Source organism: Streptomyces sp. NPDC058375, from assembly GCF_042723425.1.
Classification (GTDB): domain Bacteria; phylum Actinomycetota; class Actinomycetes; order Streptomycetales; family Streptomycetaceae; genus Streptomyces; species Streptomyces durocortorensis.
On sequence record NZ_JBHXJG010000012.1, the window covers coordinates 1 to 54,497 of the forward strand.

Sequence of the window (54,497 nt, forward strand, 5' to 3'; positions counted from 1 at the left end):
GGGACGTGGACCGGGGGGCGCTGTCGCGTCTGCCGGGGCGCTACGCGGTAGCGGGCACCGCGGTCTTCGGCTCCGCGTCGCGGACCTCGTCCCGGTCGGCGTCGTCGCCGAAGGAGTCGATCGGGGAGGCCGAGGCCGAGTTGTACGCGTCGTGGTCGAGGATCTTCTCGCGGGCCGAGACGATCACCGGGACCAGCGCCTGGCCGGCCACGTTGGTGGCGGTGCGCATCATGTCCAGGATCGGGTCGATCGCCATCAGCAGCCCGACGCCCTCCAGCGGGAGGCCCAGCGTGGACAGGGTGAGGGTCAGCATGACCGTCGCGCCGGTGAGACCGGCGGTGGCCGCCGAGCCGATCACCGAGACGAAGGCGATCAGGAGGTAGTCGCCGATGCCCAGCTGCACGTCGAAGATCTGCGCGATGAAGATCGCCGCCAGCGCCGGGTAGATCGCGGCGCAGCCGTCCATCTTGGTGGTCGCGCCGAACGGGACCGCGAAGGAGGCGTACTCCTTCGGAACGCCGAGGCGCTCGGTGACCCGCTGGGTGACCGGCATGGTGCCGACCGAGGAGCGGGAGACGAAGGCGAGCTGGATCGCGGGCCAGGCGCCCTTGAAGAACTGGAGCGGGCTGACCTTGGCGACGGTGGCCAGGAGCAGCGGGTAGACGCCGAACATCACCAGGGCGCAGCCGATGTAGACGTCGGCGGTGAACGTCGCGTACTTGCCGATGAGGTCCCAGCCGTAGTCGGCGATGGCGTAGCCGATGAGGCCGACGGTGCCGATCGGGGCGAGGCGGATGACCCACCACAGGGCCTTCTGGAGCAGTTCCAGGATCGACTGGCTGAGGGTGAGGATCGGCTTGGCCTTTTCGCCGAGCTTGAGGGCGGCGATACCGGCGACGGCGGCCATGAACACGATCTGGAGCACGTTCAGCTCGGTGAACGGCGTGATCACGTTGTCCGGGACGATGCCGGTCAGGAAGTCGATCCAGCTGCCCTTGGTGTCGGAGAGCTCGCCGTCCTTCGGCGTGAGGCCGGTGCCGGAGCCGGGGTTGGTGATCAGGCCGATCGCGAGGCCGATCGCGACCGCGATCAGCGAGGTGATCATGAACCAGAGCAGGGTGCGGGTCGCCAGCCGGGCGGCGTTGTTGACCTGGCGCAGGTTGGTGATCGACACGAGGATCGCGAAGAAGACCAGCGGGGCGACGGCCAGCTTCAGCAGCTGGACGAAGAGCGAGCCGATCTCGTCGAGGGTGGTGACGAGCCAGCCGAGCTCCTGGCTGCGGGCCAGCCAGCCGAGCAGCACACCGAGGACGAGACCGACGACGATCTGGGCCCAGAAGGGGAACCTGGGTATACGGGAACGGGAACCGGAGCCGGAGCCTGTGGGCTGCTCGGCCTCGGGGGTGGCGGGCGCGGAGTTCGCGGACACGGACACACTCCATGGAGGACGCATCGGGACGCACGGAGGCATCCGTACGATCGCGCGGTGGAACGGGGACGGGGTCGCGGCGCCCGCGTCAGGGGCGGCGCCGCTGCATGATGCCGTATCAGACCTCGCGGCAACAGACCGCGGACATACAGCGGCAGAGATCGACATGCAGGCGCGCCACGAGCGGGATGCTCGCGGCATGACGGGGGCGCACAGCTGTCTTCATACCGAACACGTTAACACTTGAACTTTGAGAAGCTCAAAGTCTTTCTTTGGCTCGGAGGCGGCGCACCCCGGCTCAGGGCGGCGCGCCCCGCCGCGCACGTGTCCGGAGAACGCCGAAGACCCCGTACCGGAGCGGCTTGCTCCGGTACGGGGTCCGGCGGAAGGAGGGGTCGCGCGGCGCGCGCGTGTGAGGAACCTTACTGAACCGCGTCCTCGCGGGTGCGGTTGGCGTCCAGGCGGGCCTTGGTGCGGTCGACGCCGGCGACGATCTGCTCGGACATCTCGTCACGCTGCTTGCGCAGCAGCACATAGCTGAGCGGGGCGGAGAGCAAGAGGCCGAGGAGGATCACCCAGATCGCGTTGGAGCCGCCGAGGCCCGAGGGGATCAGCCCGAAGTGGACGGCGACACCGGCGACGAAGAAACAGCCGACGAAGATCAGCAGGCGCAACGCCGTGTAACGGATCATCGCGCTCGGCTTGGCAGCGGACACGGCTGGCCCTCTCTCTTCCCATGGACGGTCGACATGCTTCTGCCCGTCCAGTGAAGCATGGCCCGAATTCTCTCGGTTCAGGGGGTTGCCGGGCCCGGGGCACTCCCCAGCGGGAGCAGCATGATGATGTCGTCACGGTCGTCGCCCGGCGCGACCCGGATGGCGTCCGGCACGCGGCCCACCTCCTTGTAGCCGCAGGCTGCGTAGAAGCGGTCGTTGCCGGTACCGCCCCGGCAGGTGAGCCGGATCGCCTCGATGCCCTCGATGGAGCGCGCGGCGTCGGCGGCGGCCGCCATGAGGTCGCGGCCGCGCCCCTGGCCCTGGAGGCGGGGGTGGACCATCACGGTGTAGAGCATGAGCCAGTGCTGGAGCAGCCGGTGGTCGTTGAGGGAGAGGAAGGCGGTGGCGACGACGGCACCGTCCTCGTCCCGGCCGACCAGCAGCCTGACCTTCCCCTTCTCGATGGCGGCGAGGTGCTTGAGCAGATCGGGCCGGATCTCCTCGGGGGTGACGGGCGCGACGAAGCCGACGGCTCCGCCCGCGTTGGTGACATCGGCCCACAGGGCGGTGATGCCGTCGCGGAGGGCAGGGGTGAACGAGGGATCCAGCTCAAAGGTAAGGGCCATAGGGAGACAGTAACCATTACAGACGGGGAGGCTCAACCCGGTCCGGAACATGAGAAAGCCCCGGCCGGGAACGGCGGCCGGGGCTCTCGCACATCAGGGGTACGTCAGACCCGCATCGGCTGCGGCGACTCGCGCCGGTCCGCCTCCGGGCCCGGGTACTCGCGCAGGATCTCGTACCGGGTGTTCCGCTCGACCGGCCGGAAACCGGCGTCGCGGATCAGGTCGAGCAGGTCCTCACGGCCGAGCTTGTTCGGCGTGCCGAAGTCGTCCGCGTCGTGCGTGATCTTGTACTCGACGACCGAGCCGTCCATGTCGTCCGCACCGTGCTGCAGCGCGAGCTGGGCGGTCTGCACGCCGTGCATCACCCAGAACACCTTGACGTGCGGCACGTTGTCGAAGAGCAGCCGGGAGACCGCGAAGGTCTTCAGCGCCTCCGCGCCGGTCGCCATCGTCGTGCGCGCCTGGAGCTTGTTGCGGACCTTGCCGTCCTTCATGTCCACGAAGTCGTGCTGGTAGCGCAGCGGGATGAAGACCTGGAAGCCGCCGGTCTCGTCCTGCATCTCCCGCAGCCGCAGCACGTGGTCGACGCGGTGGCGGTGCTCCTCGATGTGCCCGTACAGCATCGTCGCAGGGGTCTTGAGCCCCTTCTCGTGCGCGAGACGGTGGATGCGCGACCAGTCCTCCCAGTGGGTGCGGTGGTCGACGATGTGCTGGCGGACCTCCCAGTCGAAGATCTCCGCGCCGCCGCCGGTCAGGGATTCGAGACCGGCCTCGATCAGCTCGTCGAGGATCTCGGAGGCCGAGAGGCCGGAGATCGTCTCGAAGTGGTGGATCTCCGTCGCCGTGAACGCCTTCAGCGCCACGTCCGGCAGGGCTTCCTTCAGCGCGCTGAGCGAGCGCGGGTAGTAGCGCCACGGGAGCGTCGGGTGGAGGCCGTTGACGATGTGCAGCTCGGTGAGGTTCTCGCCCTCCATCGCCTTGGCGAGGCGGACGGCCTCCTCGATGCGCATCGTGTACGCGTCCTTCTCGCCCGGCTTCCGCTGGAACGAGCAGTACGCGCACGAGGCGGTGCACACGTTGGTCATGTTGAGGTGCCGGTTGACGTTGAAGTGCACCACGTCGCCGTTCTTGCGCGTGCGCACCTCGTGCGCGAGCCCGCCCAGCCACGCCAGGTCGTCGGACGCGTAGAGCGCGATCCCGTCCTCGCGGGTCAGCCGCTCGCCGGCCCGGACCTTCTCCTCCAGCTCGCGCTTGAGTCCCGCGTCCACCAGTCCGCCTCCCATATCTCCGTGTATCAGACTCCGACCAACCGTACTCCCCCACCCTTCGGCCGGGAGGTGCCCCCTCTACGGCGCTCCGCGCCTATGACTCCTCGGGAAGCTCCCCGACCCGGTTCTCCCACTTGGTGGAGAGCACGATCGTCGTACGCGTGCGGGAGACGCCCTTCGTACCGCTGAGGCGGCGGATCGTCTTCTCCAGGCCGTCCACGTCGCCGACGCGCACCTTGAGCATGTACGAGTCGTCGCCCGCGATGAACCAGCAGTCCTCGATCTCCGCGAGGTCCTTCAGCCGGCGCGCCACGTCCTCGTGGTCGGCCGCGTCCGAGAGCGAGATCCCGATCAGCGCGGTCACGCCGAGGCCCAGCGACGCGGAGTCGACGGTGGCGCGGTAACCGGTGATGACACCGGCGGTTTCCAGCCGGTTGATGCGGTCGGTGACGCTGGGCCCGGAGAGCCCCACGAGCCGCCCCAGCTCGGCGTACGAGGCCCTGCCGTTCTCCCTGAGGGCCTGGATGAGCTGCCTGTCCACCGCGTCCATATGACTGAAACCTTCCATTGTTCAGCAGTACCGCGAGTCTACGTGTAGAATCTAAGGCATGCAGGGTCGACGCCCTGCAAATCTTCTAGAACATCCAAGAAATGCTTTCGAATCTTCAGGAGTGAACTTCACCGTGTACACGATCGAGATGGCCTACGCCCGGATGCGCGAGCTGCAGGACCTGGCCAACCGCTCGCGTGCCCACCAGCCCGCCGCCGCGCACCGCGTCGACAAGACCCGCACCCCCCGCGCGCACAAGAAGCGCTGACCAGGACCTATCGGTCCTGAGGGGGCCGGGAGCCACCGAGCTCTCCTTCCCAGCGGCGGTACAAGCGGTGCGGCACGTCCGCCGCGTCCAGCACCCGCCCCGCGACGAAATCCACCAGGTCCTGGATGTGCGTCGCGCCCGCGTAGAACGCCGGAGAGGCGGGCAGCACGACCGCGCCCGCCTCGTCCAGGGCCACCATCTGCTTCAGCGTCTGGCCGCTCAGCGGGGTCTCGCGCACCGCGACGACGAGCGGGCGGCGCTCCTTGAGCGTCACGCTCGCGGCCCGCTGGAGCAGATCCTTCGACAGACCGAGCGCCACTCCGGCCACACAGGCCGTCGAGGCCGGCACGATGAGCATCCCCTTCGCCGGGTACGACCCGGAGGACGGCCCGGCGGCCAGATCACCGGCCGGCCAGTGGCGTACGCGCTCCAGCTCCGCGTCCCCCACCGCGAAGGCGTCCGGCTTCCCGTCGGCGCCGCGATCCAGCCAACAGCGCAGGTCCTCGCGCCAGTGCCCGTCCCGGAACGCGATGCCGGTCTCGTCCAGCAGCGTGAGGCGCGAGGCCCGGCTCACCACCAGGTCCACGCTCTCGCCGGCCGCCAGGAGCCCGCGCAGAACGGCGGCCGCGAACGGGGTACCCGAAGCGCCCGACACCCCGACAATCCAAGGCCGCCGCTGCTGCTGAGTCACTGAAGTCCTGGATTCCACACCTGCGAGCCTATCCGGCACGCCTTCGCGCCCGGCACCCGGAACCGGGCGGGCGCCACAGACGTTCTCCGGGTGACGGGCAACCCGGGGGCAGGGGCACACCATGGGCGACTACTGGACCACCGACCGCACCGCGAACAACGGCGCCACCGGCAGCGCGCGGGCCCTGACCGCCGGGATCCTGATGGCGGGCTGGGTGGCCTTGCTGTGGGTCCTCGAAGGGATCGACGTGGCCACGGGCCATGCCCTCGACACGTACGGCATCAGCCCCCGCGAGATGGCGGAGCTGCGGGACGTGGTGCCCGCCGCCTTCCTGCACAGCGGCTGGGAGCACGTGGCCTCCAACAGCGTCCCGCTGCTGGTCCTCGGCTTCATAGCCGCCCTCGCCGGGCTGCGCCGGTTCGCCGCCGTCGTCCTGACGATCATCCTGGCCAGCGGGATCGGCGTCTGGCTGACCGCCCCGGAGAACACGATCACGCTCGGCGCGTCCGGCGTGGTCTTCGGGCTGCTGGGCTATCTGCTGGTCCGCGGCTTCGTGGACCGCCGCCCCTGGGACGTCCTCATAGGCATCGGTGTCGCCGTGGTCTACGGCTCGCTGCTGTGGGGCGTCCTGCCGACCAACACGGGCGTCAGCTGGCAGGGGCATCTGTTCGGGCTGATCGGCGGGGTGGCGGCGGCGTTCCTCTTCCGTCGGCCGTCCGCGCGTCGAGGGCCGGACAACCTGGTCACGGTCTGAGGCGCCCTCGACGTCCCAGGAGCGTTACGGGGTCAGGCCCCGCACCAGCAGGTCCAGCAGGGCGCAGGCGAACAGCGCGATGCCGATGAAGCCGTTCACCGAGAAGAACGCCCGGTTCAGCCGCGACAGATCGTGCGGCCGCACCACGCGGTGCTCGTAGACGAACGCCACCGCGACGATCGCCATCCCGATCCAGTAGAAGACCTCGGCGTCCGTCGCCAGGCCGAACCACACCAGCAGCCCGGTCGTGATCGCGTGGCACACCCGCGCGCCCCACAGCGAGGCCGGGATCCCGAAGCGCGCCGGGAAGGAGAGCACCCCGTGCGCCCGGTCCGCAACCACGTCCTGGCAGGCGAAGATCAGGTCGAAGCCGCCGATCCAGATGCCCACCGCGAGCCCGAGGATCACCGCGTCCCACGACCAGCTGCCCGTCACCGCGAGCCAGGCGCCGACCGGCCCGATGGCCTGCGCGAGCCCCAGGATGGCGTGCGGGAAGTTCGTGAACCGCTTGCCGTACGGGTAGACCACCATCGGCACGACGGCCAGCGGCGCGAGCACCAGGCAGAGCGGGTTGAGCAGGGCCGCCGCGCCGAGGAAGACCGCGAGCGCCACGATCGCGCCGGTCCACGCCGACTTCACCGACACCGCGCCGGTCACCAGCTCCCGGCCGGCGGTGCGCGGGTTCCGGGCGTCGATCTCCCGGTCGATGATCCGGTTGGCGGCCATCGCGAACGTCCGCAGCCCCACCATCGCCAGCGTGACCAGCAGCAGGACACCCCATTGGATGGTGCCGTCCAGCTGGAACATCGCGGTCAGCGCGGCGATGTAGGCGAAGGGCAGCGCGAAGACCGAGTGCTCGATCATCACGAGCCGGAGGAAGGCCTTCACCTTGCTGGTGGAGGGTGCGGGGCCCTGGACGGACGCCGCTTCTGCCGCACTGCTCACAGCCCGTATTCCTTCCAGCGGCGGTCGACCTTCGCCGCCGTGTCCGGGTCGGAGACGACCATCTCCGGCCAGCCGCCGTCCCGGGTGTAGCCCTCGGTGGGCAGCTTCTTCGTGGCGTCGATGCCCGCCTTGCCGCCCCAGAACTGCTGGTACGAGGCGTGGTCCAGGTGGTCGACCGGACCCTCGGCGACCGTGAGGTCCCGGGCGTAGTCGGTGTTGCCGAGCGCCCGCCAGGCGACCTCGTGCAGATCGTGGACGTCGCAGTCGGAGTCGACGACCACGATCAGCTTGGTCAGCGACATCATGTGCGCGCCCCAGATCGCGCTCATCACCTTCTGGGCGTGCTTCGGGTACTTCTTGTCGATCGAGACGATCGCGCAGTTGTGGAAGCCGCCCGCCTCGGGGAGGTGGTAGTCCACGATGTCCGGCACGATGATCTTCAGCAGCGGCAGGAAGAACCGCTCCGTGGCCCGGCCCAGCGGCCCGTCCTCGGTCGGCGGCCGGCCCACCACGATGGACTGGAGCAGGGGCCGCCTGCGCATGGTGACGCAGTCGATGGTCAGTGCGGGGAACGGTTCCTGCGGGGTGTAGAAGCCGGTGTGGTCCCCGAACGGGCCCTCGGGCAGCATCTCCCCCGGCTCCAGCCACCCCTCGATGACGACCTCCGCCTGCGCGGGGACCTGGAGCGGGACGGTCTTGCAGTCGACCATCTCGATCCGCTTGCCCTGGACGAACCCGGCGAACAGATACTCGTCGATGTCCCCGGGCAGCGGCGCGGTGGAGGCGTACGTCACGGCGGGCGGGCAGCCGAAGGCGATGGCGACGGGCAGCCGCTCACCGCGCCTCGCCGCCACCTGGTAGTGGTTGGCGCTGTCCTTGTGGATCTGCCAGTGCATCCCGATGGTGCGCTTGTCGTGGCGCTGGAGCCGGTAGAGGCCCAGGTTGCGAACGCCGTTCTCGGGGTGCTTGGTGTGGGTGAGGCCGAGGTTGAAGAACGAGCCGCCGTCCTCGGGCCAGGTGAACAGCGCGGGCAGCTTGTCCAGGTCGACGTCGTCGCCGGTCAGGACCACTTCCTGGACGGGCGCGTCGCTCGACTTCACCTTCTTCGGCGGTACGTGCACCATCGAGCCGAGCTTCCCGAAGGCTTCCCGTACGCCGACGAAGCCCTGCGGCAGCTCCGGCTTGAGGAGTCCGCCGATCTTGTCGCTGATGTCGCTGTAGGACTTCAGGCCCAGGGCCTTGAGCAGCCGCCGGTCGGTGCCGAAGACGTTCATGGCCAGGGGCATCGAGGACCCCTTGACGTTCTCGAACAGCAGGGCGGGACCGCCCGCCTTGTTGACCCGGTCGACGATCTCACCGACCTCCAGGTGGGGGTCGACCTCGACCTTGACGCGCTTGAGATCACCATCGCGCTCAAGAGCCCGGAGCAGGGAGCGAAGATCGTCGTAAGCCATGCGGTCCAGTTTGTCATCCCCGGTCCCGCGGCCCCGCCGGGGCTCCCCCGTCCAGCGCCCCGGATCCTTCATGACGAGCCGGTACCCTGGCCGCGATACGGGGCAATCATCCCGCCCGCCGCCACTTCCTGGGGGACGCACCATGAGAGCCCTGATGTTCATCGTGCCGCTGGCTCTGACGATCTACGCGTTCATCGACTGCCTGAACACCTCCGAAGAGGACACCAAGCACCTGCCGAAGATCGCCTGGGTCTTCATCATCCTGCTGTTCTGGATCGTCGGCCCGGTCGTCTGGCTCGTCGCCGGCAAGAACCGCCGCACCACGGCCGGGGCCGCCGGGCCCTCCTCGTGGCAGCGGGGCAGGCGGCAGCAGTGGGTGGCCCCGGACGACAACCTCGACTTCCTCAAGTCGCTCAAGAAGGACGACGAGAACGCCGAGGCCGAGGAGGAGCCGGGCCGCCACGACGGCGGGAAGAACCCCGACGACAAGACCCCGCCCGCTTCCTGACCGGATATTCCGCCCGGACGGGGTGATCTTTCCGACCGGCGCGGTGGGCACGTGACGGGGGCGGCGTCGGCCATCCTCGAAGAGGCAGCGCGGACACAGGCACCGCACGCGTGACCCTTCCGAGGAGCCCCCACATGCCCGAAACCCCCGCCGACGTCGTCGCCCGCCTCCGGGCCGCCTTCCGTACCGGCCGCACCAAGGACCTCGCCTGGCGCACCGGCCAATTGGAGCGGCTGCGCGCCCTCCTCACCGAGCACGGTGACGACCTCGCGGACGCGCTCCGCGCCGACCTCGGCAAGGGCCGCAAGGAGGCGTACCGCACCGAGATCGACTTCACGGTGCGGGAGATCGACCACACGCTGGAGCACCTGGCCGACTGGCTGCGCCCCGAGCCCGCTCCCGTACCGCCGCACCTCGCCCCCACGGGCGCCCAGGCCCGTACGGTGCTGGATCCGCTCGGCGTCGTCCTGGTCATCGCGCCCTGGAACTACCCGGTGCAGCTGCTGCTCGCCCCGGTCGTCGGCGCGCTCGCGGCCGGGAACTGCGTGGTGGCCAAGCCCAGCGAGCTGGCGCCCGCGACCTCCGCCGCCGTGGCCCGGCTGCTGCCCCGGTATCTGGACCCGGAGGCGGTCGCGGTCGTGGAGGGGGCGGTCGAGGAGACGACGGCCCTGCTGGAGCAGCGCTTCGACCACATCTTCTACACCGGCAACGGCACGGTCGGCCGGATCGTGATGGCCGCCGCCGCGAAGCATCTGACGCCCGTCACCCTGGAGCTGGGCGGCAAGTCCCCGGCCTTCGTCGACCGGGGCACGGACCTGGACGCGGTGGCCGCCCGGCTGGTCGCGGGGAAGTTCCTCAACGCCGGGCAGACCTGTGTGGCCCCCGACTACGTGCTGACCGACCCGGAGACCGCGCCGGCCCTCGCAAAGGCGCTGACGGGCGCGGTGGAGAAGCAGTTCGGCGCGGACCCGGCGGACCACCCGGAGTACGGGCGGATCGTGAACGAGCGTCACTTCGACCGGCTGACCGGGCTGCTGGACTCCGGCCGTACGGTGGTCGGCGGGGCCCACGACCGGGCGACGAAGTACATCGCGCCGACCGTGCTGGCCGACGTGGCCCCCGACGCGCCGGTGATGGGCGAGGAGATCTTCGGGCCGATCCTGCCGCTGGTCACGGTGGACGGGCTGGACGAGGCGATCGGCTTCGTCAACGACCGGGACAAGCCGCTGGCGCTGTACGCGTTCACCGACTCCGACGCCGTACGGGAGAGGCTGCTGGCCGAGACGTCGTCGGGGGCGGTCGGCATCGGCCTGCCGCTGGCCCATCTCACCGTCTCGGACCTGCCGTTCGGCGGGGTCGGCGAGAGCGGCATGGGCAGCTACCACGGCCCGTACTCCGTGGAGACGTTCAGCCACCGCAAGGCGGTCCTGGACACCCCGCTGGGCTGACCCACGCGAAGGCGCCCCGGACAAAGATCCGTCCGGGGCGCCTTCGTGTTCGTGCGTACGCGGTCTCGGACCCCGGCGTCCTCAGACCCCGGCGTAGGAGTGCAGGCCGGAGACGAAGATGTTCACGCCGTAGTAGTTGAACAGCCAGCAGGCGAAGGCGACGAGCGCCAGGTAGGCGGCCTTGCGGCCCTTCCAGCCTGCGGTGGCGCGGGCGTGCAGGTAGGCGGCGTAGGCGACCCAGGTGATGAAGGACCAGACCTCCTTGGGATCCCAGCCCCAGTACCGGCCCCAGGCGTCGCCCGCCCAGATCGCGCCCGCGATGATCGTGAACGTCCACAGCGGGAAGACGGCCGCGTTGATCCGGTACGAGAACTTGTCCAGCGAGGCGGCCGCGGGCAGCCGCTCCATGACCGAGGCGGCGAACTTGCCCGGGGTGCCGCCGGAGGCGAGCTTGTTCTCGTAGCTGTCGCGGAAGAGGTAGAGGACCGTGCCGACCGCGCCGAGGTAGAAGACCGCGCCGCAGAGGATCGCCGTCGAGACGTGGATCCACAGCCAGTACGAGTGCAGCGCGGGCACCAGCTGGTCGCTGTCGGTGTAGAGCGTGGTGACCGCGATGCCGAGGTCCAGCAGGACGGTGGTGACCAGCGGGAGGCCGATCCAGCGGACGTTCTTCTTCAGTGCGAGCAGCACCAGGTAGGAGCCGACCACCACGGTGGAGAAGGTGATGGAGAACTCGTACATGTTGGCCCAGGGGGCCCGCTGCACGGACAGGGCGCGGGTGACGACCCCGCCCGCCTGGACGAAGAAGGCCACCACGGTCAGCGAGACCGCGATCCGGCCCCACAGGTCGCCCTTGAACGTGCCGCCCGCCGCACCCGGGCCGTCGGGCACGTCCCGCGTGCCGGCGGCGTTGCGGGTGATGACCTCGGGCCGCTCCAGCACGGCCGTGCCGCCGGTCTGCGCCTTCACCGCGGGGGCGGCGGCGGAGGCTCCGGCCGCGGTGCCGGACAGCGCGGCGGCCGTGCGGCCGACCTTGCTGCGGCTGCCGAGGACCCACTCCGCGATGTGCGCGAAGAAGGCCAGGGTGTAGACGGCCATCGACGAATAGATCAGCACATTGCTGGTGTGCGCCAGGCTCTCGTTGGTTGCGGCGGCGAGATTCACTTCTCAGCCCCTTCGGCAGGTGCTTCGGCAGGATGTACGGGCCGGCTCCCGGCCTCGTTCGTGGCATCGGGTGCGTCCCCGTCCGTGGACGTGGCCGTGGACACCGCAGGTTTCTCCGGCGCGACCGGCGCCGTGGTGACGAGAGCGGCCGAGAGGTCGCCCAGTTCCTCGGGGAGCTTCGCGGACTCGCTGCGGCCCAGGCCCGCCATCTCCACGACCGTGACGCCGTCGGCGCCCCGGACCGCCCGCACCCACACCCGGCGGCGCTGGATGAACAGCGATCCGGCGAGTCCGGCGATGGCGGCGACGGCTCCGCCGAGCGCCCAGCCGTTGCCCGGCTGCTGGGAGATCTGGAAGCTGGCCCACTCCTCGGTGCCCTCGAAGGTGATGGAACCGGCGCCGTCGGGCAGGTCAAGCTTCTCGCCGGGCATCAGCATCTTCTTGAGCAGCTCGCCGTCCTCGTCCTTGAACTCCTTCATCTTGGACGTGTCGAGCTGGTAGACGTTCTGCGCGAGCCCGGAGTCGACGCCGAGCGAGCCCTGGTAGGCGCTGAGCGCCAGCACGGGGAAGTCCAGCGCCGGGAACTGCGAGAACATCTGGCCCTTGCCGTGACCGGCGAAGGTCGGCACGAAGAACGCCTTGAAGCCCAGCTGGGTCTTGACGCCGTTCTTGTCCTTGTAGCCGTCCATCACCTTGATCGCGCCGGACGAGGTGATGTTGTTGTCGATCGGCAGGAGCGGCACGGCGGACTTCGAGACGACCTTGCCCTTGCCGTCCCGGACGGTGACGACGGGGGCGTAGCCGTGGGCGATCAGATAGACCTTGGTGCCGTCGACGACGAGCGGTTCGTTGACCTTGATGACGCCCTTGCGCTCCGCTCCGTCGGCGCCCTCGGTGTAGTTCACCCGGGCCTCGAAGGTGCGCGGGGTGCCGCGCTGCGGGCCGCTCTTCTCGTACGTACCGACGAAGTCGTCGAGCACGAAGCTGAACGGGGCCAGCGAGTCGGAGTCGTAGAGCGAGCCCGACTTGAAGTCGTCGTACTGGGTGAGCGTGTTGGAGAAACCGTCGCCCTCGACGACCAGCTTGCCGCCCTCGGACTTGAAGAGCTGCCCGGCGGCGAAGGCCACCAGCATCACGATCAGGGCGATGTGGAAGACCAGGTTCCCGGCCTCGCGGAGGTAGCCCTTCTCGGCGGCGACCGCGTCCCCGACCTCGTGCGTACGGAAGCGCCGCTTGCGCAGGATCGCGAGGGCCGCCTCGCGGACCTCCTCGGGCTCGGCCTCCGTGCGCCAGGTGGTGTACGCGGGCAGCCGGGTCAGCCGCTTCGGCGCGCCCGGCGGGCGGCTGCGGAGCTGGCCTACGAACTGGCCGGTGCGCGGCACGATGCAGCCGATGAGCGAGACGAACAGCAGGATGTAGATCGCGGAGAACCACACCGAGCTGTAGACGTCGAAGAGCTGGAGCGCCTCGTAGATCGGCGTGAGGGTGGTGTGCCGGTCCTTGAAGGCCTGCACCTTCATGTCGTCGACGCTGGTCTGCGGGATCAGCGACCCCGGGATCGCCCCGAGGGAGAGCAGGAAGAGCAGGATCAGCGCCACCCGCATCGAGGTCAGCTGACGCCAGAACCAGCGCACCCAGCCGATCACGCTCATCGCGGGCACGCCGGCCCCGGTGTCGGGGCGCTCCTCGCGGGGCGCGGTGGAGAGCTGTTCGCCGGCCGCGCCGTGGGCGGAGCCCTGCTCGTGCTCGTCCGCGCGCTCGCGCCTCCACGTGCTGTTCGCCTTGCTCATTGGACTCAGATCCCTACAACGAAGCCGCTGGACCAGCTCTGCATGTGCTGCATGAGCGTGGCCCACGCACCGGTCAGCAGCAGGATTCCGGTCACGATCATCATGCCGCCGCCGATCCGCATCACCCATGCGTAGTGGCGCTTGACCCAGCCGAACGCGCCGAGCGCCTTGCGGAAGGCGACCGCGGCGAGGACGAACGGGACACCGAGACCGAGACAGTACGCGATGGTCAGTATCGCGCCGCGTCCGGCGGTGGCGCTCTGGGTCGAGAGCGCCAGTACGGAGGAGAGCGTCGGGCCGATGCACGGGGTCCAGCCGATCCCGAACAGGGCGCCGAGCAGCGGTGCTCCGGCCAGACCGGTCACCGGCCGCTTGTGGAAGCGGAACTCGCGCTGCGTCACGCCCGGCAGGAGCCCCATGAAGAAGACGCCCATCAGGATCATCAGCACGCCGAGGACCTTGTTGAGCACCTCGGCGTGCATCTGGAGCTCTTGGCCGAAGTAGCCGAAGAGCGCGCCGGTGGAGGCGAACACGACAGTGAAGCCGAGGACGAACAGCGAGGCGCCGGCCACCACCCTGCCCCGGCGGGCGTCGGCCAGGTCGGTGCCGCTGACTCCGGTGACGTAACTCAGATAGCCGGGGACCAGCGGCAGGACGCAGGGCGAGAAGAAGGAGATGAGACCGGCCAGCAGGGCGAGCGGCAGAGCGGCCAGCAGCGCCCCGGACAGCACGGTGTCGTTGTACGCGGCCAGCGTGACGGTCTCGTGGTGGGCGGCGAGCGGGATCACCGGATCACTTCTCCGCGATGATCGGGTCGATCATCTCGCGCAGCTCGTCCCCGTTCAGCGCCTGGAGCGTGCGGGCCGCGATCTTCCCGTCCCGGTCGATGACCACGGTGGACGGGATGGCCTGCGGGTTCAGGGTGCCCTTGGGGAAACGGAGGATGAGCTTGCCGATCGGGTCGTAGAAGCTGGGGTACTCGACCCCGTAGTCCTTCTCGAAGTTGATCGCCTTGTCCCGCTCGGGGTCGCGGGTGTTTATCCCGACGAACTGGACGCCCTGGTCCTTCGTCTCCTCGGAGACCTTCGCGAAGTACTTCGCCTCCAGCCGGCAGGGGCCGCACCAGGAGCCCCAGACGTTCAGCACGACGACCTTGCCCTTGTAGTCGGCGAGGTCGAGCGGCTTGCCCTCCAGGCTGTTGCCGTCGAGCTTGGGCGCGGCCACCCGGTCCGCCTTCGCGACGGTGGAGACGCCCCCGCTGCCGGTGACGAAGTTGGTGTTGCCGCCGCCCCCGGCCTTGTTGCCGTCGCCGCACGCGGTCAGCGTCAGGGCACCGGCCACGGCGGTGGCGGCGAGCAGGGTGAAGCGGCGTCGGGACGCGCGGCCAAAGCTCATGTGAAAAGTTTCGCATGGCAGTTTCCGGCGATCTGCGCGCCCCCCTCGGTGCCCGTAAAGCCCCTTGTCAAGCCTGTTTAAAGAAGGAGTTCCAGCCGCCGGCGGGCGCCTGCCCGACGTCCAGCGTCCGGAGCTTGGCGAGGACGGCGGGATCCTGGGCGTCGAGCCAGTCGACGTACTGCCGGAACGAGACGAGACGGACGTCGTCCTTGTCCGCGACCTTCTTGATCACTTCTTCGACGGCGTCCATATAGATGCCGCCGTTCCACTCCTCGAAGTGGTTGCCGATGTAGAAGGGCGCGCGATTCGACTCGTAGGCGCGCTGGAATCCGGCGAGATAGGCGTCGGTCGCCTGCTGCCGCCAGGCGGGATAACGCGCGGGCATGCCCTTGGTCGAATTCTGCGACTGGTTGGCGAGGATGTTGTAGTCCATCGAGAGCACCTCGAAGGAGTGCCCGGGGAACGGCATCGCCTGCAGCGGCAGGTCCCAGACGCCGCCGCGCTTGACGGGCCAGGTCTGGCGGCCGCCGGGCGAGCTGGCGTCGTAGCGCCAGCCCAGCTTGCTCGCGGTCGGCAGGAGATTGTCCTGGCCGAGCAGGCAGGGGGTGCGGCCGCCGACGAGTTCCTTGCGATAGTCGAACGGAAGCGGGTCCTCGTTCTCCCAGCCGGTGTTCGTCCGCCATTCCGTGACGAACGACACAGCCTGATTGATCTCGCTGTGCCATTGGGCCGGCGTCCAGCGCTCCACGGATCCGGAACCGCCGCAGAAATGCCCGTTGAAGTGGGTGCCGATCTCATGGCCGTCCAGCCACGCCTGACGCACGTACTTCAGCGTGTCCTTGACGTGATCGTCGGTGAGATAGCCGATGTCGGAGGCGCCGCGGGGGTTGTTCGGCGGACGGTAGAGGGATTTCTTCGACTCGGGCAGCAGATAGATCCCGGAGAGGAAGAACGTCATCGCCGCGTCGTGTTCCTTGGCGAGTTCGAGAAAGCGCGGGAAGAGCCCGTTGCCGACCTCGCCCGCGCCGTCCCAGGAAAAGATCACGAACTGCGGGGGCTTCTGGCCGGGTTCGAGCGGGACGGGCGCGTCCGGCTGGTGGGGCTGCTTGCCGGTGTCGGCGGTCGAGCCGTCGCCGATCAGCCGGACCTTGTTCTTCGGCGAACCGTTTCCGCTGCCGTTGCCGCCGGTACCGGAGTCACCCTCGCCGCCCTGGCCGGACCCTCCGTCACCGGAGGAGCCCGAGGTGCCACAGCCGGCGAGTCCGATCGCGGCTGCGGCCCCGAGTCCCGCGCCGAGCAGGCCCCTTCGATTGATGTCGCGCATACCGTCCCCATCTGCGGTCGTTTTATCTCAAGCCCATACAAACTGCTGAAGGGTTAGATGAGGCGCGTAACACGACGGTTCCGTGCATTTGGGGACTTTCTTTACGCTTTACCTTGCGGCCGCCCGGCCGATCTTGGTGCGACGTCCGTACGGCGCCCGCACGTATCTACGAGCAGCTCCGATGTGGGGGACGCGGGAGAAGCCCTCCGCAGTTCTGCTGTGGGCCGACGGGTCGCCGATCGACGAGTCACCGATCGGCGAGGCGGCGGCCGAGAGGTCGGCTTCCCTGGATCGTCGAACTCATGCGCGGGCGGGGGCCCCGCCCCCGGCCGCCCCTCCCGGAAGGCCTCCACCAGGGCGTCGATTGGGAGCCCCTGCCTGCTTGGAAAACAGGGACGGGACCGCCCGCCGCGATGCGCGGCAGCCGGTCCCGTAACGTTCCGTCGTTCCGTACGTCCCGTACATCCCGTCCCGTGGCGTCGGACTACGCGCCGAACGCCTTGGACTGGCCCTTCGCGGCCTTCCCCTTCGCCGGCTTGGCCCCGGCCAGCAGGTGCACAGGCACCAGGTCCCGGGCCGGCTCCGAGTAGCCGACCGAGACGATCTTGTCGCCCCGGTAGGTGAAGCTGGTCAGCGAGGCCAGGGTGCACTGCCGCTTGCGCGGGTCGTGCCACAGCCGGCGGCGCTCCACGAACGAACGCAGGATCCAGATCGGCAGCTGGTGGCTGACGCAGACCGCCTCGTGCCCGCGCGCCGCGTCCCGGGCGGTGTCGATCGCGCCCATCATCCGGACGACCTGCTCGATGTACGGCTCACCCCAGGACGGCTTGAACGGGTTGGTGAGGTGCTTCCAGTTGTCCGGCTTGCGCAGCGCGCCGTCGCCGACGCCGAAGGTCTTGCCCTCGAAGACGTTGGCGGCCTCGATCAGCCGGGCGTCGGTGGCCAGGTCCAGGCCGTGCACCTGGGCGATGGGGTCGGCGGTCTCCTGGGCGCGCTCCAGCGGGGAGGCGACGACATGGGTGATGTCGCGCTTCTCCAGGTGCTCGGCGACCCGGTCGGCCATCTTCCGGCCCAGGTCGGAGAGGTGGTAGCCGGACCGGCGGCCGTAGAGCACACCGTCCGGGTTGTGCACCTCGCCGTGCCGGACCACATGCACCACGGTCACCTGCTCGTCGCGGTTCACGCCTTCGGGGCCGGTGTTCTTCTCGCTCATGCGGTGGCCTCCGATGCGGCACGGGCGGCCGCGGGCAGGGCGGCGGCGATGCGCTCGACCGCCCGCTCGTCGTGGGCCGTGGAGACGAACCAGGACTCGAACGCCGAGGGCGGCAGGTAGACGCCCTGCTCCAGCATGGAGTGGAAGAACGCGGTGAAGCGGAAGACGTCCTGCTGCTTGGCGTCGTCGTAGTTGCGCACCGGCTGGTCCGTGAAGAAGACGGAGAACATGTTGCTCGCGGCGGACACCGTGTGCGCGACGCCCTCCTTGGTGAGCGCGTCGCCCACCAGGGAGCGCAGCTCGGCGGAGACCGCGTCGATCGTCGCGTACGCCGCGTCGTCCAGCAGCCGCAGCTGGGCGAGGCCGGCGGCGGTGGCGACCGGGTTCCCGGAGAGGGTGCCCGCCTGGTAGACCGGGCCGGCCGGGGCCAGGTGCGCCATCACGTCGCCGCGGCCGCCGAAGGCCGCGGCGGGGAAGCCGCCGCCCATGACCTTGCCGAAGGTCATCAGGTCGGGGCGGACGCCGTCGACGCCGTACCAGCCGGCCTTCGACGTGCGGAAGCCCGTCATGACCTCGTCGGAGATGTACAGCGCGCCGTTGGCCGCGCACAGCTCCTTGAGCCCGGCGTTGAAGCCGTCCGCCGGCGGGACGACGCCCATGTTGCCGGGCGAGGCCTCGGTGATCACGCAGGCGATCTCGCCCGGGTGCGCGGCGAAGGCGGCGCGGACCGCGTCCAGGTCGTTGTACGGCAGCACGACGGTGTCCCCGGCCGTGGCGCCGGTGACCCCGGGGGTGTCGGGCAGCCCGAAGGTGGCCACGCCCGACCCGGCGGCGGCGAGCAACGCGTCCACGTGGCCGTGGTAGCAGCCGGCGAACTTCACGACCTTGGCCCGGCCCGTGAAGCCGCGGGCCAGCCGGATCGCCGACATGGTCGCCTCGGTGCCGGAGGAGACCAGACGCACCTGCTCGACGGGCTCGATCCGCGCCACGATCTCCTCGGCGAGCGCGACCTCGCCCTCACCCGGCGTACCGAAGGAGGTACCCCGGGAGACCGCTTCCTGGACTGCGGCGATGACCTCTGGGTGAGAGTGGCCGAGAATCATCGGCCCCCACGAGCAGACGAGGTCGACGTACTCACGGCCGTCGGCGTCGGTGAGGTACGGACCGGTGCCGGACACCATGAACCGGGGCGTACCGCCCACGGCCCGGAAGGCACGCACGGGAGAGTTCACGCCGCCAGGCGTCACGACGGACGCCCGGTCGAACAGCGACTGCGAAACTGGGGCTTCGTATGAATACGCCACTTTGGTCCTGATCTGCGATTCGGGTGTCGGGAGGCCGGGCCGGGAAATCCCTATGAATCTCGGCCACCGGTGAGCAGGGAGCGCGTTCCCCTCGTATCACGAAAGAGCGTCAGCGCTCTCGCGTCTGCGAAACTGGGGCGTCATAGGGAAAGCTCACCCATGCCATGGTGTCAGAGGCACGGACGGTCTTTGCGGACAGGTGTTTCACCGCACGCCCGCGGGGGAGGTCACTGACACGATGATCGGGTTGCGCGGCGGGGGCTGTGTCTCCTAAGAAGTAGTCGGGTGGATGAGATATGCATCGCGGTGGCGGAGTGGGCGAAGGGACCGACGACCTGGGGCCCGAGCCTGCCCGGCGAGGGCGGCACCGGCGCAGGGCCGAGCGCGCCCAGAGCAGGGGCGCGGAGAGCACACCGCCCCCCGGGACCAGGAGCGGGGGCGGGATGGGGGTGACGTACAAGTATTTCGGCGCGCCGGACGGGGCCACTGCCGCCCGGGTGCCCATTTCGATGCGCCCGGAGGAGCTCGGCGGTGACGAGCTGGGCATGGGCGGCATGTTCACCAAGATCAAGCCGGAGACCGTGGCCGCCATGGTCCTGACCGGAATCCAGGGGATACCCCTGCACAAGGTCCCCCCGCTGGAACTGGTCGTCCTCCACCCCGACTACGCGGTGGTCAAACTCCCGATGACCGTCGTCGACCCGCTGCGCGGCGTCGGCGAGGAGTCGGTCGGCGCGGCGGCCTTCATCTGGTCCACGGTCCCCGACCGCGGCGGCCCGCGCGACGCGTTCAACGTCTACCAGCTGCTCCACGAGTGGCAGGACTTCTCCCACCGGCTGCACGACGCGGGGCACCAGGCGTACTGCCTGGTGTGGCCCTGACCTGGGGTTTCGGTGGGTTCGGGCGGGGCTTCCGGGTTCCGCTCTCGTAGTGCCGGAGAGGGGCCGTCAGGCAGCCAGGGCACATGGGTTTCGCTTGGGGCGCTGGCGTGCCCTGGGCGGCAGCGGGATCGCCGTCGTCCTCGATCTCATCTTCCGTGAAGACGTCGTCGATCGCCTTGCGGGGACGAAGGCGTAAGCGTGCATGCCGTCTTCCCGCGCCGCCTGAAGGTAGCGCGCGCCGCGCTGGAGCGGAGGGATCACGCCGCCGGCGGCCAGGGTGCGCTGTAGTCGCCCATGTTGAAGACGCTGCGGTTGTAGGCCCGCTTCCAGGCTTCGCGCTCACTGCGGGAACAGAGGCGTTGATGGCACGAGACTCTTCCGGATGACGCTGTCGGCGGCACGCAGAGCTGCTGACAGCGCTCCTTGCATCTGGTCTGGGAGGGTCTCTGCCCCGAGGGCGCACGCCCGCACCAAAGCGCGGCAGTCCTGCTCTTGCCTGTTCGTAGCAAGCTCGATGAACAGAGAGTTCGCCAAGTTCTCACGTGCCGCGTGGCCGTCCTCGGCCTCCGTCGCCCTCCGGTGCAACTCCTCGGCGATGCGGTGCGCAGCCGGAAGATCGGCGGACCCGATCACGTCGAGGACGGTCAGTCCCAGCCGGCTATCGAAGACGGTCGTCCCCGGCTCGGGCTTCCGCTCAAGGTAGGCGTCTGCCAAGTCCGCCGGGTGACCGCCGACTGGTTGTCCCGCGTCGCGGCGCCACAGGGCAGTCAGGCATGCCGTGACAGTCTGCTCCCACGGCTCGCCGGGCACCGTACCGGCGAGGAGCGTCGCGGCGTGTGCCGTATCTCCCGCAGCGAGCGAGGCGAGTACCGCCACTTGGCGTCCATCGAGCATTCGCCTGCCCACGCCTCGATGGGTCTCCAGGTGCGCCAGGGCCTCGGACCAGCGTCCCTCGGCAGTAAGAGCGCGCGTCCCGTCGGCGAGCAGCACACGCCACAGCCACGCGACGACCTCATGGCGGTCCTTGTCTGTGGCGGTGAGGTCCGCCGGAATCGCCACTCCTTCAAACCTGGCTGGTGTGCTCGCCTCGACAGCTGCGTACAGGTCGAGTAGCCGCTGGCGACCCGCATCGGCATGGCCGCCGCGGATCTGGAGGCGGGCGAGATTGACGACGGGCTCCAAGCCGCGGATCGCGCTGACTGCGGGGAGGGGGCAAGCATGAAGATAGGCGGCGGCGTGCTCGTGGCACATCGCGCGCGCCAGGTCGGGAAGGCTGAGATCTGAGGCAAGCAGGGCGGACTGGTTGTAGACGGAGGACGCCACCCCCTGATCGGCCTCCGCCATCGCGGAGTCGGCCAAGTCGACGAGCGCGCGCACGCGCTTCGGCAGGGGAAGGCAGGCGGGCCGGAATCGGGCGACGAGCGGAAAGCGCTGAGCTGTGGATCCGTGCGGGTCCATGGACTCCCCCAGGTGTGTGTGAAGACGGGTAAAGCCACGGTGGCCGCCAGTTGCGCGCCGGCGGCCACCGCCCACTACGCGTGGGGTGTCAACTCCAGTCGACGACGATGCGGTTCAGCGGGGTGTCAAGCGCGAAGAGGCCGGCTCGCTGCTCGATCGCGGGGGCGTCGAGAGGCTGGATCTCGAACGTGGCTTCACGGCCCCGGTACTCCAGGTCCCACACGCGGATGGCCGCAGCGACCCTTGCGGCCAGTTCATCGCTGCCGGGACCGTGGCCGATGACCCCGAACTCCCACAGCTTGCCGCCTTCGGAGGTCTTCTTCTCAGACAGACGCCGTGCGAGGTAGGTGACGGCGCCTTTGTCGACGGCTGCGGTCGAGGAGGGGTAGGGGTCCTCGGTGAGCAAAGTGCCCTTGGCGGCTTGCGGGAAGAGCATCCGGATCAGGCCGGAGGGAAGGGAGCAGGTGAGGAACAGTTCCATCCACTCCGGCGACTCCATGGCGCGGACCGTCATGCCCGTCCACTCCTCGGTGCGCGGCTCGTGCAGGACGCCGTCGAGGGCCTCGGTGTCGATTGCCTGCCCGGCGGGGGCCTGGAGCCGTACGGTTCCGTCCGTGCTCAGCGGGATGACCCGGCGGTCGTCGTCGGCGATGCCCCGCCTGAGCGGCATGAAGGTGTTCATCTCGCTACCGAGGGACATCCACCGGTCATCGCGCTGCTCATAGGCGATGGAGCGGGACACCGTGCCCTTGAGCCGCTGCGGGACGAGAAGCCGGCCCCCGGGAGCAAGCTGCTGCAACCAGGCGTGCGGCACGCCGTGCGCGCCTACGGTGGCGATGATTCGGTCGTACGGCGCACCTTCCGCGTAGCCGAGGGCCCCGTCTCGGGTGACCGCCTCAACGTTGGTGATTCCGGCAGCGGAGAGATGCGCGCGGGCGCCCTCTACGAGGTCGTCGTCGACATCGAGCGTGGTGACGTGCCCGCTCTCACCGACCAGATGGGCGAGCAGACCGGCGTTGTAACCGGTGCCTGCGCCAAGTTCGAGGACGCGCTCGCCTTGCTGGGCGTCGAGCTGGTCCAGCATGAGGGCGACCACGCCCGGCTGGGAGGCACAGGAGATCGAGCTGCCGTCGGTGTCGTACTTGATGTGCACCGGCGCGTTGGCGTATGCGTCTTCGAGCGGCACATCGGGCACGAACACGTGACGGGGCACGGTCCGCAACGCGGTCTCCACGCCGGAAGTTCGGGCGCTTCCGTCAGCGCGGAGCTTGTCCACCAGGGCGTCACGGAGGCGCGCGGCATCGGACGTCGGAGTAACGATCGTGTCGGTGTTCACCCCTTTCACGCTATCGGCGTCGGTCGTCGACTCGGTCGGCGACGCGGTGTGGTCACTCGTTCCCATGACTGCCTCTCGTGCAATGTTGGACAGAGCGCTCTGGTCGTCCCTGATGAGACCGGCGCGGTTGGCGTGGAAGATGATGTGGTGGGCTATGACGGCTCGCAGGCCGCGTGTGAGGGCGCCGCGGCAGGCCAGCGCGGTGAGCACGGCACCGGCCCGTTCGAAGGCGGTCACCCACTCCTCGTGCGCGTGGAGTGGACCACCCTGGTTGCAGAGGTTGTAGGCGTCAGCGGTCATGAGCTTCCGCATCGCCGGAACCAACTCAGCGGCTCTCTCGGAGCGCGCTGGGTCGGTGGGCGGCCGAAGAGCCGAGACCTTCGCCCATACGTCACCCTGCTCGAACCAGTCGAGTCCGGCGCCGCGCATCATGGCGCTCGCCAGCAGGACCGCAGTCTCCTTGCGCCCCAGGTGGTCCGGGCTCGGCTGGTAGGTGAGCAGGTGGCGGGAGTCGCTGTGGAACAGTCCGTGGGCCGTGTCCATAGCGCCCGGACCGCCAAATGCCTCGGACTCGGGCTCGTAGACAGAGGGCAGCCATGACACGACCGCCCCGTCACCCACGAGATCGCTCAGCAGCGACTCAATGATCGGGGAGGGCTCGTCGGCGAGGTACCGCAGCGGCCAAGGCTGCTTGTTCATGAACCACCAGCCGGTGAGCTGCCCCTCGGTCTCGGCTGTGATCAGAGCGGGCCCGAGGCGTTCGTCGATGGCGTGCCGGGCGCTCTCGCGGTCGATGAAGGTGATGTTGTGCTGCTGCCAGTCAGGGGGCATCGAAGTCCTTCGGTCGGTGAATCAGGCAATGAGCAGGCAGGAATCCCAGGCGGACTGGGGTGGTGCGGCGGTATCGGCAGCGAGAAGAGCCAGGGCTGTTCCGGCGGCTCCATCGAGCAGGCCGGGCCCCGCTCCTGTGCCGCTCACAAGTGCCGTGGCCGCGCGTTCGAGGTCGTTGTCCACCGGGCAGATCGCGGCCAAAAGTTCCGGGATCGCGGCTCGGAGTCGACCGACGGTTGAGGGATGGGCGTCTGCGGCCGTGCGGACGGCGATGTGGGTGAGGCCGGCAAAGCCGTGGCACAGGCCGTGGTCCGTCGTGGCGCCGAGCTGGTCCGGGTCGGTGAGGGCGGCGGCGAGCGCGTTCTCCGCCGTGATCTGGCGTTCGGTGTCACCGGTAGCGAGCGCGGCAAGTTGCTGAGCGCGGGCGAGGCCGGCGGTGCCGTAACACCATGACGAACGCCGGAGTTTGGACGCGGCGCAGCGACCGGTACGTAGCTCGCTCCGGGTGATCCAGTACGGCCAGGTTGCTCCTCGGCCTGTCTCCTCCTGCCAGCGGTCGAGCCACGTCAGGATGGTGTGCAGCGCTCTGAGGTGCCCGTTCGTAATGGTGCTCTTCCGGGCGGCGAGGGCCAGAAGCACGAGCACTCCGGCGATGCCGTGGGCCACGCCCGTGTTGGCATGGCCACCGGGGAATTGTTCGTCCGGTCTGCCCGAGGGCCCCGTCGCAGTCCACCACCCCGGAAGGTCCTCGCCGAATTCCCTGATCGGTTCGGTGAGGCGCACGCAGTAGTCGAGGACAGCGCGCACCGTAGGACTGTCTGGGTTCCGGCGTAGAAGGTAAGCCCCGTATCCGGTCAGGCCCCGGATGGCGTCGAACTCGGCCAGTCGCGGAAGGCATCCGGCATCGATGCGGCGATGCGCTGCGTCGAGACGGCGTCTGACGTCGATCCCGATCTGTCGGTCCATCGAGTCCAAGGCGCGCTGGTAGGAGCCAGGAAGATGGTCGGCGGCGCAGGCAAGGGCGTGGGCGAAGGCGGGCACGCCGTAGAAGGGGTGGCTGTCGGGTCCGCTCGTGAGGGATCCGTGGGACGCAGCAGCGAGCCAGTTGTGCGCATGCTGCCACGGTCCGAGGCCGTTCGCGGCCCGCTCGATGTGGAGAAGCGCGATCCCTGGTGGGCCGTAGGCGAGATGTTGCCGATGTGTCTGGAGGACGGAGGGCACCGTGCCGGGGTCGGCGAGCCTCGCAGCAACGGCATCGACCAGGCCGAGCGTCGGGAGCACGGTCACGCCGGCCTCCTGGTGGTGCGGGCAGTCCACGCCAGAGCAGCAGCGCGAGCCAGGTAGAGGCACACCTCTTCCTCGGGGAAGTTCACCGCGACGTGCCGCACGAAGTGGACGTGCAGAAGGGAGGTCAGGACGTCATCGACGGCGATGCCCTGGGTGTCCGGGCCGGGAAGGTGCAACCGGTACGCGGCGAGTGCCGCATCGCGCTCTGCCCAACCCGACACGATGGCGTCTCCGCCCTGGACCTCGCGCAGGGCGGCCCAGTCGTCGGCTGGGTTCGCGAGCCGTACGGCCTCGCTGAACTGCGGGCGGGGAACGGACGCAGGCGCCGTCGGCGAGACGTGGTCGGCCAGCCAGCGCATCGCGGCCTCGGTGCTGCCGAGGAACGCGGAGACGATGGCGACGGTGTGGGCCGCCACCAGCGTGCGTTGCGCCGGCCTCTGCGGCTCTGTGAGCTGGGCCAGAACGGCGTGCGAGTCTGCCCGAAACACATCCTCGGCCGCCTCCCAGGCGGCACCGGAGCCCCAACGACCCATTTCTCGATAAGAGGTGGGATAGCGCAGGTCTGCCAGCAGGCCGCCGTTGCGCAGGTCGTCGGCCCACGCGCTCACGGTCCGCGCCGTCTGAGCGAAAGTTCTGCGGTCAGGGAGAGCGATGCGGACGCGGAGGTGCTGGTCCGGGTCACGGAAGCGGATGAACCACCACCGCGGGTTGCCCAGTCGTTCGATGAGTCCGGGGAGGTGTTGGGAAAGCAGGAGGTCCTGGCGGCGGGGATCTCCGTACAAGGCGGCGAGCAACACCGATGAAGCAGCGGGAGTCTGCAGCTGGGCCGACGAGAGGGCGCGAGCCTCAGTGGGAGCAGGCAGGGGCGGCCAGGACGGCGGCCGGGTCGCTTTGAGCGGCACCACGATCTCGTGGGCTCGCCCGCCGCACCAGCCGTTCGCTTCTGGTTCCGGGGCCTCGGTGAGTACGGCCTGGTGAGCGCGGTCGAGGTGTCGGAGCAGGAGCGTCCGATGGCCGCCTTCGTCGAGGTCGAGGAAGAGACGCCGGTCGTCTTCCACAAGGAGCACGCGGCGAGGCAATCCCCGCTGTGCCCGCCATTCGGAGAGCGCGGTGTCCCACTCAGCGCGAGGACGAGCACGGCCGGGTAATTCGGACGCCTCCAGACGCCAGCGCGCCGGGGTCAGCACCGTACGCCCGTACCGCAGGCGCGGCAGGAACGGCATCGCTGCTGCGACGCCCCAGTCAAAGGTGGTGACCTGCGCGCACTGGGCACGGGACAGTTCAGTGAGGAAGCGTGCCAACGGCGGAGTGTGCGTGTGCAGGTTCAGCGCGTTCATGCCGGCGGCCTCGACGCGATGCCCCCGTTCCGGAGCGGCCAGGTACATGCGGCGGCCATCGCACCCCACGGCCAGGTCCTCCGGGGTGAGAACGGTGTCTTTCGGTGCGCAGTGCTCTTGGAGGCTGATCAGGGTAGGCAGGACCTGCGGGGCGCGGGTGACATGAGCGCTCTCCGGGAGCAGCGGCGGGAAGGAGAGCTGGGCGGGCACGGTGTCGCTGTCCGCAGCCGGAAGATCGGCCAGCTCCGTGGCCAGGGCCTGACGCTCGTAGGGTGCCAGTACGTCGAGGAACCGGCCTGTCGAGACGCCGGCCCCGCGCGACACGCTCACGACCTCCAGCTGGAATCGTCCGCGCTGCAAGTCCTTCAGACTGGCGGCGTGCACTCTCACCCCTACCTCCAGATGCGGCGGCAGTCGTGGCTCGTCGGGCCCCACGTCCAGGACGTCGATCTGTTCGTCAGTGAGTACGACCTCGTCGCGTCGGTCGAGCGCAGCACCCTGCGCCAGGCGTACGAGGGCGTCATCCCGAGCGGAGACGCGGGGCCGACGCGAACCGTCAGGACTGCCTGGGTAGCCGTCGAGGTAGCCAGTCCCGCTGTCCGCGACGACCTCCGCGAGCGGGACCATCGTGCCGATGCCGTACCGCTCGTAGAAGCGCTGGTGGTAGGCGTTCCACGCGGCTGTCCCGTACGGGCGGTTGCTCACCCGGGTCAGGATGAAGGCGGCGCGCTCGATCTCCCGAGCTACTTCCTCCGGTAGGACGAGACGCGCATCCAACCGCAGGTCAACCGCAACAGGGTGTCGACGCAGGCCGGGCACGAGGGCCCGCATCCGCGCTGCGGTGCTGTCCCGGCCGCCGCGCGTGGCGCACTCCTTCAAGCCCATGCGGACCGCGTGCAGCTCTCGTGCCGTCTCCGCTACCGACGCAAGGTTGTCGACGCCGATCGTGTCGAGTTGGTCGAGCAGATACCCGAGGGCGTCGGTCTCGGTACTTGGAGCGTGCAGGCTCGTGATGAGCGCTCGTCTCCGGACCAGCTCCGCAAGCAGGCGGTGCACCTTCTCCGTATCAGCCTCGGGGAACTCCGCCCGGAGCCTTTCCGCGAGAGCTCCGCAGCGAATCGGGGTCCGGGCCGCGGCGAGGACCGCACGCACCGGCTCTGTCAGAGCCAGGGATGCCTCGACCACGCGCATCCGGGCGTCATTCGGATCGAGTTGGAACGGCACGATGAGCCGGTCCCCCCGGCTCATCACGGTGTTGTTGACAACGACGGGCAGCTGGTCGAGGAGTTCCGGGCAGGACTCGAGCCGTTCGACCACAGCGGCGAGCCACTCCGCACCCGCGCGGCCCACGGCCACGTGAGCCTTGCCCCACTCCGCACGTGCCTGCGAGCCGAACGCCACAGCAGTCACTCCGGCGAACAAGCCGAAGGGCGTGGCCCGGTGCTGGGCCCGCAGGAGGTATCGGGACACCGACAGCGCCACGCGCCGTATGTCTCGAAGGGGAGGATTCTCGGTGGTACACACGGCCCGCACCTGCATGGCTAAGGCTGGGCTGGAGTGCGCCACGGCGTCGGCGATGTGCTGGTCCGCCCAGACCGCGCGAAGCCACGTCACGCAGGAAGAGGAGCCGTCGGAAGAGTGGTCATCCGGGTCAGGGCACGGAGGAACCGGCAGAAACGGTCGGGCCACGGCGCGCACGAGAGCGGTGGAACCGGCCCGGAACACTGTGGGTTGAGCAACCACCGATGACCTCCATGGGCGAAGGGATGGGCGGCGGGTGCCGCCGCGCGGGAGCGCGACGGCACCAGACCGAAGGTGACCTGGGGATTCAATTCAGGCGTCAGGCGACGTTGGTGGTGCAGGCGCCGCAGGTGGAACCGCAGTTGTCGTCGGTCAGGTTGACCAGACCTGCCGGGTCGGCGATCTCCACGAGCGAGACATCCAGGTCGAAGCCGTCTGATGCACCCGGAATCTGCGGTCGTACTTCGGTACGGCTGGGCACCACGGTGCTGCGCGTCATGCTGCACTCCTCTTCATCGTTGGTTGTTGCTGAGCTGGGCTGGAATGCCACCAGGAGCCGCCAGAAGAGCGATACCGGACGGCTGGCCCTCGGACCAGCTCCTGGCCGCCCGGCACGAGGGGGCGCGGCCCGCACAGAAAGCGCTGGCCGGACCGCCCGCTCCCGCCGGGAAGTCGTGTACGAGGGGCTGATCGAGCGGAGGCCGATCAATGCCCCATGAGGTAGGTGAGGGCCTGTGCCTTGAGACGATCAAGGCACAGCTCACATGCGTAGAAGGGGGCGTGCTGCCCGTCCCACTGAACCGGGCCGAGCCAGATCACCCGCACTCCGGTCCGTTCGCAGCCGAGCCAGCAGTCACCGGTGATCCATGATGAATTCATCGAGGAACGGCCCTTCCCCCAGCTGGCCGAGACGGCCGATCCGGCAGCCTGGTATCTGGCGGTGCCGGCCCAGAGCTGAAACGGCGGGCGGGCAGGGCCCAGAAGAAGCGAGGGCATCGCATCCGGGCTCTCACTCGTCGCCCTCGGCATGGAGTTCGGCCCAGACCTCTTTGCCCCGCAGACGTCCGCCTGCACTCTGAAGGTCACAGCCCCAGCGGTCGGCCACAGCCTCGACGAGGAACAGCCCGTGGCCCGACTCGTCCTCCTCGCCCGCGTGGCTCAGCTCCGGCAGACGCGACGGTTCCTCGTCCACGATCCCGACGCGTACCCGTGTCGCAGTTGGCCGCCCGACAACGAGACGGACCTCGGGACAAGGGGTATGCCTGGCGGCATTCGCGATCAACTCAGTGACGATCAGCTCGGCGCGGTCAGCGAGGACATCAAGGTGCCACATCCCGAGAACTCCCCGGACGAGCCTGCGTCCGGTCTCGGCCGTGGACGGCACGCACGGGAAGACCTCGCTGTACGTGGGGTGGCTGGCGAGGGCCGTCTCAACTGCTTTCTTCGGAATCGGCATGGGATGGAGCCTTCGTGTCGTCTCGGCGCTCGCTTCACCCCTTGTGGCTTTTCAGGGGCGGACCGAGCCGTCAACAGCCGCTCGCGGGGAGTGGCCGACACCCAGATAACTCCGTTGCCTGAAGGGCTGGTTAGGGTTTTCCAGTGCTCGCCTGCCGGGCTTACCTAGGACGTTTTGACCTGCTCTTTACCTGGTGGGTAGGGAGCGCGCGGGCTACCGTGCCCGCATGGACGCGATCCGCAACACCGTCCTTGAGGCGTGGATGACCGAGCACGGATACAGCTCAAACAGCCTGGCCGACGCCGTGAACAGGGCTGTTGAACAGCTGACGGGACACGTAGGCGGGCTCGACGGGTCATCGGTCCGGGCGTGGAAAGCGGGCCGAGTCACCTGGCCAAAGTCAGCAACACGTACCGCACTTGAGGTCGTCACCGGATTACCCGCCGTCGCCTTAGGGTTCGTGCCACGGGGCCGGCCTTCGCCCACCCCAGCGCCATCGCAGCAGGAGGAGCCCGACATGAAGCGCCGTACCCTCGTCGGCGGCATCGCTGCTGCGGCTGCCGCAGCAGCAACCCCAGGGACCGCGACACCGCGCCGAATCGGCATGAGCGACGTCAACCGGCTGAACAAGCGCTTCGCCGAGATCATCGCCAGCGACCACCGCCACGGCGGGCAACCTGGCATCGAGGAGCGGGCCACGGCGCTCGCCGACGAGGCGCTCAACCTCCAGAACGCAGGCAGTGCCACGCAGCGGGTTCGCAGCAGTCTCTACGCCTCCGGAGCCGCATTCCGCTCGTCTGCGATGTGGGCCGCCATCGACGGCCGGCGCTACGACGTCGCGAAGGCGCACATGCGCGAAGCCCAGGCCCTCGCCGAGATGTCGGGGGACCAAGCAATCAAGTTCCGTATCTGGAGTCACGCGGGCACCATGTACCGCCACATGGGCCGCCCCGCCGACGCATGCGCCGCCAACGATGTCGCCCGCAACCTGCACCTCACCCGTCGCGACCCGCTGTTCGCGTCCCTCGGTCTGGCCCGCCAAGGCGCCATCCACGGTACGGCCCAGAACCGGACCGATACACGTCGCGCGTTCGAGCAGGCGCAGGACGCCATGCTGCGCGCCGATCCAGCCGACCACCGGCCGGTCTGGTTGCTCGCCTTCTACGACCAGGCCGAACTGGACTCCTTGGCCCTCTCCGCGTACCTGGCGCTCGGCGACTACCCAACGGCCGAGTACCACGCTCACCGCTGCCTGTCCTCGCTCCGCCCCCACATGCTGAGGTCCCGGGCCATCACCACGACCCGTCTCGCACACGCCCTGCTCGCCCAGGGCGCCGCCGAGGCCGCAACAGCCACCGCGATGAAAGTCCCCATCGACGCCGCCACCCGCCACGCCCGCGTGTCGCGGATGCTTCAGGAGTTCGGGGCAGCCCTCCGCGCCACTGCCCCGCGCAGCACCACCGTCCAGGTTTGGACCGAGCACACCACCACATGGAGGACGGCCGCATGACCATGGCACCCGCCACCGAGCTGCGCACTTTCACTAACCTGGACACCGCTCGCGGCGACCTCCTCGACGTGTACGCCGAGGTACGCGCCCCGCTGCTCCACCTGCCGAACTACGCGGCGACCGCGTTCGGCGAACGCATCGACCGGCACTCCGCCGAACCAGGTTTTACGGCCGTCCTCGCGTACGCGGCCGGCCAACCGGTCGGCTACGCGTACAGCAACACCATCGAGCACGGGGACCGCTACTGGCAGCGCACCAGCCCGACGCCGGCGGAGAAGTACACGAAGCGCCCGGCCACGGCTCTGAAGGAGATCGGCGTGCACCCGGCCTGGCGAAAAACCGGCACGGCCCGCCGCATCCACGACGCCCTCCTCGCCACACGCCACGAGCCGCACGTCACGCTCATGGTCAACCGGGCCGCCGGCGACGGAAAGGTCCACGCGCTCTACAAGTCGTGGGGGTACGAGGACATCGGACAGAGCCAGCCATCGCCAGCCTCACCTGTGCTTACCGTCATGATCCACACCAGCCGCTGACCACCACGGAGGTTGGGAATGGCGGAGTAAACGGCGGCAGTGGCGGGCGGCATTGTCAGTGCTCCGTGCGACCGTAATCGCACTTGGGTTATGGGACGACCATGGCTCCATGCACGCCCGTCCCATCCGCTGGCATAGCGCCGACCACAAAGAGGATGTCAAAGCAATGCGCCTCGGCACGCTGCTCATTCGCCGTCTCACGTCGTCGAATAGTGAACGGAGGACGAGGACGGAGACACGGTTGGGGGTTCCCGGTCCACGCAGGACGATGGACGATTTTCCGTCCGGCGGACCTCCGATCAGCGCAGCTCTCGACGAAGTGGAAGTCCCTGTGCCGACCGCGGGGTTCGACGAGCGGGTAGATCTGATCTTTCGGGCTCCAAAGCGAGGGCGTGATCAGTTGCTCGCCAAGGGGTTGTGCGAGCAACAAGGTTGGGCGATCCGGCCGGCCGATGAGCAGGAAGATCCCGGACGGCCGGAGAACCAAGTTGCATACGTCGTAGAAGTGCGACTCCCCGGCTCGCGCAGGGGCGCTGAAACCGGTGCCCGCCAGCGTCTGCTGGAGGTTGTGGGCAAGCACGTGTCCATAACCATCGTGGGAGGCTCTCTCGTCCGTGCCGAGGCGTCTGACCCGATGGTGACTTGGCGCGTCTTTCGGGAGTCCAGCTGGCGAAACAGGCGGGGCCTCGGCTGGTTGGCCTCGCTGCGTGCCCAGTCGGGGCTCGCCGACGAGCAGCGCACCATCGGTGTTGCTCCATCTGTCGAAGAAGCGGAGGTCCGCGAGCTACTTGGGCGACAGCGGCTCGGAGGCTTCGAGTTTGATGAGTCGCGCCACGGCGTGCGCAAAAGCGTGGGGCCCAAGGCCAATGAGACGGATGAGGACGGAAATCCCTGGTGGCACGGCCGTCGAGGGAAAGCACTCCGTCTCGCCCTGGGACTTCTACTCATGTTCTACGGCTGGCTCGCGTACGACCGCTCTTTGCTCGGCCGGCTGGCTATGTTCGCGCCGCTCGCCATCGCCGCATGGTTCGTCGGCAACTGGTATACGAGTAATCAGCGTCGCCCCTGGCCCTAGCGCTGGGCGGCCGGGGCCTTGATCCTCGCCAGCATCGCAATGCCCGGGTACATGTGGCACCAACAGAACCCCTACGGCGCCGCCGCGCAGATCAGAAGCGTTCTGCTCACGTTCGCCTGTCTGGCTCTGCTGTGGTCTGTACCCCGAGGCTGCTGGTTCGCCGTTCGCCAGACCTGGATCAGCAGGCACGCAGTCGGGCTGCTTACCGTGCTCGTCCTGCCCCTGCCGTGGGTCCTGCCGTTCGTCGGCTCGTTCTTGCAGTTCCTGTACGTGGAGGACGCTTTCGGAATCCCCGCTGACTCGGTCTCCACCCCCGTCTATTGGACCGGTGCAGCTGCACTGCTCCCCACTCTCGGCTGCATAGGGCTACTCCTGCCGCCTCTGGCCCTCTACGGCTGGGCTCGCCACTTCCACTGGGCCTGGGAGAAGAGCATCGTGAGCGTCGTGTCCACTGTTGCCGCAGTCGTGCTCGTCGTCACTGGAGGAGTTGCGTTCATGAGCCGGACCTCCGATGCAGCCCACCGCGCGGCCCGTGACGTAGTGAACGCGACTGCACCGGATTTCTACTTCGGCATCCAGGGAGCGCGGATCTGCGTGCAACCGCTCGAAAGCAAGCTTTCCGTGCACAACGGACCGCTCCCGACCGATCGTCCGCTGCTCGCTTTCAGTACGGATGGCGATGTCCTCTACCTGTGGGACCCGGCGCGCTTCCGGGAACATGGCGGACCCGATCCCGTAATGTCGGTGCGCTCGGCGGAAGTCTCGACATACGCAGTGAGCGACGGTCAGAGCCGCTGCCCGGCGCGGCCATGAGGCGCGACAAGCAGAACATCAGCCACCCCAGGCGCTGACCTCGCACCGACCCGTTCCAGGCAAATTGGTCGGTAGAAAGTGAACACCCAGGGCACATGAGCCTGGGAAACGGCGTTGACCCGTGAGCACTACCGAGAGAAGTTTTCCCAGGTCAACGCACATTCCCACGGGAAATCCCAGGTCAGTTCCCTCCCGCACCCAACCGCTCCACGAGTGGCAGAACTTCTCCCACCGGCTGCACGACGCGGGCCACCAGGCGTACTGCCTGGTGGCCCTGATCCGAGGTTTCTTGTAGATCGCGCGGGGCCTTCGGGCCTCACCATTTTGGGTGGCGGTGAGACGCCGCCAGACGGCCACGGCACATGGGTATGGACGGGGCACGGATGTGCCCTGCGCTCCAGTCCAGCCTCCTCGGCGGAGGCGTCGTCGACCGCCTAGTACTCCAGCTGTAGATCGCGATCTTGCTGGTCGGGGCTGGTCCGGGAACGGGTGCGGCCACCGGTGATCATCGGTGTGTGAAGACAGAAGATCAGACGGTGGCCGCAGGTCACAGCGTAGATCCTGCTCGCTGGCAGGAGACGTTCGAGGCTCTGATGGGCCGTATCGCGGGTCGGTTCGTCCGGGTGGAACCCCGGCGCCGGGCACGGGCGTTCGTGCTCGGGTTGTTGTCGGACCTGCCGCGCAAGAACTGCTGGACGCTCGCCGAGCATGCCGGGGACGCGACCCCCTACGGTTTGCATCACCTGCTGTCGAGGGCCAGGTGGGAGCAGCGGAGCGACGCGATCCCCCAGATCATCCGGCACAAGATCATCCGGCACTCGCAGAACTCTGCCGACCAACAGCCCAACCGCCAAGCCAGTGAGCAAAAATCATTCTAAAACGATCAATTAGGGGCTGAGCGAGGAGCATAATGCACTGCTCACCGACGCCCGCGAATGGCTCGGATGAGCTCTGCCATAGCGCTCAGAACGGCTGCCCGATGGCGTGAGTCGGTACCGCTGATCGTGAAACGAATCAGCACTACGGCTGTTACGACGATGCTCACGGGCACCAGCAGAGCCACCACAAGCGGATCCATCTGTCTCCTCTCTCATTACCGCCGACGCGGCGGCAAGATCAGAGAACAGCTGAGAGAATCTCGAAGAGCAGAGCTGCCGGAGACGAACAACGACCGCTGCAACGCTGCAGGTCACCGGCACTAGCCAGTCTCCGTTCGACGGAGACGCCGGACACGGATGCCTACCGGAGGGGAGATTCACACGAGATGGCCATCGACCATGCGGGACGCGCCGTGTTGGCGCAGGAGTTGAAGGCCAAGGAGACTGCGGCCGGTCTGATCCTTCGGCATGCAACCCGCTCGCGAGCGGCAGCCATCCAGGCAGCCGGCATTCGCTGTAGAGAGATGGGAACCGAGGGCCCCGGGAAGTCAGCAGTGAATGACTGGGTAGTGAAAGGTGCTCCGGCGACAGACTTCCGCCAACTGTGGGCCTACGTCGCTGTCCTGGACCAGTGGGCGCATGAGCGAGCCGCACACTCCAGCGCCCGTACTGTGGGAGCAGTACGGGCGGACCGGGCACATTGGAAGCAACTATGGGAAAACGCCCGCCGCCAGTCCAATGGTGTTCAGCCTGCTTCTGCTGATGAGCCAGATCTGTTTCGCTTGGGGCGGCCGACTGCCGGCTTCGATCCGGTCAAGGAGCTGGAGGTGCATCCCGCCATTGACACTCCTGGCCGCCCCAGTGATCCCTTGCCGACTTACGTCCCCCGTTCGCACGATGCCGAACTGAAGAAGGTCGCTACAAGCGCTGAGCAGGCCAGCCAGATGGTGATCTTGGTGGCAGATTCGTCCGCAGGCAAGTCTCGCGCTTGGTGGGAAGCCCTGCAGCACCTGCCAACGGGCTGGCATGTTTGGCGTCCGGCAGATCGAACAGAGCTACTAGCAGCGCTTGACAGCGGCCCGTCTATTGCCCGCACGGTTCTCTGGCTCAACGAAACCCAGCGCTTTTTGGACAAGACGAGGGAGGGCGAACGCACGGCTGCCAGTCTCACCTCACTGCTCCTCTCGCCCGAGCGTGGTCCGGTGCTGATCGCTGGAACTCTATGGCGTAAGAACCTCAGTGATCTGGCTCCCCGGACTGACGATCCTTCTGCTCGGTCTCCTGTGACGGCGTTGCTCAATGCCGCCCACATCGTCCGAATACCGGAATCATTCGATACCCAGGACCTTGAAGCCTTGCGCCCCCTGGCCCGCCGTGACAGCCGCTTGGCCGAAGCGATGGAGCATGGCGCGACGCGCATCACCCAGTACCTCGCCGGCGCCCGCGAGTTGCTGGCGCGGTATGAGCAGGCCCCGCCCGAAGCTCGGGCCTTGCTCGACGCCGCTGCCGATGCCCGGCGCCTGGGACACGTTCCGGCTCTGACGCAGACATTCCTGCGGCATGCTGCCGCTGCCTACCTCGACCCCGACGACTGGGCCGTCCAAACGTCGCAGTGGCGATCAATGTGGTTCGAGCAGGCGCTGCAGTACACATCCCAACCGTGTCGGGGCGTCCCCGGCCCTTTGGCCCCTCAAGCACCACCCGTGGGGGCGCCGGATGAGGTTCCCGCCCCCCTCCTCCTCGCCGACTACGTGCTGCTGCATACCATCCGTTCTCGGCAACTGACGTTTCCGCCCGAGGGCTTCTGGGACGCAGCCGCCTGCCGCATCGAGGACAACCCATCCCTCAGAACCATGGCTTTCGCGGCCGACGAGCGACTGCGCTTCGGCATAGCAGACCGCCTGGCCACAGCCCTCGCCGCCGCTGGAGACCCAACAGTCCTAGCGGAGCTAGCAGATCTTCGAGATGGCGAGCAGGGTTCACTCATGCACTCACTGGCCTCTGCGGCAGGCCATGGTCCCTCCCTCAGCGCCCTTACCTGGGAATGCCTGGACAAGGACGATTGGAAGGGGGCCGCGGCATTTGCCCGGCAAGCTCTGACCGCAGGTAGCGATGACGGCATGACACGGCTTGTACATGCGCACTTCGACCGCGGGAAGCGCAAGGTGGCGGTAGCTCTCGCCAGGGAGGCGGCCCGAGCAGGGCATGGTGGCCCACTCAGCACAGTCGCTGAAAGTCACATGATGGCTGGACTGGCGAAGAAAGCGCTCAGGCTGGCCCTGGAGGCAGCGGCGGCAGGCAACACTCACGCGCTGGAATGGCAAATCACACGCCTCATATACGCGGGAGAATTCGTAGCCGCAGAGTCCTTGGCTCGCGAAGCCGCAATCGCTGGAGATGCCCATCCACTGGCCAGCATTGCTTCCCACTACCTAGAGGCTGAACAGTGGGCCAAGGCTGAAGCACTAGCTCACGAGGTGGCAGCCACAGGCCACGGAGACGCTCTCAGCCATCTTGCCGCGGAATACGCCAAGGCACAGGAATGGGCCAAGGCCGAGCTACTCGCCAGGCAAGCCGCTGATGCCGGCAGTGGGTTGGGCATGCAATGGCTTGCCGACATACGGGGCGAGGAGGGAGATTGGGAGACAGTCGAATCATGGGCCCATCAGGCCGCAGCGGCAGGAGCAGAATACGCTCTCAACCAACTCGTCAGGCGTCTCCTTGAAGCAGGAGAACTGGATACCGCTGAGAGACTCGCGCCCATCGCCTCACCCCACGAGCTACCGCCCCCTCTCAGCGCAGTGGCTCTGGCACGTTGGAACGCCAACGAGCGGGAGCGAGCCATGGAGTTGGCACGAGAAGCCGCAGCCGCAGGGGAAGGACTGGCCCTGGCAGAAATCGCCATGCTCCAGTGGGAAGCAGGGGAGCCAGCAACGGCCTTGGCCCTGGGCCGAGAAGCCGCAGCCGCAGGGGAAGGGCTAGCCCTGGCAGAAATCGCCATGCTCCAGTGGGAAGCAGGGAAGCTGGACTGCTCCGAGGAACTTGCGCGGGAAGCTGCGGGTGCCGGTAATGCACTGGCCCTAGCCGAGATAGCTCGGAGACAGCTAGAGGCCGGGCACATCGACGCTGCCGAGAGAGTGAGCCTGCTCGCCATCAACGCGGGTGGCATCACTGCCATGGAATTCATCGAAGACCAAGAGGCATATATGGACGCGTTCTCAATCAGCATGGGCCACGGTCTGGACGCACAGGGACGACGAATCTGTGCGGGGGGGGACACCACCGATCCAAACTCGCCCCTTCACACCGTCGACCTCCCAGCGTCCTGACTGGAGCTCACGCTGCTGACCAGCCTCTCGTCAGCTGAGGCCACCAGGGCACTTCCAGGGCACATGAGCCCGGGAAACGACGCTGACCCGTGAGAACTACGGAGAGGAGCTTTCCCAGTTCAACGCACATTTCTCTGCGAAACCCCAGGTCTGCGTCCTCCCGCCACCAATCGCTCCACGAGTGGCAGGACTTCTCCCACCGGCTGCACGACGCGGGGCACCAGGCGTACTGCCTGGTGTGGCCCTGACCTGGGGTTCGGTGGGTTCGGGCGGGGCTTCCGGGTTCCGCTCTCGTAGTGCCGGAGAGGGGCCGTCAGGCAGCCAGGGCACATGGGTTTCGCTTGGGGCGCTGGCGTGCCCTGGGCGGCAGCGGGATCGCCGTCGTCCTCGATCTCATCTTCCGTGAAGACGTCGTCGATCGCCTTGCGGGGACGAAGGCGTAAGCGTGCATGCCGTCTTCCCGCGCCGCCTGAAGGTAGCGCGCGCCGCGCTGGAGCGGAGGGATCACGCCGTCCGAGGCATTTGGCGGCCCTGACGCCATGGACACCGCCCACGGACTGTTCCACGGCGACTCCCGCCACCTGCTCACCTACCAGTCGAGCCCGAACCACCTGGGGCAAGGAGCCTGCGGTCCTGCTGGCGAGCGTCATGATGCGCGGCGCCGGACTCGACTGGTTCGAGCAGGGCGATGTATGGGCCAAGGTCTCGGCTCTTCGGCCGCCTACCGATCCAGTGCGCTCCGAACGAGGCGCCGAGTTGGTTCCGGCGATGCGGAAGTTCATGACCGCTGACGCTTACAGCCTCTGCAACCAGGGTGGCCCACTCCACGCGTACGAGGGGTGGGTGACCGCCTTCGAACGGGTCGGTGCCACGCTCGCCGCGCTCGCCAGCCGCGGCGCCCTCACACGCGGCCTGCGAGCCCGGTTCGGTGAGGCGCACGCAGTAGTCGAGGACAGCGCGCACCTTCTGGATCGCCAACCTGGAGACCGTCCTGCGGGCTCAACGCGACCCGGAACTGCGGGAGCAGGTCGCCGCCGGACTGGCGCAGGGCCGCAGCGGGATGGCGCGCGAGGTCACCGGCACCGCCGAGGCTGAGCTCTCCGAGGAGACGGTCCGCACCCTCGGATCGGTGCAACTCGCCCTCGTCAGCGGCCTGATGATGCAGCACCTCACGGACCCGGAGTCCGCTCCCACCGCCGACGAGGTGCTGACCGGCCTGCGAGCGCTGGCCGCCGCCCTGCCCACGGAGGAGTGAGGTCCGGCCGTACGGCCGCTCGAAGGGTTCAGACACGCGCGCCCACGTGCACGTTTTCGGTCGGATCGAGCCAGGGAACACGGGGATTTGGCCGACGGCCGGTCTTCAGCCGACCCGCTCCGCGCGCCGATGCACAGGACACCGACCATCGAGGAGGTCCGCCGTGGGCGACGTTCTGCTGGCTCTGTCCATCCCTGTGCTCGTCTTCGGCGGCGGCATCTACGCGGCCTGCGACTGCTGGTGGCGCCGCAGGCATCCGGCGCCACCGTCCCCGTACACCCACCGGGCGGCCCGGCTGGCGGAGCAGGACATGCTGCTGCTGGCCGAGGAGATCGTCGACGACGCGTACGCCGCGCTCGGCCCCCTCTACGACGCCCCGGCCGCGCCGGACCCCGCCGAACCGCCCACCGCGCCCGCCGCCATCAGTTCCCGCTCGCCCCGGTCGTCCCGCCCGGCGTCCACCCCGGGTCGCGGCCCGTCACGGCCAGCAGGCGTTCGAAAGCGGTAGCGGTCTCCGGGACCGGGAACGGCTCGCCGAACACCTTCATCTCCCGGGCCTGCGGAGCCATCGCCGCCAGCCCCGGGCCCGCCTCGTCGAGCACGCTCCGCTCCGGCACGAAGTCCCTGCCGGTCGCCCGCGCCAGGTCCCAGGCGTGCACGGTCAGATCGCCCAGCACCATGAGCCCCACCGTCCGGGCCGGCAGCCCCATCCGCCCGGTCGTGCCCTCCTCGACGCCCGGCGCGCTCCACGCCTCCACCAGGCGGGCGGTCTCCTCGCCGAACCTGCCCCGCCAGTCGCCCGTCACGAACTCCGGCTCCTGACCGAAATCCACGTCCTCGCGCGCCGCGAGGGCCTGGAAGTTCACGACCACCAGGAACAGGTGGTTCAGCAACGCCCGTACGTCGTAATCGGCGCACGGCGTACGGTCGCCCAGCCGCGCGTCGTCGATCCCCCGGACCACGGGCAGGGCCCGGGCAGCGGCGGTCTCCAGCAGTTCACCGATCGTCTGAGTCATGCCTCCACCCTTCGCCGCCCCCCTCTCCCCCGTCTTGAAGAAACACGACAGGCGTCCGGAGCCTCACTAACATCGTGGTCATGGCCGCCGGACCCCGCCGCGACACCCGGGGCATCGTCGACGCCCCGGACCTCTTCGCCCACGTGCGCTTCCGCCGCCGCGAGCCAGCCGCCGCGCTGCGCCCGTACCTGGAGCACTACTGGCTGGTCGACTGGGACCTCACCGAGCCGTACGCCGCGCACGTCGTCCCGCACCCGTCGGTGAACCTGGTCCTCCAGCGGTACGAGGGCGGGGACAGCCCCCGGGAGCGGTCCGGGTACGCCGAGGTCGCGGGCGTCGACCCCGGGCTCTTCACCCGGAAGCTGGCCGGGCGCGGCCGGGTCTGCGGGACGCAGTTCCGGCCCGGTGGCTTCCGCCCGTTCGCCCCCGGGCGGCCGGTCTCCGCGTGGACCGGGGTGCGGGCCGACGCCGCCGGCGTACTGCGCCTGCCGCCGCCCGTCGACGCCGTCCTGGACCCGGACGACGAGGACGCCCGGGTCGCGGCGATGGACGCCTTCCTGCTGGCCCTGGAGCCTCGCCCCGATCCCCGGGCGACCCTCGCGATGGCCGTCGCCGACCGGGTGCGCACGGACCGCACGGTGCTCCGGGTCGACGCGCTCGCCCGGGACGCCGGGCTCTCCGCCCGCTCCCTGCAACGGCTCTTCTCCGCGTACGTCGGCGTCGGCCCGAAGTGGGTCATCCTCCGCTACCGCATCCACGAGGCGCTGGAGGCCGCCGCATCCGGGCCGGCCGTCGACTGGGCGCGGCTCGCGGCGGACCTCGGCTACAGCGACCAGGCCCATCTGGTGCGGGACTTCACCGCGACGGTCGGCGTGCCCCCGACGGCGTTCGCCCCGCGCTGACGGTGTTCGCCCCGCCCTGACGGTGTTCGCCCCGCGGTGACGGCGTCGGCACGCGTCGGACGGAGGCCGGTCACGCACACCCGCGCGCCCCGCGAAATCCCTGGCCGCCCGTCCCGCCCCGGTGGCATCCTGACCGGGTGAACGGACCCGAGATCACCCTCGAAGTAGCCCCTGAGCTGCGGCTCTTCGTCCCGCACGACCGCCGGGGCGGGCCCACGCCCCTCGTCACGGACGGCTCCTCGACCCTCGGCCATGTCATCGAGTCCCTCGGCGTCCCGCTCACCGAGGCCGGAACGCTGCTGGTGAACGGCGGCCCGGTGGCCCGCTCGCACGTGCCAGGACCCGGCGAACACGTCGACGTACGCGCCGTGGAACGCCCCCAGCGCGTCCCCGGCGCACCTCTGCGCTTCCTCCTCGACGTCCACCTCGGCACACTGGCCCGCCGGCTGCGGCTCCTGGGCGTCGACGCGGCGTACGAGAGCGAGGACATCGGCGATCCCGCCCTGGCCGCCCTCTCCGCGCGCGAGCGGCGCGTCCTGCTCTCCCGGGACCGGGGGCTGCTGCGCCGCCGCGAGCTCTGGGCGGGGGCGTACGTCTACAGCGACCGCCCCAAGGAGCAGCTCCGCGACGTCCTCGGCCGCTTCGCTCCGGTCCTGGACCCGTGGACCCGCTGCACCGCGTGCAACGGCACCCTGGCCGGGGCGTCGAAGGACTCGGTGAGCGGACTGCTGGAGCACGGCACGCAGCAGGCGTACGACGTGTTCGCCCAGTGCACGGAGTGCTCCCGGGTGTACTGGCGCGGCGCCCACCACGGTCATCTGGAGACGATCGTCTCCGAGGCGGTCCGCGAGTTCGGGGGCGCGGCGGCGTAACGGCGCACCGCGCACACCTGCCTCGCGCGCCGCGCACGCCCGGCCCGCGCACCGCGTACGCCCGCGCCCGGGACGGCCCGCGACGCCTGCCTATCCTTGGCCCGTACCCGATCAGCAGTCCGCATCAGCAGTCCGAGGAGAGATCCGCCATGGCCGCCACCCCCATCGCCGTCGTCACCGGCGCGAGCAGCGGCATCGGCGCCGCGACCGCCCGTACGCTGGCCGCCGAAGGCTTCCGCGTCGTGCTGACCGCCCGCCGCAAGGACCGCATCGAGGCGCTGGCCGCCGAGCTCACCGAGGCCGGCCACCAGGCGACGGCGTACGCGCTGGACGTCACCGACCGGGCCGCGGTCGACGAGTTCGCCACCGCGTTCCGCTCCCTCGCCGTCCTCATCAACAACGCGGGCGGGGCGCTCGGGGCCGACCCGGTCGCGACCGGCGCCCCCGCCGACTGGCGGCAGATGTACGAGACCAATGTGATCGGCACGCTCAACGTCACCCAGGCCCTGCTGCCCGCGCTCACCGCGAGCGGCGACGGCACGATCGTGATCCTCTCCTCGACCGCGGCGCTGTCCGCGTACGAGGGCGGCGGCGGGTACGTCGCGGCCAAGCACGGCGAACACGTCCTGGCCGAGACCCTGCGCCTGGAGATCGTCGGCACCCCGGTCCGCGTCATCGAGGTGGCCCCCGGCATGGTCAGGACAGAGGAGTTCGCCACCACCCGCTTCCGCGGCGACACCGAGAAGGCGGCCAAGGTCTACGCGGGCGTCGACGCCCCGCTGACCGCCGAGGACGTGGCCGACACGATCGGCTGGGCCGTCACCCGGCCCAGCCACGTCAACATCGACCTGCTGGTGGTCCGCCCCCGCGCCCAGGCCTCCAACACGAAGGTCCACCGCACGCAGTGAGCCGGTGAGCGATGGGGGCCCGGGACCGGCGTACCGGTCCCGGGCCCCTGTCGGCCGTGCGTCAGCCCACCGTGAACGTCGTCAGCACCGCAGCATGGTCCGTCGGCCATGCGTTGCCGGCCTGGTCCGGGACCGGCTTCGGGTCGCCCTCGACGAAGGACACCGAGTCCTTCACCGTCAGCTTGCTGCCCGCGTAGTCGATGAAGTCGATACGGTCCTGCGGCTCGTCGACGCCCGTGGAGCCCTCGTGCTTCGGGTAGACCGGCGACCAGGTGTTGCCGGGCACCGCCGCCGGGTCCGGGTTGGCCTCCCGGAAGGAGTCCTTCAGACCGGCGGCCTCGAAGGTCTTGGTGACGGGCCAGTCCACCTGGCCGTAACCGCAGTGACTGTCCGTGGTCGCCTCGGTCCAGTCCAGGTGCGAGGGCGTGTTGAAGTCGCCGACCAGCAGCACCGGCGTCTCGTCGGCGGCGGCGATCTTCGGCGCGAGGTCCTTGGCGATGGCCTCGGCCTGCGGGGTGCGGCCGGACTGCGCCTCCCGCTGGAAGATCTCCTCGACCGGCATCCTGTCGAAGCAGGCGTCGTACGGACCGTACGGGTCGTAGCCGAGGTGGGCCGTCCAGAGTTCGACCTCCTGGCCGGTGGCCTCGTCGATCCGGATGCGGACGCCCGCCGCGGCCTGGCTGGTCTCGACCTCGGAGGTGAACGGGAAGCGGCTGATGATGCCGAGGTCCGCGTCGGACTGCCAGTGGTCCCAGCCCAGTTCCCTTGCGATCTCCCGCGCGGAGTGCCCGGAGGTCTCCTGGAGTCCGACCACGTCGGGCCGGTGCTTCTTGATGACGGCGAGCTGCTTGGCCAGACCGCCGTCGACCTTGGCACCGCCGTGCCAGAGGTTCAGGGTCATGACGCGCAGCTCGCTCGCGGCGGCCGGCCGCGCGGGCTTCGCGGCCTCGTCGGACTCGGCCACGGGGCCGGCGACCGCGACGGCCGCGGTCGCCACGAGGGCGACGGCCGCTGCGGTGCCGGCCAGGAGAATACGGCGCTGGGCACTCACTGGTTGCTCACTCCTTCACTTACACCTTGAGGGACGGGGCGACGGCTCGCTCGGCGACGAGCACGGGGTTCTCGTGCGGGGTGATCGTGCAGCGCGTTCCCGGGACCAGCGCGGTCGCCTCCCAGCTGGGCAGGTCGGCCTTGCACGCGGCCCCGGAGTCGGTGGTGAGGTGCAGCCGGGTGGTGGGACCGAGGAAGGTCGCCACCCGGACGGTCGCGGGGGTGCCCGCCGCGTCGTCGGCGGCCCCGACCGCCAGCCCCTCGGGGCGCAGCAGGACGTCGACCTCGGCGCCGGCGGCGGGCCTCTCACCGTGGATGGGCAGCCGCCGCCCGAACAGCTCGACGACCCCGCCGTCCCGGACGGTGCCCGGCAGCCGGTTCATGGTCCCGACGAACTCGGCGACGAACGGCGTGGCCGGGCGGTCGTACAACTCGCCGGGCGCGGCGCACTGTTCGAGCCGCCCGTCCTTCATCACGGCGACACGGTCCGCCATGGACAGCGCCTCCTCCTGGTCGTGGGTGACGAAGACGGTGGTGATGCCGAGGTCGAGTTGGATGCGCCGGATCTCCTCGCGGAGGCTGAGCCGCACCTTGGCGTCCAGGGCGGACAGCGGCTCGTCGAGGAGCAGCACCTTGGGCCGGACGGCCAGGGCACGGGCGAGGGCGACGCGCTGCTGCTGGCCGCCGGAGAGCTGGTGCGGGTAGTGGTCCTCGCGGCCGGGCAGGCCGACCAGCTCCAGCAACTCGGCCGCCCGCCCCTTGCGTTCGGCGGCGCCCCGGCCCCGTACCCGCAGGCCGTACGCGATGTTCTCGGCGGCCGTCATGTTCGGGAACAGGCTGTACGACTGGAAGACCATGCCGATGTCACGACGGTGGGCCGGGACCGAGGTGACGTCCTCGCCGTCCATCAGCAGTTCGCCGCCGTCCGCGGTCTCGAAGCCCGCGATGATGCGCAGCGCGGTGGTCTTGCCGCAGCCGGACGGGCCGAGCAGGGCGACCAGTTCGCCGGGGGCGATGTCCAGGTCGAGTCCGTCGAGCGCGACCGTCGAGCTGAACTTGCGGCGCAGTTGCTTGAGTTGCACGGGGACGGTCATGACACGGTCTTCTTTCGGTTCTCGCGGTCCCGGTTCTCGTGGTCCCGGTTCTCGCGGACGGAGTCCCTGCGCGTACGGCGGCGGCTGCGACCTCCGGCGAGGGTGGTGAGCAGGAGCAGCAGCCCCCAGGTGATCAGCAGGCTCAGCATCGCGGCGGCCACCGACAGTTGGGCCTCGGAGTCCTTGATCTCCACCATCCATACGGAGAACGGGCGGTAGGAGAGCACGGAGGCGACGGTGTACTCGCCGAGCACCATGGCCAGGCTGAGCACCGCGCCGCCCACCACGGCGGCCCGCAGGTTCGGCACGATCACCTGCCACAGGGTCTGGAGCCGGGACGCACCGAGCGAGCGGGCGGCCTCGACGAGGGTGCGCAGGTCGACGGCGCGCAGCCCGGCGTCCAGCGAGCGGTACAGGAACGGCAGCGACATGACCGTGTAGACGAGGACGAGGACCAGCGGGAAGTTCTCGTCCCGCAGCATCTGGAAGGTCATGTAGAAGGGCGTGTCGGCCAGGTCCTGTTCCCAGGACAGCACCGTGGTGACGCCCGCGACCAGCGCGATCGGCGGCACGACCAGCGGCATCATGCACAGGATCTCGACGGTCCGGCGCAGCCCGGGCAGATAGAGCGCGACCGCGACCAGGGTCGGCACCATCAGGAGCAGTCCGCAGACGATGGTGGCCAGGCCCAGGCGTACCGAGAGCATCAGGCTGGTGGTCAGCCCCTCGGTGCCCAGCCCCTGGGTGTACGCGTCGAAGCTGATGCCCTCGACCTCGTTGACGCTGAACCAGATCGAGGCGCCGATGGGCACCAGGAAGTACAGCGCGGCCAGCGGCAGGACGACGGCCCGCGAGGTGAACTTCATCCGAGCCATCGGGCACTCCTGCGCTGCAGCGGTATCTGTACGGCCATCACGAGCAGCGCGATCACGACCATGTTGAGGCTCATGGCGAGGGCGAGGTTCTCCTGGCCCACCAGGACGTTGCCGTTGAGGGCGTTGGCGATCTGAATGGTGATCAGCGGCTGCGAGGAGCCGACCATCACGGCGGCCGTGGCGTGCGAGGCGAACGCCGTACCGAACATCAGCACCGCGCCGCCGAGCAGCGACGGCGTCAGCACCGGGATCCCGACGTGACGCCAGTACTGCGCGCGGGTCGCCCCGCAGGACGCGGCGGCCTCCTGCCACTGGGAGCGCAGCCCGTCGAGGGCGGGCAGCACGGTCACCACCATCAGCGGGACCATGAAGTAGAGGTAGGCCAGCACCAGTCCGGTGAAGCTGTAGAGGCTGAAGCCGGTCCGGTCCAGGTGGAACAGCTGGGTGACTGTACCGGTCGTCCCGAGCGTCGCGATGAACGCGAAGGCGAGCGGCGCGCCGGAGAAGTTGGCGAGCACCCCGCTCGCGGAGACGACGATCCCGCGCAGCGCCGGCCGCGACGAGGTGACGACGGCCTGGGCGATGAGGGTGCCGATGACGGTAGCCAACAAGGCGGTGAACAGGGAGAGTTCGACGCTCCCGGTCAGCCCGGTGGCGTACGCGCCGGACAGCGACCCGCTGACGTTCTCCGTGGAGAAACGGCTCGCACCGCTCTCCGGGTCCAGGACGGTGAACGCCCCGTACACCATGGTCCCGGCGGGCAGCCCGAAGCACACCGCGAGAAACGTGAAGAAGGGGACGACGACGGGCCACCGGTGCCGCCGCGCGCTGCGGCGGGGGCCGCCGGCCCGGCCGGCCGGAGCGGGCGGCACGGGGGCGGCCGCGCCCGCCACGGGCACGGGGCCCGCGGCGGGGACGGGAAGTGCGGTCTGTTCGGGCATGGTCAGCTGACCGCCTTGCCCCAGCCCTGGACGACCGTCTCCTTGGCCTTCGCCTCCTGGTCCACGGTCGGCTCCTGCGGAGTGCCGTGGACCTCGGGGATCTGGGCGACGGCGGCCTTGTCGGCGGTGCCGTCCTTCTTCATCGCCTCCAGCAGCGCCGGGCGCGAGAAGCCCTTCAGCCAGATGTTCTGGCCCTCGGGGCTGTAGACGAACTCCAGCCACAGGCGGGCGGCGGCCGGGTGCGGGGCGTGCTTGTTGACGCCCTGGTTGTAGTAGCGCGAGTACAGGCCGTCGGCGGGCACCACGACCTGCCAGTCGACGCCCTTGGGCTCCAGCTTCTGGCCGTACCCCAGGTTGAGGTAGTCCCAGTCGATCGAGATCGGTGTCTCGCCCTGCTGGATGGTGGCGAGCGTGGACTTCGCGGGGACGAAGTTGCCCTTCTTCTTCAGCTCCCGGAAGAAGTCGAGACCCTTCTGCGCGTCGTCCAGGGATCCGCCGTTGGCCAGCGACGCCGCGACGACCGCGGCCAGCGCGGAGCTGGACTCGGTCGGGTCGCCGTTGAGCGCGACCTTGTTCCGGTACTCGGGCTTCAGCAGATCCTTGAACGTCTCGGGGCAGTTCTTCACGGCCTTGGCGTCACAGCCGATGGATATGAAGCCGCCGTAGTTGTTCATGAAGGAGGCGTCCGGCTGCTTCTGCGCGTCCGGGATGCCGTCCCAGCCCTCGACCTTGTACGGGGCGAGCAGACCCTGCTTCTTGGCGTCCTGCATGTACGAGGTGCCGAGGTCCAGCGCGTCGACGGCGCGGGCCTGGCCCTTGCGCTTGGCCGCCGCGTTCAGCGCGCCCTGGCTGCTGCCGCCCGGGTCCTCGTTGTTGACCTCGATGGCGTACTTCTTCTCGAAGGCCGCGATCATCTCGCCGTAGTTGGCCCAGTCCGGCGCGAGGGCGTAGACGTTGAGCTTGCCCTCCTTCTCCGCCGCCGCGACGAGCTTCTCCATACCGCCGAGGTCCGCGGCCGACTCGGCCTTCGCGGCCTTGCTGTTCTGCGCACCGGCGTTGTCGGGTGCGGAGCCACAGCCGGTGGCCACCAGGGCGGTGAGGCCGGCGAGGGCCGCGGCGGTCAGAACGCGGCGGGGATGGTGTGCCTTCACGATGCGTACTCCTGGGTCTGCGGCGAGCCACCTGTATGGACAAGCCATCGTCAGTAAGCCAGGTGAAGCTAGCAGCCAGGTGACCGGCAGGTAAAGGCTTCGACAAGGAAAAAGTGCAGGTCAGAAGCGTTATCAAGACGTTGGTTTACGTTCGGCCAAACTGGTAAGGCGCAGGGTTCGCTCTGGCCGAGAGGTACACCCACTGCGCGCAGTATGGAAGATGCGGAACACTCACGCGGATGGCATGATCACCCCTGGCCATCGCCCGGCGCCCCCAAGGAGAGACGTGACCCGACGGCACCAGCAGATCGCCGAGGAGCTGCGCCTCGCCATCGCCGACGGCACCTACCCCGTGGGCTCCGAGCTGCCGTCCGAGTCCGAACTCGCCCTGGCCCACGGGGTGTCCAGGGGCACCCTCCGGCAGGCCTTCGGCACGCTCCAGTCGGAGGGCCTGATCGGATCCCGGCAGGGCGCCCGCCGGACCGTCCTGTCCACCACGCCCAGCCAGAGCTTCACCGAACTGCGCAGCTTCGCCCAGTGGGCCCGGGCGGGCGGCCGCACCCCCGGCGGCCTCGTCCGCGGCTCCCGCCGCGCCAAGGCCACCGAGGCCGAGGCCGCCCAGCTCCACCTCGCCCCCGGCGACCCGGTCCTGCACGTCTTCCGGGTCCGCACCCTGGACGGCGAACCGGCGCTCCTGGAGCGCACGGTGTACGCCGGGTGGGTCGTGGAGGCCGTCGAACGCCTCCCGGACGACTGCGAGTCGGTCACCCAGAGCCTGTACGAGGAGGCCGGGGTGGTCATGAGCCACGGCGAACACCACCTGGACGCGATCGCCGCGGGCACCACGGACGCCCGGGAACTGGGCGTACGGCGCGGCGCACCGCTGCTGCGGGTCCGCCGCACCACGACCACCCCGGACGGCCGCCCGGTCGAGACGTCGGACGACCGCTACAAGCCGGACTCGGTGGTGTTCACCGTACGCAACTCGGTCCAGGCGAACCCGCTGGTGCGCACGGCACCGGACTGAACCCCGGCAGGGCCCCGTACGCAGCCCGTACGGGGCCCCACGCAACCCGTACGCAGCCCGTACGAGCCCCGCGCAACCCGTACGCAGCCCGTACGAGCCCCGCGCAGGCCCTATGCAGGCCCGCACGAGCCCCACGCAGCCCGTACGCAGCGCCCACCCGCCCACAGCTGCCAATCCCCGCCCGGGGACACCCCGCCCCCTCCAGCCCCAGGAACAGCGAGCCCCGTATGCCCCCGCTCCCCCGCCCCGCCGCCCTGTTGTGCGACATGGACGGCACCCTCGTCGACACCGAGCACGCCTGGCTGGACACCGTCGCCGGCTTCCTCCGCTCGCAGAGCTCCCCGGCCGACGCGGACACCCTCGCCCCCTTCGCGGGCGCCGCGCTGGCCGACGCGGCCGCCCTGCTCGTACGCGGCGGCCTCACCGCCCTGCCGGAGGCGGAGGCGGCCGCCCTGCTCGACCGGGAGTTCACCGCGCGGGTGGCGGCCGGCGTGACCGTCCAGCCCGGCGCTCTCCGGCTCCTGGACCGGGCGCGCGCACTCGGCGTACCGACGGCCCTGGTGACCGCGTCCGAGCGGCACGTGGCGGACCTGGTGCTCGACACCCTGGGCCGGCACCGCTTCGACACCTCGGTCGCCTCGGGCGAGACGGCGCTGGGAAAGCCGCACCCCGACCCGTACCTGGCCGCGGCGGCCGCGCTCGGCGTGGCCCCGCAGGACTGCCTGGCCGTCGAGGACACCCCCACGGGCGCCGCCGCCGCACTGGCCGCCGGGTGCCGTCTGCTCGCCGTCCCGTCGGTGCCCGGCATCGAACCGGGCCCGCGCACGGTCCTGGTCGCCTCCCTGACGGAGGCGGACCTGACGGAGGCGGCTTAGGGCCACGGCCCGGCAATCCCGCGGACCCGCGCCCCACGCCACGGCCCTCGATCACTCGTGCGGGTGACCGGGCCGCATCGCCCCCACCTCAGCCCTTGATGCAGATGACCTGCTTGAGCTTCGCGACGACCTCGACCAGGTCCCGCTGCTGCTCCATGACCTGCTCGATCGGCTTGTACGCCGCCGGGATCTCGTCCAGGACGCCGGAGTCCTTGCGGCACTCCACGCCCCGGGTCTGCTCCTCCAGGTCCCGCACCGTGAAGCGACGCTTGGCCGCGCCCCGGCTCATCCGGCGGCCGGCGCCGTGCGAGGCCGAGTTGAACGCCTTCTCGTTGCCGAGGCCCTTCACGATGTACGAGCTGGTGCCCATCGAGCCGGGGATGATCCCGTACTCTCCGGAGCCGGCGCGGATCGCTCCCTTACGGGTGACGAGCAGGTCCGCTCCGTCGTACCGCTCCTCCGCCACGTAGTTGTGGTGGCAGGAGATCTCCTGATCGAAGACCGGCTTCGCCTTCTTGAACTCCCTGCGGACCACGTCCTTGAAGAGCGCCATCATGATCGCGCGGTTGTACTTCGCGTACTCCTGCGCCCAGTACAGATCGTTCCGGTAGTCGGCCATCTGCGGGGTCTCCGAGATGAAAACGGCCAGGTCCCGGTCGACGAGGCCCTGATTGTGCGGAAGCTTCTGCGCGATGCCGATGTGGTGCTCGGCGAGCTCCTTGCCGATGTTGCGGGAGCCGGAGTGCAGCATCAGCCACACCGCCCCCTCGCTGTCGAGGCAGAACTCGATCATGTGGTTGCCCGAGCCCAGCGTTCCCATCTGCTTCGTGGCGCGTTCCTGACGGAACTTGACCGCTTCCGCGATCCCCCCGAACCGTCCCCAGAAGTCGTCCCAGCCCGCCGTCGGGAACCCGTGCAGCCTTCCCGGGTCCACCGCGTCGCCGTGCATCCCCCGGCCGACCGGAATGGCCTGCTCGATCTTGGAGCGGAGCCGTGACAGGTCGCCGGGAAGATCGTTCGCGGTGAGGGACGTCTTCACCGCCGACATCCCGCAGCCGATGTCCACCCCCACCGCGGCCGGGCACACCGCGCCCTGCATCGCGATCACCGAACCGACCGTCGCCCCCTTGCCGAAGTGGACGTCCGGCATGACCGCCAGACCCTTGATCCAGGGCAGCGTGGAGACGTTGCGCAGCTGCTGCATCGCCCCGTCCTCGACCGACGCGGGGTCCGCCCACATCCGGATGGGGACCTTCGCCCCCGGCACCTCTACGTACGACATAACTCCTCGATTCCCCCGAAAAGACTGAAAGCGCAAAACCGGTGCCAAGGTCGGCAAACCCGTCGGCCGACCGGCATTCACAGCGGCGCGTGCGATACACATTGTGTCCATCGGCCGCCTTGGAGCGGCAACTCGTTTTCCGTACCGAAGGGAGCCTGGGACGGTGCGACACATGGCGTACGTACCCGGCGTCGCGCTTCTCGCAGCGTTCGCCGTCGGCTGCAGCGCCGGCGCCGACAGCGACGCGAACGGCGCCGACAGCAAGGCGGGCAGCCCGACGGTCACCCCCGCGCCGCCCGGCAAGTACCTGACCCTGCCCGCCCCCTGCCGCGCCGTGCCGCGTGCGACGCTGAAGGACCTGCTGCCCGGCGCCGCCGAACTGCCCGGGGACCAGCAGGAGAAGGTGTTCCGCGGATCGGCGGCCGTCACGTACGACACCGACCGCAAGGTCGGGTGCAGCTGGAAGTCCGACGCGCCGAACGCCACGCGGAGCCTCGCCATCGACTTCGAGCGCGTCGTCTCCTACGACCCCGCGGTCAGCGACGACGACCGCGCGGACACGGTGTACGCGAAGAAGGAGAAGGCCGCGGGCCTGTCGTCCTCGGTGACACCCGGGCCGGACGCGGAGAAGAGCTCCGGAACCCCGGACGGGAAGGACGAGAAGGGCGAGAAGCAGGAGAAGGAGGAGGAGGGCGCGGGGAAGTCCGAGGACCCGGCGGGAGACGACGACGCCACGGCCTCGGCGGGCCCCTCGTCCTCCGGGGACACCGGCGGGAGCGGCGGGAGCAGCGGCAGTCCGGAGGACGCCCTGCCCTCGCGCGTCCTCGACGGCCTCGGAGATGCCGCATTTCTGCAGGATCTGCCCACTCGGGCAGGTTCCACCGCACAGCGCCACACGGTGAGCGTGGTATTCCGCACATCGAACGTGGTCGTGACCGTCCGGTACGCCGAGCAGCCGGCCCTCATCACGCAGGCGCCCGACGGCAGGGAACTTCAGGAGAAGGCCCAGGCACTGGCCCGGAAGCTGGCCGAGGCGCTCAGCGAATAGGCCCCCTCCGCCCCCCTCCGAGGGGCTCCCACCGGCCGGGTTTCCGGTCCCCGGGGGCCCTCGGCGGCGGCGCGGGACGCCCGCCGCCCGTCGTACCGTGGCTGTCCGGAAGACGTACCGACCCGCTACCGAGCCCGCCCGTACACCGCACGAACCGAGACCTCCAGCACCGAGAGCTCCGTGCCATCCGAGTGAAGGAACCATGCACCGATCTGCCCCGCGCCTGTCCCGCATCCTCGCCTGCGCCGCCGTTCCGGTGATGCTCGTAGCCGTCGGCTGCTCGTCGGACTCCGGCTCCGACGGCAAGAAGAACGCGGGCTCCTCGTCGTCCGGCACGGCCGGCGCCAAGTCGTCGGAGCCCACCGTCGAGGCGGCGAAGTTCACCGATCTGCCCGACCCGTGCGCCTCGATCGCGAAGAAGACGATCGAGGACCTGGTGCCCGAGGCCAAGAAGAAGGGCGGCACGGCCGGCGGGTCCTCCGACCTGTCGGTCCGTAGCAGCTGCTCCTGGAACGGCCTGGACGACCAGGGCGTCAAGGGCTCGCAGTACCGCTGGCTGGACGTCGGCTACACCCGGTTCGACTCGGACCAGTCGCTGGGCAGCGGCGCCGAGCGGGCCACCGCCGACTACACGAAGCAGATCGCCAAGACGAAGGCCGCCGAGGGCGCCGAGAAGGTCGCCGCGGAGCCCACGGCCGGCATCGGCGAGGAGGCCACGCTCGTCACGTACGGCCTCAGCAAGACGGACGAGGACTTCGCGTACGCCACCGTCGTGGCGCGCACGGGCAATGTCGTCGTCACCCTGACCTACAACGGCGCGGGCTACGCGGGTGCGAAGACGCCCTCCTCCGGGGACATCGTCAAGGGCGCCCAGAAGGCGGCGAAGGAAGCGATCGCCGCGGTCGAGAAGAGCGCGGGCGCCAAGGACGCTCCCCCGGCGAAGGGCGACGACGGGGACGCGAAGGCCGAGGACACGAAGAAGGAGTCGGGGGGCGCGAAGGGCGACTCCTAGGCCGGCTGACCACCGGGGCGGTCAGTACCGGGCAGTCCGCGCCGTCCGGTCGGCGCGCTGCGCCGTGGGGCGGACGTGGAGCCTGCTCAGGTACTGGCCCGCCGTGGGCAGCGTCTCCAGCAGGATGTGCTGCTGACGCTTGATCCGGACGAAGTGCGCGTCGGCCACCTCGCGGGCGTCCTGCCGGTGGGCGAGGGACGCCCGGAAGGTCCGACCGCCCGGTGCGAGCGCGGCCAGCACTCCCGCGTACCGCAGTTCGTGGCGCTCGGGGGTCAGGGCCGCGCTGTGTGCCGCCAGGCACTCCGCGAGCTCCGGCGAGAGCGGAGCCGCGCGCCGGGCGCTCCAGTACGGCGTGTCCGCCCGGGGGGACGTGTGGTGCAGCAACTGAGCGAAGTCCCGGGCCCGTGCGGAGCCGGTCGCTACGGCACGGTTGAAGCGGGCCGCGGGCCCGTCCCGGTCCTGGAGGGCGGGAAAGTCCCGCACCAGCCGGTCCAGTGCCTTGAGGACCCCGCTCAGCGGTCCGCCCGCCAGGGGGTCGCGGGCGTCGGCCGCCGGACCCAGGGCGACGCAGTTCTTCACCCACGCGCGGCGGCTGTGCCCGGTCCGCGGGGCGGTGTGGCGCACAGTGGTGTGCTCGGGCCGCAGCCCCCACAGGGCGCACAGGGTGCGCGCCGCCTCGTCCGGCCCGGTCCGGTCACCCGGGTAGGCGTGGCCCGCCTCGAAGCCGTCCACCAGGGGCATCTTCCAGGTCCAGCCGGACGGCAGCGCGGTGGCGGTCGTGAAGGGGTCGACGTCGCGCTCGGTGCGGTCGTACGGGACGGTGACGGCGACCGCCCGGTCGCACCTCGGCCGGTCGGGGGCGTCGAGGTACGGCTCGCGCAGGATTCCGGCGAGGACCAGGCCCTCCGGTCCGGTGCAGTCGAGGAAGAGATCCCCCGGCACCCTGTGCCCTTCGGCGGTGTGCAGGGCGGTGAGCATTCCCCGCTCGTCGCGCTCCGCGGTCCGTGGGGTGCCGCGGAGCGTCCGGACGCCGAAGCGGCCGGTCGCCGTATTGCGCAGGTACTCGGTGAACAGGCGGATATCGACGTGCCATCCGTAGGGGAAGGCCCGTCGGCCGTCCAGCCACCGTGGTGATTTCCGGGCGTCCATGAGAGGCGGCTCGCGGAAACACGCGTAGTCGAAGTTCTCGGTGCTCTCTCCGTTCGCCCTGCGCCTGCGCCAGTGGTCGAGAAGCAGCGAGTCCTCGCATTCCGGAATGCCGGAGCACGGGTCGTAGAAATAGTCGAGGCTGCCGTTCTCCAGAGTGCGCGGGGGCAGTTCCGCGGGCCCTTCGGTGCGCCAATTCACGTAACGGACGGCCGCCTTGAAGGATGCCCGGCAGGTGCGCATCCATTCTTCTTCCGGAACCCCGAGCCGGTCGAACAGTTCACGCTGAAACTCCGGCTCGACGGCTGCCACCTGGGAGGTTTCTTCCGCGCCGGGCAGATCGGGTGTCTCCAGTACGGCGATGGAGACGGTCGCGCGGAATGCGGAAGCGAGCCGGGCGGCCGCTGTCCAACCGACGGCCGTGCCGCCCACGACAACGATGCGCGTGATGTGACTGTCCATGGAAGCAGCCTTCCTCTCTGTCATGTACGGCAGCTGTATCCGGGCTGTACGGGCCTGTATTCACGCATACAGATCTGCTGGATATTTCCTATGCCGGTGCGGCCGAACCTGGTGATGCGGGACCTGAACGGGGCCCGGAACTCATCTCAGGAGGAAGAATGTTCGAGGCCGAATCCGGCACACCTCAGGTCCGGCATCCACTGGCAGTCCTGGCGGAGATCGAGGAGCGCGGAACGCGCGATCAGGAATTGCTGCTGCACGACAGTGCCACCCCGTGGGCGGAACTGCTGGCCCACTATGCCGACGCGCTGAGCGCACTGGCCTCCGCGGCCCCGGGCGGCGAGGCGGAGGTGCCGGGTATCGCGAGAAGCGCGGAGATACCGGTCTACGGCCTGGACTCGGGGCACGCGGGCGGCTGCGGCTGATCCCCCACGGCTGAACGCCCCGTGTGCCGCCCGGAACCACGGGCGGCACACGGGGCCGGGG

The 54,497-nt window shown here is 69.5% G+C and carries 48 protein-coding genes and 3 pseudogenes; 22 read left to right on the forward strand and 29 right to left on the reverse strand.

The annotated features are described in order from the left end of the window. Nucleotides 1–40: 40 nt before the first annotated feature. The 5 genes from ACFWM7_RS03920 to ACFWM7_RS03940 all read right to left on the reverse strand — a co-directional run bounded on the left by ACFWM7_RS03920 (nucleotide 41) and on the right by ACFWM7_RS03940 (nucleotide 4,589). The gene (locus tag ACFWM7_RS03920; RefSeq protein ID WP_383254711.1) at nucleotides 41–1,429 is read right to left on the reverse strand and encodes a dicarboxylate/amino acid:cation symporter; all 1,389 of its coding nucleotides are present in this window, start codon (nucleotides 1,427–1,429) and stop codon (nucleotides 41–43) included. A 422-nt stretch (nucleotides 1,430–1,851) separates the two neighbouring features. Continuing rightward, nucleotides 1,852–2,145 (reverse strand): DUF4229 domain-containing protein, encoded by a 294-nt coding sequence (locus ACFWM7_RS03925; RefSeq protein WP_383254712.1) that lies wholly within the window; start codon nucleotides 2,143–2,145, stop codon nucleotides 1,852–1,854. Between the two features lie 77 nt (nucleotides 2,146–2,222). After that, a complete protein-coding gene (locus tag ACFWM7_RS03930; RefSeq protein WP_383254715.1) occupies nucleotides 2,223–2,771 on the reverse strand; it encodes a GNAT family N-acetyltransferase in 549 nt (182 codons plus the stop codon). A 104-nt stretch (nucleotides 2,772–2,875) separates the two neighbouring features. Beyond that, nucleotides 2,876–4,039: an aminofutalosine synthase MqnE gene (gene mqnE, locus ACFWM7_RS03935; protein ID WP_217232208.1), complete on the reverse strand. Its 1,164-nt coding sequence runs from the start codon at nucleotides 4,037–4,039 to the stop codon at nucleotides 2,876–2,878. 94 nt (nucleotides 4,040–4,133) lie between these two features. Beyond that, a complete protein-coding gene (locus tag ACFWM7_RS03940) occupies nucleotides 4,134–4,589 on the reverse strand; it encodes an Lrp/AsnC family transcriptional regulator (protein WP_010063935.1) in 456 nt (151 codons plus the stop codon). Between the two features lie 121 nt (nucleotides 4,590–4,710). Between ACFWM7_RS03940 and ACFWM7_RS03945 the strand changes: the two genes are divergently transcribed. Continuing rightward, entirely contained in the window at nucleotides 4,711–4,857 is a 147-nt protein-coding gene (locus ACFWM7_RS03945) for a hypothetical protein (protein WP_007460445.1), read from the forward strand. Between the two features lie 7 nt (nucleotides 4,858–4,864). Here the strand turns inward: ACFWM7_RS03945 and ACFWM7_RS03950 are convergent, their stop codons facing one another. Further along, entirely contained in the window at nucleotides 4,865–5,548 is a 684-nt protein-coding gene (locus tag ACFWM7_RS03950; protein WP_383254720.1) for a UbiX family flavin prenyltransferase, read from the reverse strand. A 121-nt stretch (nucleotides 5,549–5,669) separates the two neighbouring features. Between ACFWM7_RS03950 and ACFWM7_RS03955 the strand changes: the two genes are divergently transcribed. Beyond that, on the forward strand, nucleotides 5,670–6,302 hold the full coding sequence (locus ACFWM7_RS03955; protein WP_383254723.1) for a rhomboid family intramembrane serine protease: 633 nt from the start codon (nucleotides 5,670–5,672) through the stop codon (nucleotides 6,300–6,302). Nucleotides 6,303–6,326: 24 nt separating this feature from the next. On the opposite strand, the gene mqnP is transcribed toward ACFWM7_RS03955, so the two are convergent. Beyond that, nucleotides 6,327–7,247: a menaquinone biosynthesis prenyltransferase MqnP gene (gene mqnP, locus ACFWM7_RS03960; protein WP_383254724.1), complete on the reverse strand. Its 921-nt coding sequence runs from the start codon at nucleotides 7,245–7,247 to the stop codon at nucleotides 6,327–6,329. After that, nucleotides 7,244–8,701 (reverse strand): menaquinone biosynthesis decarboxylase, encoded by a 1,458-nt coding sequence (locus ACFWM7_RS03965; RefSeq protein WP_383254729.1) that lies wholly within the window; start codon nucleotides 8,699–8,701, stop codon nucleotides 7,244–7,246. Before ACFWM7_RS03965 ends, mqnP begins: the two co-directional genes overlap by 4 nt. A gap of 154 nt (nucleotides 8,702–8,855) precedes the next feature. Here ACFWM7_RS03965 and ACFWM7_RS03970 point away from each other — a divergent pair, with 154 nt between their 5' ends. Continuing rightward, the gene (locus ACFWM7_RS03970) at nucleotides 8,856–9,209 is read left to right on the forward strand and encodes a PLD nuclease N-terminal domain-containing protein (RefSeq protein WP_383254849.1); all 354 of its coding nucleotides are present in this window, start codon (nucleotides 8,856–8,858) and stop codon (nucleotides 9,207–9,209) included. Between the two features lie 134 nt (nucleotides 9,210–9,343). Further along, complete coding sequence (locus ACFWM7_RS03975) at nucleotides 9,344–10,657, forward strand: aldehyde dehydrogenase family protein (protein ID WP_383254734.1); 1,314 nt, start codon at nucleotides 9,344–9,346, stop codon at nucleotides 10,655–10,657. 81 nt (nucleotides 10,658–10,738) lie between these two features. Here ACFWM7_RS03975 and ccsB read toward each other — a convergent pair whose 3' ends face one another. From ccsB to hemL, 7 genes are all read right to left on the reverse strand, one after another. After that, a complete protein-coding gene (gene ccsB / locus ACFWM7_RS03980) occupies nucleotides 10,739–11,821 on the reverse strand; it encodes a c-type cytochrome biogenesis protein CcsB (protein ID WP_383254737.1) in 1,083 nt (360 codons plus the stop codon). Beyond that, on the reverse strand, nucleotides 11,818–13,611 hold the full coding sequence (locus ACFWM7_RS03985; RefSeq protein ID WP_383254742.1) for a cytochrome c biogenesis protein ResB: 1,794 nt from the start codon (nucleotides 13,609–13,611) through the stop codon (nucleotides 11,818–11,820). Before ACFWM7_RS03985 ends, ccsB begins: the two co-directional genes overlap by 4 nt. Nucleotides 13,612–13,616: 5 nt before the next feature. Then, a complete protein-coding gene (locus ACFWM7_RS03990) occupies nucleotides 13,617–14,399 on the reverse strand; it encodes a cytochrome c biogenesis CcdA family protein (protein ID WP_383254746.1) in 783 nt (260 codons plus the stop codon). 4 nt (nucleotides 14,400–14,403) lie between these two features. After that, the gene (locus tag ACFWM7_RS03995) at nucleotides 14,404–15,006 is read right to left on the reverse strand and encodes a TlpA family protein disulfide reductase (RefSeq protein ID WP_383254751.1); all 603 of its coding nucleotides are present in this window, start codon (nucleotides 15,004–15,006) and stop codon (nucleotides 14,404–14,406) included. 67 nt (nucleotides 15,007–15,073) lie between these two features. Continuing rightward, entirely contained in the window at nucleotides 15,074–16,330 is a 1,257-nt protein-coding gene (locus tag ACFWM7_RS04000) for a hypothetical protein (protein WP_383254757.1), read from the reverse strand. A gap of 484 nt (nucleotides 16,331–16,814) precedes the next feature. Beyond that, entirely contained in the window at nucleotides 16,815–17,543 is a 729-nt protein-coding gene (locus tag ACFWM7_RS04005) for a histidine phosphatase family protein (RefSeq protein ID WP_383254760.1), read from the reverse strand. Then, nucleotides 17,540–18,763 (reverse strand): glutamate-1-semialdehyde 2,1-aminomutase, encoded by a 1,224-nt coding sequence (gene hemL, locus ACFWM7_RS04010; RefSeq protein WP_383254851.1) that lies wholly within the window; start codon nucleotides 18,761–18,763, stop codon nucleotides 17,540–17,542. The genes ACFWM7_RS04005 and hemL overlap by 4 nt, the downstream gene beginning before the upstream one ends. Nucleotides 18,764–19,143: 380 nt before the next feature. Here hemL and ACFWM7_RS04015 point away from each other — a divergent pair, with 380 nt between their 5' ends. Next, nucleotides 19,144–19,728: a hypothetical protein gene (locus ACFWM7_RS04015; RefSeq protein ID WP_073780093.1), complete on the forward strand. Its 585-nt coding sequence runs from the start codon at nucleotides 19,144–19,146 to the stop codon at nucleotides 19,726–19,728. 339 nt (nucleotides 19,729–20,067) lie between these two features. Here ACFWM7_RS04015 and ACFWM7_RS04020 read toward each other — a convergent pair whose 3' ends face one another. From ACFWM7_RS04020 to ACFWM7_RS04045, 6 genes are all read right to left on the reverse strand, one after another. After that, complete coding sequence (locus ACFWM7_RS04020; RefSeq protein ID WP_383254763.1) at nucleotides 20,068–21,186, reverse strand: hypothetical protein; 1,119 nt, start codon at nucleotides 21,184–21,186, stop codon at nucleotides 20,068–20,070. Nucleotides 21,187–21,274: 88 nt separating this feature from the next. Further along, nucleotides 21,275–23,353, reverse strand: a complete 2,079-nt coding sequence (gene fxlM / locus ACFWM7_RS04025) for a methyltransferase, FxLD system (protein ID WP_383254766.1) — start codon at nucleotides 23,351–23,353, stop codon at nucleotides 21,275–21,277. A 21-nt stretch (nucleotides 23,354–23,374) separates the two neighbouring features. Next, the gene (locus ACFWM7_RS04030; protein ID WP_383254768.1) at nucleotides 23,375–24,670 is read right to left on the reverse strand and encodes a lanthionine synthetase C family protein; all 1,296 of its coding nucleotides are present in this window, start codon (nucleotides 24,668–24,670) and stop codon (nucleotides 23,375–23,377) included. Beyond that, on the reverse strand, nucleotides 24,637–27,591 hold the full coding sequence (locus ACFWM7_RS04035) for a lantibiotic dehydratase (protein ID WP_383254771.1): 2,955 nt from the start codon (nucleotides 27,589–27,591) through the stop codon (nucleotides 24,637–24,639). Before ACFWM7_RS04035 ends, ACFWM7_RS04030 begins: the two co-directional genes overlap by 34 nt. Before the next feature lie 226 nt (nucleotides 27,592–27,817). Further along, complete coding sequence (locus tag ACFWM7_RS04040; protein WP_016825826.1) at nucleotides 27,818–27,997, reverse strand: FxLD family lanthipeptide; 180 nt, start codon at nucleotides 27,995–27,997, stop codon at nucleotides 27,818–27,820. A 510-nt stretch (nucleotides 27,998–28,507) separates the two neighbouring features. Then, nucleotides 28,508–28,954: an ATP-binding protein gene (locus ACFWM7_RS04045; protein ID WP_383254774.1), complete on the reverse strand. Its 447-nt coding sequence runs from the start codon at nucleotides 28,952–28,954 to the stop codon at nucleotides 28,508–28,510. Nucleotides 28,955–29,180: 226 nt separating this feature from the next. Between ACFWM7_RS04045 and ACFWM7_RS04050 the strand changes: the two genes are divergently transcribed. From ACFWM7_RS04050 to ACFWM7_RS04090, 9 genes and pseudogenes are all read left to right on the forward strand, one after another. Further along, nucleotides 29,181–30,464 (forward strand): XRE family transcriptional regulator, encoded by a 1,284-nt coding sequence (locus ACFWM7_RS04050; RefSeq protein WP_383254776.1) that lies wholly within the window; start codon nucleotides 29,181–29,183, stop codon nucleotides 30,462–30,464. Then, nucleotides 30,461–31,000 (forward strand): GNAT family N-acetyltransferase, encoded by a 540-nt coding sequence (locus tag ACFWM7_RS04055; RefSeq protein ID WP_383254780.1) that lies wholly within the window; start codon nucleotides 30,461–30,463, stop codon nucleotides 30,998–31,000. Before ACFWM7_RS04050 ends, ACFWM7_RS04055 begins: the two co-directional genes overlap by 4 nt. A gap of 268 nt (nucleotides 31,001–31,268) precedes the next feature. Beyond that, a complete protein-coding gene (locus ACFWM7_RS04060) occupies nucleotides 31,269–32,075 on the forward strand; it encodes a hypothetical protein (RefSeq protein ID WP_383254786.1) in 807 nt (268 codons plus the stop codon). Between the two features lie 18 nt (nucleotides 32,076–32,093). Next, nucleotides 32,094–32,888: a hypothetical protein gene (locus tag ACFWM7_RS04065; protein WP_383254789.1), complete on the forward strand. Its 795-nt coding sequence runs from the start codon at nucleotides 32,094–32,096 to the stop codon at nucleotides 32,886–32,888. A 536-nt stretch (nucleotides 32,889–33,424) separates the two neighbouring features. Beyond that, nucleotides 33,425–33,706 (forward strand): annotated as a pseudogene (locus tag ACFWM7_RS04070) (IS701 family transposase); the annotation flags it as partial. Between the two features lie 446 nt (nucleotides 33,707–34,152). Next, complete coding sequence (locus ACFWM7_RS04075) at nucleotides 34,153–37,095, forward strand: hypothetical protein (RefSeq protein WP_383254791.1); 2,943 nt, start codon at nucleotides 34,153–34,155, stop codon at nucleotides 37,093–37,095. A gap of 512 nt (nucleotides 37,096–37,607) precedes the next feature. Next, nucleotides 37,608–38,043 (forward strand): annotated as a pseudogene (locus ACFWM7_RS04080) (thiopeptide-type bacteriocin biosynthesis protein); the annotation flags it as partial. 19 nt (nucleotides 38,044–38,062) lie between these two features. After that, nucleotides 38,063–38,350, forward strand: a pseudogene (locus tag ACFWM7_RS04085) (TetR family transcriptional regulator); the annotation flags it as partial. A 163-nt stretch (nucleotides 38,351–38,513) separates the two neighbouring features. After that, nucleotides 38,514–38,858: a hypothetical protein gene (locus ACFWM7_RS04090; RefSeq protein ID WP_383254793.1), complete on the forward strand. Its 345-nt coding sequence runs from the start codon at nucleotides 38,514–38,516 to the stop codon at nucleotides 38,856–38,858. Here ACFWM7_RS04090 and ACFWM7_RS04095 read toward each other — a convergent pair. Beyond that, a complete protein-coding gene (locus ACFWM7_RS04095) occupies nucleotides 38,773–39,366 on the reverse strand; it encodes a TIGR03086 family metal-binding protein (RefSeq protein ID WP_383254797.1) in 594 nt (197 codons plus the stop codon). The genes ACFWM7_RS04090 and ACFWM7_RS04095 overlap by 86 nt on opposite strands. Before the next feature lie 80 nt (nucleotides 39,367–39,446). Between ACFWM7_RS04095 and ACFWM7_RS04100 the strand changes: the two genes are divergently transcribed. The 3 genes from ACFWM7_RS04100 (at nucleotide 39,447) to ACFWM7_RS04110 (ending at nucleotide 42,048) form a co-directional block, all read left to right on the forward strand. Then, nucleotides 39,447–40,268, forward strand: a complete 822-nt coding sequence (locus ACFWM7_RS04100; RefSeq protein ID WP_383254799.1) for a DUF6597 domain-containing transcriptional factor — start codon at nucleotides 39,447–39,449, stop codon at nucleotides 40,266–40,268. A gap of 137 nt (nucleotides 40,269–40,405) precedes the next feature. Further along, complete coding sequence (locus tag ACFWM7_RS04105) at nucleotides 40,406–41,140, forward strand: Mut7-C RNAse domain-containing protein (protein WP_383254803.1); 735 nt, start codon at nucleotides 40,406–40,408, stop codon at nucleotides 41,138–41,140. Nucleotides 41,141–41,289: 149 nt separating this feature from the next. Beyond that, nucleotides 41,290–42,048: an SDR family NAD(P)-dependent oxidoreductase gene (locus tag ACFWM7_RS04110; protein WP_383254805.1), complete on the forward strand. Its 759-nt coding sequence runs from the start codon at nucleotides 41,290–41,292 to the stop codon at nucleotides 42,046–42,048. Between the two features lie 61 nt (nucleotides 42,049–42,109). On the opposite strand, the gene ACFWM7_RS04115 is transcribed toward ACFWM7_RS04110, so the two are convergent. From ACFWM7_RS04115 to ACFWM7_RS04135, 5 genes are read right to left on the reverse strand one after another with little or no spacing between them, the layout of a single operon-like run. After that, nucleotides 42,110–43,099 (reverse strand): endonuclease/exonuclease/phosphatase family protein, encoded by a 990-nt coding sequence (locus ACFWM7_RS04115; protein ID WP_383254808.1) that lies wholly within the window; start codon nucleotides 43,097–43,099, stop codon nucleotides 42,110–42,112. A 19-nt stretch (nucleotides 43,100–43,118) separates the two neighbouring features. Next, nucleotides 43,119–44,192 (reverse strand): ABC transporter ATP-binding protein, encoded by a 1,074-nt coding sequence (locus tag ACFWM7_RS04120; protein WP_383254812.1) that lies wholly within the window; start codon nucleotides 44,190–44,192, stop codon nucleotides 43,119–43,121. Further along, on the reverse strand, nucleotides 44,189–45,067 hold the full coding sequence (locus tag ACFWM7_RS04125) for an ABC transporter permease (RefSeq protein WP_383254818.1): 879 nt from the start codon (nucleotides 45,065–45,067) through the stop codon (nucleotides 44,189–44,191). The genes ACFWM7_RS04120 and ACFWM7_RS04125 overlap by 4 nt, the downstream gene beginning before the upstream one ends. Beyond that, nucleotides 45,055–46,008, reverse strand: a complete 954-nt coding sequence (locus tag ACFWM7_RS04130; protein ID WP_383254821.1) for an ABC transporter permease — start codon at nucleotides 46,006–46,008, stop codon at nucleotides 45,055–45,057. Before ACFWM7_RS04130 ends, ACFWM7_RS04125 begins: the two co-directional genes overlap by 13 nt. 2 nt (nucleotides 46,009–46,010) lie before the next feature. Next, complete coding sequence (locus ACFWM7_RS04135; RefSeq protein ID WP_383254823.1) at nucleotides 46,011–47,159, reverse strand: extracellular solute-binding protein; 1,149 nt, start codon at nucleotides 47,157–47,159, stop codon at nucleotides 46,011–46,013. Between the two features lie 286 nt (nucleotides 47,160–47,445). Between ACFWM7_RS04135 and ACFWM7_RS04140 the strand changes: the two genes are divergently transcribed. Continuing rightward, complete coding sequence (locus ACFWM7_RS04140; RefSeq protein ID WP_383254826.1) at nucleotides 47,446–48,186, forward strand: GntR family transcriptional regulator; 741 nt, start codon at nucleotides 47,446–47,448, stop codon at nucleotides 48,184–48,186. A gap of 227 nt (nucleotides 48,187–48,413) precedes the next feature. Next, nucleotides 48,414–49,061, forward strand: a complete 648-nt coding sequence (locus tag ACFWM7_RS04145) for an HAD family hydrolase (protein WP_383254828.1) — start codon at nucleotides 48,414–48,416, stop codon at nucleotides 49,059–49,061. An 88-nt stretch (nucleotides 49,062–49,149) separates the two neighbouring features. Here the strand turns inward: ACFWM7_RS04145 and ACFWM7_RS04150 are convergent, their stop codons facing one another. Next, nucleotides 49,150–50,343 (reverse strand): RtcB family protein, encoded by a 1,194-nt coding sequence (locus ACFWM7_RS04150; protein WP_383254831.1) that lies wholly within the window; start codon nucleotides 50,341–50,343, stop codon nucleotides 49,150–49,152. Between the two features lie 172 nt (nucleotides 50,344–50,515). Between ACFWM7_RS04150 and ACFWM7_RS04155 the strand changes: the two genes are divergently transcribed. Further along, nucleotides 50,516–51,391, forward strand: coding sequence for a DUF3558 domain-containing protein (locus tag ACFWM7_RS04155; RefSeq protein WP_383254834.1), 876 nt, complete (start codon nucleotides 50,516–50,518; stop codon nucleotides 51,389–51,391). A 202-nt stretch (nucleotides 51,392–51,593) separates the two neighbouring features. Continuing rightward, nucleotides 51,594–52,403: a DUF3558 domain-containing protein gene (locus ACFWM7_RS04160; RefSeq protein WP_383254837.1), complete on the forward strand. Its 810-nt coding sequence runs from the start codon at nucleotides 51,594–51,596 to the stop codon at nucleotides 52,401–52,403. A gap of 21 nt (nucleotides 52,404–52,424) precedes the next feature. On the opposite strand, the gene ACFWM7_RS04165 is transcribed toward ACFWM7_RS04160, so the two are convergent. Further along, the gene (locus ACFWM7_RS04165) at nucleotides 52,425–54,011 is read right to left on the reverse strand and encodes a tryptophan 7-halogenase (RefSeq protein WP_383254841.1); all 1,587 of its coding nucleotides are present in this window, start codon (nucleotides 54,009–54,011) and stop codon (nucleotides 52,425–52,427) included. Nucleotides 54,012–54,169: 158 nt separating this feature from the next. On the opposite strand from ACFWM7_RS04165, the gene ACFWM7_RS04170 reads away from it, so the two are divergent. Then, nucleotides 54,170–54,436 (forward strand): DUF6269 family protein, encoded by a 267-nt coding sequence (locus ACFWM7_RS04170; RefSeq protein WP_383254845.1) that lies wholly within the window; start codon nucleotides 54,170–54,172, stop codon nucleotides 54,434–54,436. Nucleotides 54,437–54,497: the final 61 nt, after the last annotated feature.

What these genes read in the sequence shown, in the direction of transcription:
- ACFWM7_RS04015 (WP_073780093.1), top strand. Translation starts at nt 19,144, where the DNA reads ATGCATCGCGGTGGCGGAGTGGGCGAAGGGACCGACGACCTGGGGCCC.
- ACFWM7_RS04055 (WP_383254780.1), top strand. Translation starts at nt 30,461, where the DNA reads ATGACCATGGCACCCGCCACCGAGCTGCGCACTTTCACTAACCTGGAC.
- ACFWM7_RS03955 (WP_383254723.1), top strand. Translation starts at nt 5,670, where the DNA reads ATGGGCGACTACTGGACCACCGACCGCACCGCGAACAACGGCGCCACC.
- ACFWM7_RS04125 (WP_383254818.1), bottom strand. Translation starts at nt 45,067, where the DNA reads ATGGCTCGGATGAAGTTCACCTCGCGGGCCGTCGTCCTGCCGCTGGCC.
- ACFWM7_RS04005 (WP_383254760.1), bottom strand. Translation starts at nt 17,543, where the DNA reads ATGAGCGAGAAGAACACCGGCCCCGAAGGCGTGAACCGCGACGAGCAG.
- ACFWM7_RS04130 (WP_383254821.1), bottom strand. Translation starts at nt 46,008, where the DNA reads ATGCCCGAACAGACCGCACTTCCCGTCCCCGCCGCGGGCCCCGTGCCC.
- ACFWM7_RS04075 (WP_383254791.1), top strand. Translation starts at nt 34,153, where the DNA reads ATGGCCATCGACCATGCGGGACGCGCCGTGTTGGCGCAGGAGTTGAAG.
- ACFWM7_RS04165 (WP_383254841.1), bottom strand. Translation starts at nt 54,011, where the DNA reads ATGGACAGTCACATCACGCGCATCGTTGTCGTGGGCGGCACGGCCGTC.
- ACFWM7_RS04100 (WP_383254799.1), top strand. Translation starts at nt 39,447, where the DNA reads ATGGCCGCCGGACCCCGCCGCGACACCCGGGGCATCGTCGACGCCCCG.
- ACFWM7_RS04150 (WP_383254831.1), bottom strand. Translation starts at nt 50,343, where the DNA reads ATGTCGTACGTAGAGGTGCCGGGGGCGAAGGTCCCCATCCGGATGTGG.
- ACFWM7_RS03970 (WP_383254849.1), top strand. Translation starts at nt 8,856, where the DNA reads ATGTTCATCGTGCCGCTGGCTCTGACGATCTACGCGTTCATCGACTGC.
- ACFWM7_RS04050 (WP_383254776.1), top strand. Translation starts at nt 29,181, where the DNA reads ATGGACGCGATCCGCAACACCGTCCTTGAGGCGTGGATGACCGAGCAC.
- ACFWM7_RS04120 (WP_383254812.1), bottom strand. Translation starts at nt 44,192, where the DNA reads ATGACCGTCCCCGTGCAACTCAAGCAACTGCGCCGCAAGTTCAGCTCG.
- ACFWM7_RS04000 (WP_383254757.1), bottom strand. Translation starts at nt 16,330, where the DNA reads ATGCGCGACATCAATCGAAGGGGCCTGCTCGGCGCGGGACTCGGGGCC.
- ACFWM7_RS04170 (WP_383254845.1), top strand. Translation starts at nt 54,170, where the DNA reads ATGTTCGAGGCCGAATCCGGCACACCTCAGGTCCGGCATCCACTGGCA.
- ACFWM7_RS04020 (WP_383254763.1), bottom strand. Translation starts at nt 21,186, where the DNA reads ATGGACCCGCACGGATCCACAGCTCAGCGCTTTCCGCTCGTCGCCCGA.
- ACFWM7_RS03930 (WP_383254715.1), bottom strand. Translation starts at nt 2,771, where the DNA reads ATGGCCCTTACCTTTGAGCTGGATCCCTCGTTCACCCCTGCCCTCCGC.
- ACFWM7_RS04110 (WP_383254805.1), top strand. Translation starts at nt 41,290, where the DNA reads ATGGCCGCCACCCCCATCGCCGTCGTCACCGGCGCGAGCAGCGGCATC.
- ACFWM7_RS03985 (WP_383254742.1), bottom strand. Translation starts at nt 13,611, where the DNA reads ATGAGCAAGGCGAACAGCACGTGGAGGCGCGAGCGCGCGGACGAGCAC.
- ACFWM7_RS04045 (WP_383254774.1), bottom strand. Translation starts at nt 28,954, where the DNA reads ATGCCGATTCCGAAGAAAGCAGTTGAGACGGCCCTCGCCAGCCACCCC.
- ACFWM7_RS03940 (WP_010063935.1), bottom strand. Translation starts at nt 4,589, where the DNA reads ATGGACGCGGTGGACAGGCAGCTCATCCAGGCCCTCAGGGAGAACGGC.
- ACFWM7_RS04155 (WP_383254834.1), top strand. Translation starts at nt 50,516, where the DNA reads ATGGCGTACGTACCCGGCGTCGCGCTTCTCGCAGCGTTCGCCGTCGGC.
- ACFWM7_RS03975 (WP_383254734.1), top strand. Translation starts at nt 9,344, where the DNA reads ATGCCCGAAACCCCCGCCGACGTCGTCGCCCGCCTCCGGGCCGCCTTC.
- ACFWM7_RS04160 (WP_383254837.1), top strand. Translation starts at nt 51,594, where the DNA reads ATGCACCGATCTGCCCCGCGCCTGTCCCGCATCCTCGCCTGCGCCGCC.
- ACFWM7_RS04145 (WP_383254828.1), top strand. Translation starts at nt 48,414, where the DNA reads ATGCCCCCGCTCCCCCGCCCCGCCGCCCTGTTGTGCGACATGGACGGC.
- ACFWM7_RS03965 (WP_383254729.1), bottom strand. Translation starts at nt 8,701, where the DNA reads ATGGCTTACGACGATCTTCGCTCCCTGCTCCGGGCTCTTGAGCGCGAT.
- fxlM (WP_383254766.1), bottom strand. Translation starts at nt 23,353, where the DNA reads ATGCCCCCTGACTGGCAGCAGCACAACATCACCTTCATCGACCGCGAG.
- ACFWM7_RS04095 (WP_383254797.1), bottom strand. Translation starts at nt 39,366, where the DNA reads ATGACTCAGACGATCGGTGAACTGCTGGAGACCGCCGCTGCCCGGGCC.
- ACFWM7_RS04040 (WP_016825826.1), bottom strand. Translation starts at nt 27,997, where the DNA reads ATGACGCGCAGCACCGTGGTGCCCAGCCGTACCGAAGTACGACCGCAG.
- ACFWM7_RS04060 (WP_383254786.1), top strand. Translation starts at nt 31,269, where the DNA reads ATGGACGATTTTCCGTCCGGCGGACCTCCGATCAGCGCAGCTCTCGAC.
- ACFWM7_RS03995 (WP_383254751.1), bottom strand. Translation starts at nt 15,006, where the DNA reads ATGAGCTTTGGCCGCGCGTCCCGACGCCGCTTCACCCTGCTCGCCGCC.